Genomic DNA, 54,922 nt, shown 5'->3' on the forward strand with positions numbered 1-54,922 from the left:
GGCGCGCCGGCGGGCGCGGCGGGCGGGTAGCCGTACCCGCCCTGGGCGCCCTGCCCGGGACCGGGACGGCCGGCGCCCGGGACCGCGGGGGCCTGGGGCGTCTGCTGTCCCTGCTGGCTGCTGGAGGAGGCGAGGGTGCGCGAGCGCACCCGGTACAGACCGGTGTCGAGGTCGTCGGCCTTCTCCAGGTTGACCTTGATCGGGCCCATGAAGGTGTAGCGCTGCTGCTTGGCGTAGTCGCGCACCATGCCGGCCAGCTCGTCGCCGAGCTGCCCGGAGTAGGGGCTGAGGCGCTCGTAGTCCGGCGCGCTCAGCTCCACGATGAAGTCGTTCGGTACGACGGTCCGGTCGCGGTTCCAGATCGTGGCGTTGTTGTCGCACTCACGCTGGAGCGCGCCGGCGATCTCCACGGGCTGGACCTCGGACTTGAAGACCTTGGCGAAGGTGCCGTTCACCAGACCTTCGAGACGCTGCTCGAACTTCTTCAGGACTCCCATGGGGCACCTCCTCCGTTCCTGCCGCTGCCTTGCCTGTACTGCCGGTTCCGCTGGTACTGCTCACTGATCGTATCTACGCGCCCGGCAATCAGCCGGTTCCCCCAGCCGCTCCCCTTCGAACGCCCGGTGGGTGCTCCTGCTGCCATGGATCGTAGAGGGGGGCGAAGACCAGTGTCCCGCACCTGGCTGTGGACCCGGTCCGTCTCCTGGGCAGATGCGGGGGACCGGTACGAGGTTGATACGTGAAGGAGGTCTGGGGGTGGGAGTGTGGCGGGTCCGGGCGGTCCCGGGCCGGGGGGAAGGGATGTGAACCCACCCCGTACGACGTGCTAATGTTCTGGATGTCGGAAGGGGCCAGCCCGAAGGGGCCGGAGCCGGAAGACACACCCAATGCGCGGGTGGCGGAATAGGCAGACGCGCTGGATTCAGGTTCCAGTGCCCGCAAGGGCGTGGGGGTTCAACTCCCCCCTCGCGCACCGTTGAATGGGCGGCATCGTGATCACGATGCCGCCCATTTCTCTTTTTCCGGGCGTCCTTCCCGGATGTTCTTCGGGTGTGATGTCTGTCTCTGGGCATGGCGAGCGGACCGTCGAGGGCTGTGGCCCGTCGGCGGTCCGCGTTTGTGTTGCGGATCTCCGGTCGGGTCGTACCGAGTGTGCATGTTGTGTGAGGAAGGTCTCAGGACTGGGTGGCTGCCACGGGCCGGCGCCCGGACGCGGGCGGGACGGTGACGGTGCGTGCCCCGCAACATGCTGGTGAGCCGACCGCCTTGCGGCTGGGACACGGAGGGGCAGCAGACATGGGCAGCAGACATGGAGGGGTAGGAGACGGGGGCACCAGTTGCCCTCGGCAGGCTGGGCGCCGGCGAAGCCCGCTGGGACGCCGGGTCGGTCCGAGGCGTGGTCGTGGGCGGGCTCGTGGGCCATGGCCCATGGCCCAGGGCTCGGATGGGGAGCTGGAAGTTCTCCGACTCTCACCGGGTGCCCCGACGATGCGCCGGGCTTGCTTCGACCGAACGGCACGTGATGCTGGATCAACTACGGAAGTCGTCGCGTTCCCTGCGGTTCCGGTGGGTCCGGTGGGTCACGGCGGGGAGGACTCTCGATCCTCGGCGACCTGAGCTCCGAGACCGCCCTCATGAGGCTGGTGCCGCGAGGACCGGGTCGGCCGCGACACCGACGCGGCAGGGACGCGTGGCCGGTCGGGGGTCGGCGGTGCGGCGGGGACGCGTGGCCGGTCGGGGGCCGGGCCTCCGGTTCCCCCGGGTTCACGCCTCGCCCGGCTGGCACCGCGGGCACCACACCGTGCCGCGGCCTGCCATCCGGGAGCGGCGCAGATGGGTGTGGCAGCGGGGGCAGACCGGGTCGGGGTCGTCGCGGTGGCCGGTGAGCCACGCATCGCGCGGTGGGACGCACCCGGCGGTGACCGAGGAACGCAGCGTGCGCCGCATGTGGGTGTACAGGTGCCGGCGTTCGTTCTCCGTCAGATCGCCGGCCCGGGTGCCGGGGTGCAGCCCGGCACGCCACAGGATCTCGTCGGCGAGCAGATTGCCGAGACCGGCCAGGACGGACTGGTCGGTCAGCGCCGTTTTGATGTGACCGCGGCGAGCGCAGAGCGCGGCCTCGAAGTCCTCACGGTCCACCGCCAGCGCGTCGGGACCCTGACGGTCCAGCAGCCGGGAGACGGCGGAGTCGTCGTCGGCCAGCCAGAGGCCCTGGAGCTTGCGCTGGTCGCGGTAGCGGAGCTGGCGGTCGCCACTCAGACCGAACAGGACGCGGTCATGGGCCTCCACGGCGTCGTCGGGGTGGGCACAGAGCAGCCGGCCGGTCATGCCGAAGTGCAGCAGGAGGGTGGGCCCGCCGGTGTGGGCGAGCAGCCACTTGCCGCGCCGCTCCGGCTCGGTGAACCGCCGGCCCTCCAGCGCCTCGCGCAGCCGCCGTACGCTCACCCCGTGCAGGACGCCCGCGTCGCGCACGTCGACGCGGCGGATGACCCTGCCCTTCGCGCAGGAGACGAGCACCCTGCGGAAACCCTCGACGTCCGGCAGCTCAGGCACGGCGGACGCCCCCGTGCCGGCGGACGACGCCCGGCGCGCGACAGGCGGAAGCCGTTGAAGCCGGAGCCGGGGCGGGAGCCGCAGCCGCAGCGGACGGGATAGCAGACGCTCGCTTCTGTCTCAGATCCACGGCGGCCTCCTCGCTGCGCTGGGCCGATGCCGATGCCGATGCCGGCTCCCACGGCGATCCGATACGGATGCCGACGGCCGCCCTCCCGAGTGCCCTGCGCGTGACGACGTTATCCACAGGGTCTGACGCGTTCCGGGCGTCGGCTGTACGGTCTGCACGAGTTGATGTTCGTGTCGGTGTTCGTGCCGACAGGCGTTCGGGGGAGGCGGTCGCGGTGACCGGAACCGGTCGGGAAGTGCTGGCGGACGCGGCGGACCAGGAGACGGGCCGGCTGCCGTGGGTGCGCGGCTTCGCCCAGTGGCCGCGGCAGGGCTCACCCAAGGAGGAGGGCAAGGCGCTGCGGAGGAGCGTGCCGCGCAGCGCGCACCGCACGCTCGACCTGGACGCCTCCCGCCCCGACGCGGTGAGCGCGGTCATCGAGTCCAACGCCGGCCGGATAGCGGAGCTGACCCCCATCCGCGTCGGACGGATGGCCGCGACCCCCTTCGCCTTCCTGCGCGGCTCGGCCGGACTCATGGCGTACGACCTGGCCCGCACCCCCATGACCAGGATCGGCACCCAGATATGCGGAGACGCGCACGCGGCCAACTTCGGCCTGTACGGCGACCACCGCGGCGACCTGGTCATCGACCTCAACGACTTCGACGAGACCGTGCACGGCCCCTGGGAGTGGGACCTGAAGCGGCTCGCCGCCTCGCTGGTGCTCGCCGGGCGGGAGGCCGGCGCCGACGAGGACACCTGCCGTGCGGCCGCGCGGGACGCAGTCGGCGCCTACCGCCGCACCATGCGCCTGCTCGCCAAGCTGCCGGTGCTGGACGCGTGGAACGCCATCGCGGACGAGGAACTGGTCTCCCACACCGACGCCCACGATCTGCTCGGCACCCTGCAGCGGGTCTCGGAGAAGGCCCGCGCCAACACCAGCGGCCGGTTCGCGGCGAAGTCGACCGAGGCGGCGGCGGACGGCGGACGCCGCTTCGTGGACGCCTCACCGGTCCTGCGCCGCATCCCGGACGCCGAGGCCGCGGCGGTCGCCGCGTCCCTGGAGGCGTACGTCCACACACTCGGCGAGGACCGGCACCCCCTGCTCGCCCGGCACACCGTCCACGACGTGGCCTTCCGGGTCGTCGGCACCGGCAGCGTCGGCACCCGGTCCTACGTCGTCCTGCTCCTCGACCACCGTGAGCAGCCGCTGGTCCTCCAGGTGAAGGAGGCCCGCCCCTCCGCGCTCCTCCCGCATCTGGCCACGGCCGGCTTCGAGGCGCCGCCGGTGGAACACGAGGGCCGCCGGGTCGTCCTCGGCCAGAAGCGGATGCAGGTGGTCAGCGACATCCTCCTCGGCTGGACCACGGCCTGTGGCCGTCCCTTCCAGGTCCGCCAGTTCCGCAACCGCAAGGGCAGCGTCGACCCCGCCGCCCTCGCCGCCGACCAGATAGACGACTACGGCCGCATGACCGGCGCCCTGCTGGCCCGCGCCCACTCCCACAGCGCCGACCCCCGCCTGATCGCCGGCTACTGCGGCAAGAACGAGGAACTGGACGAGGCGATAGCCGCCTTCGCCCTCGCCTACGCCGACCGCACCGAGGCCGACCACGCCGAACTGGTCACAGGGATCCGCTCGGGACGCATCAAGGCGGAGCTGGGCGTGTGAGGCAGCGGCAGGGCCTTCCCAGGGGGAACCGCGGCGCCCGTCAGGGGCGCGGGGCTCTGCCGACATGCGGCTCCGCCGCGTGGACGCGAGCCACCACGGCGCACTCGCACCCGGCAGACGACCAGTACCCGTACGCTGCCCTCCGGCGCCCTGCCGCGTCCCCACCGCCTACCCTGTTCGCGTGACGACCCCGGATGCCGAACAGCCCCCGCGCCCCGAAGAACGGCTCGAGCAGGCCGTACGGGCCGCCGAGCAGGCGTTGATCGAGTACGAGATCGCCGTGGAGACGTTCCGCGTCGAGGTCGAGAACTTCTCCCGGCTGCACGAACAGCGCCTCGGCCCGCTCTACGTCCGCATCGAGGTGCTGGACGCCGAGATCGCCGAGGCCAGGGCCGCCCGCACCGGCGACCCGGAGGACATCCGCCGCGCCGAGGAGGCCCGCGCGCGGGTCCTGCCGATCCCCGGCGTGGAAGAGCTGCTGCACGGCTGGATGGACGGCCACGGCCTGTTCCCGGAGGCCGCCGCCATGCTGACCGACCAGGCCGTACGGCCCCCGGAGCGCGTGCGGCCCAGCGAGGAGGCCCGCAAGCTCTACCGCGAGCTGGCCCGCAAGGCACACCCCGACCTCGTACAGGAGGAAGCGGAGCGCCAGCGGCGTGAGGAGTTCCTCAGCCGCGTCAACGCCGCCTACGCCCGCGGCGACGAGGCACTGCTGAAGGAACTGGCCGAGGAATGGGCGGCCGGACCGGTGCCGCCCGAGCGGCGCCCCAGCCCGGCCGAGGAGCTGTACGACCGCCTCGAATGGCTCGCCCAGCGCAAGGAACTGCTCACCCTCGTCGCCCGTGAACTGGAGGAGGGTGCGATCGCCGGCATGCTCCGGCTCGCCCCGGACGACCCCGACGGGCTGCTCGAGGAGATCGCCGCCAGGCTGCGCTCCGACATCGCCCAGCGGGAGGCGGAGCTGGCGGCCCTGCTGGATCAGGACTGAGCCGCCGCTCATTTCGGCCTGCTTCGGAGAGCGGGTAGCGTCGGGGACATGAGTTTCGGAGCTGGTGTGCCCACGGTCGAGGTCACGGACCTCAAGGACGACGACTTCCTGCTGGACGTCCGCGAGGACGACGAGTGGCAGGCGGGCCACGCCGAGGGAGCGCTGCACATCCCCATCAGCGAGTTCGTGGCCCGCTACGGCGAGCTGACCGAGGCCGCCCCGCAGGACGGCCGCGTCCACGTCATCTGCCGCTCCGGCGGCCGCTCGGCGCAGGTCACCATGTACCTGGTCCAGCAGGGCATCGACGCGGTGAACGTCGACGGCGGCATGCAGGTCTGGCAGGCCGCGGGCCGCCCGGTGATCACCGACGACGGCCGGCCCGGCTTCGTCCTGTAGCTCGCTCCGCCGCTGCTCCGCCCCTGCCCGGGGGCCGCGCGGTCAGCCCAGCGGATGGGCGGCCAGCAGATCCCCGAGCCGCTCCTCGTGTGCCGCCGCCGGGCCGAGCGCCAGCTCCAGGTGCTTGGCCCAGGCGTGATAGCGGTGCAGCGGGTAGTCGGTGTCGGCGCCGAACCCGCCGTGCAGATGCTGTGCCGTCTGCACCACTCGGCGCACCCCCTCCGCCGCCCAGATCTTCGCCACCGCGACATCTCCGGCGGCGGGCAGCGCCCCCGGCGCCCCCGAGGCGATACGCCAGGCGGCCTGCCAGAGCGTGGCCCCCATGGCGCGCAGATCGATGTACCGGTCCGCGGCCTGCACGGCCACCGCCTGGAAGGTCGCGATCGGATACCCGAACTGCTCCCGCTTTCCGGTGTACTCGGCGGTCATCGTCAGCACCCTCTCGCCCAGCCCGAGCGCCAGCGCGCAACTGCCGGTGGTGAGCAGCGCGTGCAGCCACTCCCAGGCGCCCTCGGCCTCGATGACGTCGCCGGCGTCGACCCGCACGGACGTGAGCCGCAGCTCGGCCAGCCGCTCCCCGCTGGTCGACACCTGCTCGGCGAGCACCACCCCGTCCCGCTCACGCGGTACCAGCGCGAGCACGGTCCGCTCGGCTGCCGTGCCCTCGAGGTGCGCCGGTACGACCACGAGGTCCGCGTCGTACGCCCACGGCACCGCCGTCTGCACCCCGTCCAGCACCCAGACCGGACCGTCCCGCCGTGTGCCGACGGCCAGTTCGGCCGGGTCGTGGCCGCTACGGCCGTTCGCCGCGACGGTCAGCACCAGCTCCCCCCGTCCGGCCGGCCCCAGCACGCGGTCCGCCAACTCCGCGCCACCGTAGGCCTGTACGGTCGCTGCCGCCGCGCTGTGCTCCAGCAGCGGCACCCGGGCGAGCATCTTGGCGGACTCCCGCAGCACCAGGCACAGCGCGATCGCGTCCAGACCGGAACCGCCGTGCGCCTCGTCGAGCAGCAGGCTCAGCAGGTCCGCGCCGGCCAGGCGGTTCCACAGCTCCCGGTCGAAGCCCTCGGCCACGGCACCGGTGGTGAGCGCCGGGCTGGGCACCGCGTCCGGTACCACGCCGGCGAACACCCCGCGCGCCGCCTCGGCCGCCGCCCGCTGCTCCTCGGTGAAGGTGAAGTCCACGGCCTGTCCCTCCGACGGGGTCGGTGATCTGACGGTGCGTCAAGATAGAACAGGTTCTAGGAGAAGGGAATGGGCGGGGTCCCGGCGTTCCGGGGGCTTCCGGGGGGCCTCCCCCCTCCCCGCCCCCTCCCTCCCCTCCCCCCCGCCGAGTTGGCCTTCGCCGAGTCGGCCCACGCGGCCCTCAGCGGTCGAAGTCCAGTTCCACCTGCTCGGTCAGCGGATGCGACTGGCAGGCCAGTACATAGCCGGCTTCCGTCTCCTCCGTCTCCAGGGCGAAGTTGCGGTCCATACGGACCTCGCCGGAGACCAGGAAGGCACGGCACGTCCCGCACACGCCGCCCTTGCAGGCGTACGGCGCGTCGGCGCGGTTGCGCAGGACCGTCTCCAGCAGCGTCTCTCCGTCGCGCACCAGCCAGGTGCCGCCGCGTCCGTCGAGCCGGGCGGTGACCGTGCTGTGCGTGGGAGCCTGGGTGGCGGCGGCCGGGGGCGAGCCCGCGTCCACATGGAAGATCTCCTGGTGGATACGGGACCGGTCCACGCCCAGCTCGCGCAGCGCCTGCTCCGCGCCCCGCACCAGCCCGTACGGGCCGCACAGGAACCAGCCCGCGACCTCGCCGACCGGCAGCAGCGCGGGCAGCAGCCCGCTGAGCCGTTCGCGGTCGAGCCGACCGGACGGCAGACCCGCCTGCTGCTCCTCGCGGGAGAGCACGGTCACCAGCTGAAGCCGCTCGGGGTAGCGGTCCTTCAGGTCGGCGACCTCCTCCAGGAACATCGTCGAGGCGGCGGTGCGGTCGCTGCGTATCAGGCAGAACCGGGCGGCCGGCTCGCGGGCCAGCAGTGTGGCGACGATGGACAGCACCGGGGTGATGCCGCTGCCCCCGACGACCGCCGCGTACAGCCCCGGTGCCGGTTCCAAGGTGAAGCGGCCGGCCGGGGTCATCACCTCCAGCACGTCGCCGGTGTTGATCTCCTTCAGCGCATAGGCGGAGAAGGCTCCGCCCTCCACCAGCCGCACGCCCACCCGCAGGGTGTCGGGGCCCGCGCCGGCCGGGTCGGGCGCGGGGGAGCAGATCGAGTAGGTGCGCCGTATCTCGGTGCCGTCGACCTGCCGGCGCAGCGCGAGGTGCTGGCCGGGGGCGTGCCGGTACTCCTCGCGCAGCTCGGGCGGGACGGCGAAGGTGAGGGCGACGGAGTCGTCGGTGATCCGGTCGACCTCGGCCACCGGGAGCGGGTGGAAGCGCGCCATCACAACTCCTTGAAGTGGTCGAACGGTTCACGGCAGGCCAGGCAGCGGCGCAGTGCCTTGCACGCGGTGGAGGAGAACCTGCTGAGCAGCTCGGTGTCGGCGGAGCCGCAGTGCGGGCAGCGGACGGGCTCGGTGAGTGCGTCCTCGGTGGGGCTCGCGGCCTCGGAGGTGGTCCGGGTCGGGCCGAGGGACAGGGGGACCGGGCCGGAGGCGGTGCGCACACGCGGGGCAGCGATGCCGAACTCCCGGAGTTTGCGCCGCCCTTCGGGGCTTATGTCGTCGGTCGTCCAGGCGGGGCTGAGCACCGTGCGAACCGTGACCTCGTGCATGCCGTGGGCGCGCAGCACGCGTTCGATGTCCACGCTCATCGCCTCGATGGCGGGGCAGCCGGTGTAGGTGGGGGTCAGGTCGACCTCGACCGTGCCGGGGCCGTGGAGGCGCACCGCGCGCACCACGCCCAGCTCCTGGAGCGTGAGCACCGGCAGTTCGGGGTCGGGTACCGAGCCGGCCAGCTCCAGCAGCTCCGTCTCCAGGGCGGTGGCGGTCACCATGTCGCCCCCGGGTGGCTGCGGTGCAGATGCTGCATCTCGGCGAGCATCCGCCCGAAGGGTTCGGTGTGCAGGCCCTGCCGGCCGGCGCCGGCCGACCAGGCGCCGGTGCGCGGTCCCTCGGGGAGGGGGAGCGTGGCCCGGCCGAGGACGTCCTGGACGGAGTCCTGCCAGTGCTCGTCCAGGCGGGTCCAGTCGGCGTCGAGGCCGTCCACCGGCTGGAACATCTCCCCGGTGAACTTCCACAGGGCCGCGCAGGCGCGGTGCATCCGCTCGTGGCTGGTCTCCGTGCCGTCGCCGAGGCGGAGGGTCCACTGCTCGGCGTGGTCGCGGTGGTAGGCGACCTCCTTGACCGCCTTCGCGGCGAGGGGTGCGAACGGCCCGTCACCGGCGGCCAGTTCGGTGTAGAGCAGCTGCTGGTAGGTGGAGAAGTACAGCTGACGGGCGATCGTGTGGGCGAAGTCGCCGTTCGGCTGCTCCACCAGCTGGAGGTTGCGGAAGGCCCGTTCCTCGCGCAGGTAGGCCAGTTCGTCCTCGTCGCCGGCCATGGACAGCAGCACCCGGGCCTGGCCGAGCAGGTCGAGGGCGATGTTGGCGAGGGCGACCTCTTCCTCCAGGACGGGGGCGTGCCCGGCCCACTCCCCCAGCCGGTGGGAGAGCACCAGGGCGTCGTCGCCGAGGGCGAGGGCGGCGGTCACCTGGACGGTGGCGGGGACGGTAGCGGTCACAGGTGCTTCACCCCTTCCGGGATCTCGTAGAAGGTCGGGTGCCGGTAGGGCTTGTCGGCGGCCGGTTCGAAGAAGGGGTCCTTCTCGTCCGGTGACGATGCGGTGATCGCGGCGGCCGGGACGACCCAGATGGAGACGCCCTCGCCGCGGCGGGTGTACAGGTCGCGGGCGTTACGCAGGGCCAGTTCGGCGTCGGGGGCGTGCAGGCTGCCGGCGTGGGTGTGGGAGAGGCCGCGCCGGGAGCGCACGAAGACCTCCCACAGGGGCCAGTCGGTGGTGCTCATGCTCGCTCCGCTTCTGTCTCGTGGCCGGTCTCGTGTGCCCTGTGATCGGTGGCCGTGGTGCCAACGCTGCCGGTGGTGCCGGTGGTGCCAGCGGGACCGCCGGTGTGCTTGGCCGCGTAGGCGGCGGCGGCTTCCCGCACCCATGCGCCCTCGTCGTGGGCGCGCCTGCGCCGGGTGATCCGCTCTTCGTTGCACGGGCCGTTGCCCTTGAGGACCTCCCAGAACTCCGTCCAGTCGATCGGGCCGAAGTCGTAGTGCCCGCGATCCTCGTTCCACCGCAGGTCCGGGTCGGGGAGGGTCAGGCCCAGGGACTCGGCCTGGGGGACGCAGATGTCGACGAAGCGCTGGCGCAGCTCGTCGTTGGAGTGGCGTTTGATCTTCCACTCCATCGACTGCGCGGAGTGCTGGGACTCGTCGTCGGGCGGGCCGAACATCATCAGCGAGGGCCACCACCAGCGGTCGACCGCGTCCTGCGCCATGGCGTGCTGCTCGGGTGTGCCCTTGCTGAGGGCCAGCAGCAGTTCGTAGCCCTGGCGCTGGTGGAAGGACTCCTCCTTGCAGATCCGCACCATCGCACGGGCGTAGGGGCCGTAGGAGCAGCGGCACAGGGGGACCTGGTTGGTGATCGCGGCGCCGTCGACGAGCCAGCCGATCGCGCCGACGTCGGCCCAGGTCAGGGTCGGGTAGTTGAAGATCGAGGAGTACTTCTGGCGGCCGCTGTGCAGCTTGTCGAGCAGTTCGTCACGGCTGGTGCCGAGGGTCTCGGCCGCGCTGTACAGATACAGGCCGTGGCCGGCCTCGTCCTGGACCTTGGCCATGAGGATCGCCTTGCGGCGCAGGGAGGGCGCGCGGGTGATCCAGTTGGCTTCCGGCTGCATGCCGATGATCTCGGAGTGCGCGTGCTGGGCGATCTGCCGGACCAGGGTGGCGCGGTAGGCGTCGGGCATCCAGTCGCGCGGTTCGATGCGTTCGTCGGCGGCCACGGCCGCGTCGAAGGCGTGCTGGAAGGCCGCCGTGTCGGCGGTGTCCGGTGCGCCGTCCGTCTCCGTGCGGGCCGTGCGCTGCGCGGCTGCTGTGGCCATGCGGTCCCCCTGACCTCGGGCTCTGCGATGGGACTGTCCCGACCGATCGTTCGGTCCGTGCGACATCAATGGTGTGCCGGGCCGCCGTGGGGTGTCAACCGCTGTGGAAAACTCGGGCGGGCAGCCTGTGGACAACGTGCGGGAGGGCGGGTAGGGCCGGGGAGTGTGCCTTACTGCGTGGCAAGGACCACGGCCGTGGCTCGCACCCGGGGCTGCGCCCGGCAGCCGGGGCTGAGTACCGTTTCGTGCTGACGCCGAGGAGTGGCGTACGTGAAGGGTGGGGCGCTCGTGGCAGGCGCAGCATCACTGAGCTGGACCACTGAACCGAACGACTGAGCCGAAACGGGGGACGGGGCGGAATGGACGCGTACGACGAGGACCCGAGGGTCCCACCCGACCCCGGCGGGCCGGCCAGGGCGCGTCGCACGGAGGGTTCCCCGACCGACGCCGGCTCACGGCGGGCCGAAACAGAGTCCCGGGCCGGCATGGACTCCTCGGCCGATGCGGATTCCCGGGCCGGCATGGATTCCCCGGCTGACCTGCATGCTCGGGCCGACGTGGATTCCCGGACGGGTGCGGCTGCCGTCGGCGGTCCGGGTTTCCCGGCCTCCGGGGCCGACGCCGGCGAGCCGCCCGCCGCGCCCCGTACCGGTGTGGCCGCCCTCTCCCCCCGCTACCAGGTCGCCGCGGCGCTGGTGCTCGCAGTGGTCGGGCTCGCCGCCTGTGTGCATCTGCTGATGGTGTTCCTCAGCCTTGCCCCCGCGAACACGGTGACCAAGCAGCACGGCAAGGCCGTCGAGGAGTGGGTGTTCCCGGAGTTCGAGCAGAACTGGAAGCTGTTCGCGCCCAACCCGCTGCAGCAGAACATCGCCGTCCAGGTGCGTGCCGTGGTGCGGGCGAAGGAGGGCGGGCTGCGCACGACCGGGTGGACCGACCTCTCCGCCCAGGACGGTGCCGCCATCGACGGCAACCCGGTGCCGAGCCACACCCAGCAGAACGAGCTGCGCCGTGCCTGGGACTTCTTCACCGCCACGCACAGCGCCGACAACCGACCGGTGGGCATGCGTGGCTCCCTCTCCGAGCAGTACCTGCGCCGGATCGTGGTGATGCGCCTGTACCGCACCTATCCGGCCGACCGCGACGGCGTCATCCAGCGCGTGCAGATCCGTTCGAGCACCACCAATGTGCAGCCGCCCGAGTGGAGCCATGAGCGCGTGTCCGACCAGCCCGTCTACCGCGTGCTGCCCTGGTGGACCGTGACGGCCGACGAGGCAGCGGGAGGTGTGCGGTGAACAGGCTTTCCCTGACCCTCTCGCGCGGTATCGCCCGAGTCACCGAGTCGGCGCTCGGGCCGTACCAGAGCGCCGTGATCCGCATCGGGTTCGCGGGGACCTGGCTGCTGTTCCTACTGCGCGAGTTCCCGCACCGCCAGGAGCTGTACGGCCCGGCCGGGCCCTGGGGCTGGAACCTCGCCAAGGAGCTGACCGCCGACAACCACGCCTTCACGGCCCTGCTGTGGTCCGACGGGCAGCTGTGGTTCGAGTGCTTCTACCTGCTGGCGATACTCGCCGGCGCGGCGCTGCTGCTCGGCTGGCGCACCCGGACGGCGTCCGTGCTGTTCATGGTGGGCGTGCTGTCGCTGCAGAACCGCAGCGTCTTCGTGGGCGACGGCGGCGACAACGTCCTGCACCTGATGTCCTTCTACCTCGTGTTCACGCGCTGCGGACAGGTGTGGTCCCTGGACGCGCGGCGGGCGGCACGCACGCGTGGGGAGCGGGTCCCGGCCGACCGGGTGGGCCCGGCCCTGTGGTCGGTGTTCGGCCTGGTGCTGCTCATGGCGGCGTTCACCGGCCGGTTCGACAACGACTGGCTGATCCCCGCGCTGCTGTGGACGGCGTGGGCCATGCTCGGCCTGTGGTGGGCCGTCGGCCGCTGGGCGAAGTCGCAGCAGCCGCGGATCCTGCTGGACGTCGTCGCCAACGTCGTGCACAACGGCGCCCTGTTCGTGATCATGGCGGAGGCCTGCCTGATCTACGCGACGGCCGGCTGGTACAAGATCCAGGGCTCGCGCTGGCAGGACGGCACCGCCGTCTACTACCCGCTTCACCTGGACTACTTCTCGCCCTGGCCCGGACTCGCCGACCTGATGTCCTCCAGCGGCACGATCATGATGGCCGTCGCCTACGGCACGGTCATGGTGCAGGTCGCCTTCCCGTTCACCCTGTTCAACCGGCGGGTCAAGAACGTCCTGCTGGTGCTGATGATGACCGAGCACGCGGTGATCGCGGTCGTGCTCGGCCTGCCGTTCTTCTCACTGGCGATGATCACCGCCGACGCGGTCTTCCTGCCGACGTCGTTCCTGCGCCGGCTGGGCGCACTGGTCGCACGCGCGCGCGGGCCGCTCGGCGGGGGCCGGTGTGACGACCTTGGGGTGCCCGCGCCGCGTTCCCCCGAAGCGAGCCCCGAGGCGAGCCCGCAGGGCCGCGTAGGGTTCACCGCATGACCGACCCGCTGACCCGCTGGCGCGAGCACGCCGATGACGCCGTGCTGCTCGACGGCTTCCACGCCCTCAAGCACGCGCTGCGCTTCGGGGCCGAGGTCCCGGTGGCGGTCACCACCGACCGGCAGGCGGCGCTCGCCCTCGCGCAGGAGCTGGCCGGGGACGTACGCGACGCGCTCGACGGGTTGCTGTCGCAGGTGCCCGGGGAGACGTACGCCTCGCTCGTCCCGCGGCCGCACCCGACCGGCGTGGCCGCGCTCGCCGTACGGCCGTCCCGCGAGGCCAACCTGCGCAGGCTCGCCCACACCCCCCGCACCGCGCCCGTCGTGGTCCTGGACAACCCGCGAAACCTGGGCAACGCCGGTGCCGTGATCCGGCTGGCCGCCGGTTTCGGGGCGACCGGCGTCGTCACCACGGGCACCCTCGACCCCTGGCATCCGACAGTGGTGCGCGGCGGCGCCGGCCTGCACTTCGCGACGGCCGTGGAACGGCTGGGCGTCGACGAGCTCCCCCCGGGACCGGTGTTCGCGCTGGACCCCGAGGGCGACGACATCCGGGGCGTGAAGCTCCCGGACGACGCCGTCCTCGCCTTCGGCTCGGAGCGCAGCGGCCTTTCGGCCGACCTACGCGCGCGTGCCGATCATCTGCTGCGGCTGCCGATGCGCCCCCAGGTCTCCAGCTACAACCTCGCCACCAGCGTGGCGATGACGCTGTACCACTGGAGCGCGACCGGGGGCGCGCATGCGGTCTCCTAGGCCTCCCGGCGGACCTCGACCACCCGGAACCGGTTGGCCACGAACGCCCCGTCGCACAGTGCGGCGTTCGCCGCCGGGTTGCCGCCGGAGCCGTGGAAGTCGGAGAACGCGGCGGTCTGGTTCACGAACACCCCGCCGGTCAGGTTGAGCGACAGCTGTGCCGCCTCCTCCAGGCACACCTCCTCGACGGCGTGCTCCACCTCGCTGTCGGTGGTGTAGGCGCCGACCGTCATCGCGCCCTTGTCGCGGACCGTGCGGCGCAGCAGCTCCACCGCGTCGGTCACCGAGTCGACCGCGACGGCGAAGGAGACGGGGCCGAAGCACTCGCTCATGTAGGCGGCCTCGTCGTCCGGCTTGGCGCCGTCCAGCTTGACGATGACGGGGGTGCGCACGACCGCGCCCGGGAAGTCCGGGTTGTTGATCTCCCGGGAGGCGAGGGCCACTTCGCCGAGGCCGGCGGCGGCTTCCAGACGGGCCTTGACGTCCGGGTTGACGATCGCGCCCAGCAGGGCGTTCGCGCGGGCGTCGTCGCCGAGGAGGCCGTCGACCGCGCGGGCGAGGTCGGCGGTGACCTCGTCGAAGGTCTTGGGGCCCTCGTCCGTGCGGATGCCGTCCCGCGGGATCAGCAGGTTCTGCGGGGTGGTGCACATCTGGCCGCTGTACAGCGACAGCGAGAACGCCAGGTTGGACAGCATGCCCTTGTAGTCGCCGGTGGAGTGCACGATCACCGTGTTGACGCCGGCCTTCTCGGTGTAGACCTGCGCCTGGCGGGCGTTGGCCTCCAGCCAGTCACCGAAGGACGTCGACCCGGTGTAGTCGATGATCCGGACCTCGGGACGGGTGGCGAGGGTCTTGGCGATGCCCTCGCCGGGGCGCTCGGCGGCCAGCGCCACCAGGTTCGCGTCGAAGCCCGCCTCGGCGAGCACCTGGCGCGCGACCTGCACGGTGAGCGCGAGCGGCAGTACCGCGCGCGGGTGGGGCTTGACCAGGACCGCGTTGCCGGTGGCCAGGGAGGCGAACAGGCCCGGGTAGCCGTTCCACGTCGGGAAGGTGTTGCAGCCGATGAGCAGGGCCAGGCCGCGGGGGACCGGCGTGAACTGCTTGGTGAGGGCCAGCGGGTCACGCTTGCCCTGCGGCTTGGTCCACTCGGCCGTCTCCGGCGTGCGGACCTGCTCCGCGTACGCGTACGCCACCGCCTCCAGACCGCGGTCCTGGGCATGCGGGCCGCCCGCCTGGAACGCCATCATGAAGGCCTGGCCGCTGGTGTGCATGACGGCGTGCGCGAACTCGTGCGTCCGGTCGCTGATCCGCTTGAGGATCTCCAGGCACACCAGCGCCCGGGTCTCCGCGCCCGCGTCCCGCCAGGCCCGCTGCCCTGCCTTCATCGCCGGGATCAGCACGTCCACGTCCGCGTGCGGGTAGCCGACGCCCAGTTCGATGCCGTACGGCGAGACCTCGTCGCCCACCCAGTCGTCGGTGCCGGGCTGGCCGAGGTCGAGGCGAGTGTTCAGCAGGGCGTCGAAGGCGGCCTTGCCCGCCGCCGCGTCCAGGCTGCCGTTCTCGCCGTAGGCCTTCGGATGCTCGGGGTGCGGTGACCAGTACGCGCGCGTGCGGATCGCTTCCAGTGCCTGGTCGAGCGTGGGCCGGTGCTTGGCGATCAGTTCGTGCGCGGTCAGTTCAGCGGCCATACGGGACCAACTCCTCGTCTGGAGAACTCTTCGTCGAGTTCGTCGACCTGGCAGAAAGAGCAGCGGGATGGGACGGTCAGAGCTAGAGTAACCGAACGATCGGTCGGGACAAGGGGGCCTGCCGCATCTGTGGAAAACGCCGTGCGGGAGGATCGCGCACATGACAGCACTCGACCTCAGCAGCCCTGTGGCCGTCGTCGGCACCGGCACCATGGGCCAGGGCATCGCCCAGGTCGCACTGGTCGCCGGTCACCCCGTGCGGCTGTACGACGCCGTCGCCGGGCGTGCCCGGGACGCGGCAGCGGCGATCGGCGCCCGCCTCGACCGGCTCGTGGAGAAGGGCAGGCTCGCCGCCGCCGACCGGGACGCGGCCCGCGCCCGCCTCAAGCCCGCGGAGAACCTCACGGAGCTGGCGGACTGCACGCTGGTCGTCGAGGCCGTCCTGGAACGGCTGGACGTCAAGCAGCAGCTCTTCGGCGAGCTGGAGGACATCGTCGCCGAGGACTGCCTGCTCGCCACCAACACGTCCTCGCTGTCGGTGACGGCCATCGGCGGTGCCCTGCGCCGGCCCGGCCGCTTCGTGGGCCTGCACTTCTTCAACCCGGCACCGCTCATGCCGCTGGTCGAGGTCGTCTCCGGGTTCGCCACCGACGTCACGTCGGCCACGCGCGCGTACGAGACCGCCCGCGCATGGGGAAAGACCCCGGTGGCCTGTGCCGACACTCCGGGTTTCATCGTCAACCGGATCGCCCGGCCGTTCTACGCCGAGGCCTTCGCGGTCTACGAGGCCCAGGCCGCCGACCCGGCCACCATCGACGCCGTCCTGCGCGAGTCCGGCGGGTTCAGGATGGGCGCCTTCGAGCTGACCGACCTGATCGGACAGGACGTCAACGAGTCCGTCACCCATTCGGTGTGGCAGTCCTTCTTCCAGGACGTGCGCTTCACCCCGTCCCTGGCCCAGCGCCGGCTGGTGGAGTCCGGCCGCCTCGGCCACAAGACCGGGCACGGCTGGTACGACCACGCCGAGGGCGCCGAGAAGCCCGAGCCGCACACCGCCGACAAGGAGCAGCCGCCCGCCTACGTCGTCGCCGAGGGCGGCCTCGGCCCGGCGGCCGAGCTGCTCACGCTGATCCGCGAGGCGGGCATCCAGGTCCGCGAGGAGGCCGAGGACAACGGCACCCGCCTGGTGCTGCCCAGCGGCGGCCAGCTGGTGCTCGCCGACGGCCAGACGTCCGTGGAGTTCCGCGACGTCGTCTACTTCGACCTCGCCCTCGACTACCGCACCGCCACGCGCGTCGCCCTGTCCGCCGCCCAGGACACCTCGCCGCAGACCCTCGCCGAGGCCACCGGCCTCTTCCAGGCCCTCGGCAAGAACGTCAGCATCATCGGCGACGTCCCCGGCATGATCGTCGCGCGCACGGTCGCCAGGATCATCGACCTCGCGCACGAAGCCGTGGCCAAGGGCGTCGCCACCCAGGAGGACATCGACACGGCGATGCGCCGCGGGGTGAACTACCCGCTCGGCCCGTTCGAGTGGGACCGCAGGCTCGGCCGCGAGTTCGCCTTCGACATCCTGGACGAGATGCACCAGCGCGACCCCTCCGGACGCTACGCGCCCTCCCTCGCGCTCTACCGCCACGCGTACGCCATCGACGACAAGCGGGAGGGCACGTCATGACCACGGCCAAGCGCGACACGTACACGCCCGAGACGCTGCTCTCCGTGGCCGTCCAGGTGTTCAACGAGCGCGGATACGACGGCACCTCCATGGAGCACCTGTCCAAGGCGGCCGGCATCTCCAAGTCGTCGATCTACCACCACGTCAGCGGCAAGGAGGAACTGCTGCGCCGGGCCGTCAGCCGCGCCCTGGACGGCCTGTTCGCCATCCTCGACGAGGAGCACGCGCGCGTGGGGCGGCCCGTCGACCGGCTGGAACACGTCGTACGGCGCATGGTCGAGGTGCTCATAGGCGAGCTGCCGTACGTGACGCTGCTGCTGCGGGTGCGCGGCAACACCGCCACCGAACGGTGGGCACTGGAGAGGCGGCGGGACTTCGACCACCGGGTCGCGGAACTCCTGAAGGCCGCGGCGGCCGACGGGGACGTGCGCGGCGACGTCGAGGTCCGGCTGGCCACCCGGCTGGTCTTCGGAATGATCAACTCGATCGTGGAGTGGTACCGGCCGGACCCGCGGGGCGCCGACGAACGCGAGGTGGCCGACGCGGTGGTCCGGCTGGTCTTCGCGGGCCTCAAGCAGAGCTGAGGTCAGGCCTGCGGTTACGCCTCCGGCTCCAGGTCCTCCTCCTCGAACACCAGCAGCGTGCGGGTGCTGAGCACCTCGGGGATGGCCTGGAGCCGGGTGAGCACCAGCTCGCGCAGCGCCCGGTTGTCGGGCGTGTGCACCAGCAGCAGCACGTCGAAGTCGCCGCCCACCAGTGCGATGTGGGAGGCGCCGGGAAGCTGCCTGAGCCGCTCGCGGACCGTGCGCCAGGTGTTCTGCACGATCTTCAGCGTGATGTACGCCGAGGTGCCGTGCCCCGCCCGCTCATGGTCCACACGCGCGCTGAAGCCCCGGATCACCCCGTCCTCGACGAGCCGGTTGATGCGTGCGTAGGCGTTGGCGCGCGAGACGTGGACGCGTTCGGCGACGGACCGTATGGAGGCGCGCCCGTCCGCCTGGAGGATTTTCAGGATGTCCTGATCGATGGCGTCGAGCGGGCGCGGCGGCGGAAGTGCGGTGCCGTCCAGCGGGCGCGGGAGCGTGGTGTCGTCCTGCGGTCCGTCGGCCATTTGTTCAGCTGCCATTGCCTCCCGCTCCCTCGCCGTGGACGTCCTGCGTTCATTCCAGGTTGTGGAGAACCGTTTGTCCACAGCCTGGAGGGGCCTGTAGCCAAAATGTGCCAACGACCGAACAATCGGTTGGTGAGGCGCCTCACAGCCGACGCGCCTCCCGTAGCCGCTCCCACGAGGAGGTGCCGTCATGACGGTCATGGAGCAGCGGGGCGCGTACCGGCCATCGCCGCCGCCCGCCTGGCAGCCCCGTATGGACCCCGCGCCGCTGCTGCCCGACGCCGAGCCCTACCGCGTCCTCGGCACCGAGGGGGCCGCCAAGGCCGATGCGGACCTGCTGCGCCGGCTCTACGCCCAGCTGGTCCGCGGTCGCCGCTACAACACGCAGGCCACCGCGCTCACCAAGCAGGGCCGCCTCGCCGTCTATCCCTCCAGCACCGGTCAGGAGGCCTGCGAGGTCGCCGCCGCCCTGGCCCTGGAAGAGCGGGACTGGCTCTTTCCCAGCTACCGCGACACCCTCGCCGTCGTCGCCCGGGGCGTCGACCCCGTCGAGGCCCTCACGCTGCTGCAGGGCGACTGGCACAGCGGCTACGACCCCTACGCCCATCGGGTCGCCCCCCTCAGCACCCCGCTGGCCACCCAGCTGCCGCACGCCGTCGGCCTCGCGCACGCCGCCCGCCTCAAGGGCGACGACGTCGTCGCGCTCGCCCTGGTCGGCGACGGCGGCACCAGCGAGGGCGACTTCCACGAGGCGCTGAACTTCGCCGCCGTCTGGCAGGCGCCGGTCGTCTTCCTCGTGCAGAACAACGGCTTCGCCATCTCCGTCCCGCTCGCCAAGCAGACCGCCGCGCCCTCCCTGGCCCACAAGGCCGTCGGATACGGCATGCCGGGCCGACTGGTCGACGGCAACGACGCGGTGGCCGTGCACGAGGTCCTCAGCGACGCGGTACGGCACGCGCGCGCGGGCGGCGGACCCACCCTCGTGGAGGCGGTGACGTACCGCATCGACGCCCACACCAACGCCGACGACGCCACCCGCTACCGCGGCGACGCCGAGGTCGAGGCCTGGCGTGCACACGATCCGATCGAGCTGCTGGAGCACGAGCTGACCGAGCGCGGGCTGCTCGACGAGGCCGGAATCGAGGCCGCCCGGAAGGATGCCGAGGCGATGGCCGCCTCCCTGCGCGAACGCATGAACCGCGACCCCGAACGGGACCCCATGGCCCTCTTCGACCACGTCTACGCCGAGACCACCGCCCAACTGCGCGAACAGCGCGCCCTGCTGCGGGCTGAGCTGGAAGCCGAGCAGGAGCGGCACGGCGAGCAGGAAGGCGGCGCCCGATGACCACCGTCGCCGTCAAGCCCGCCACCATGGCGCAGGCCCTCACGCGCGCGATGCGCGACGCGATGGCCGCCGACCCGACCGTGCACGTCATGGGTGAGGACGTCGGCACCCTCGGCGGTGTCTTCCGGGTCACCGACGGCCTCGCCAAGGAGTTCGGCGAGGACCGCTGCACCGACACCCCGCTCGCCGAGGCCGGCATCCTCGGCACCGCTGTCGGCATGGCCATGTACGGCCTGCGCCCGGTGGTGGAGATGCAGTTCGACGCCTTCGCCTACCCCGCGTTCGAGCAGCTCATCAGCCATGTCTCCCGGATGCGCAACCGCACGCGCGGCCGGATGCCCCTGCCCATCACCGTCCGCGTCCCCTACGGCGGCGGTATCGGCGGCGTCGAGCACCACAGCGACTCCTCCGAGGCCTACTACATGGCCACGCCGGGACTGCACGTGCTCACGCCCGCGACCGTCGCCGACGCCTACGGCCTGCTGCGCCAGGCCATCGCCTCCGACGACCCGGTCGTCTTCCTGGAGCCCAAGCGGCTGTACTGGTCGAAGGACACCTGGAACCCCGAGCAGCCCACGGAGGTGGAGCCCATCGGCCGCGCGATGGTGCGCCGGCCGGGCCGCAGCGCCACACTGATCACCTACGGCCCCTCTCTGCCGGTCTGCCTGGAGGCCGCCGAGGCCGCGCAGGCCGAGGGCTGGGACCTGGAAGTGCTCGACCTGCGCTCGCTGGTGCCGTTCGACGACGAGACGGTCTGCGCGGCCGTACGGCGCACCGGACGCGCGGTCGTCGTCCACGAGTCCACCGGGTTCGGCGGGCCGGGCGGTGAGATCGCGGCCCGGATCACCGAGCGCTGCTTCCACCACCTGGAGGCGCCGGTGCTGCGCGTCGCCGGCTTCGACATCCCCTACCCGCCGCCCATGCTGGAGCGGCACCACCTGCCCGGCGTCGACCGCATCCTGGACGCCGTGGCCCGGCTGCAGTGGGAGGCCGAGGGCTGATGGCACAGGTGCTGGAGTTCAAGCTCCCCGACCTCGGCGAGGGACTCACCGAGGCGGAGATCGTCCGCTGGCTGGTCCAGGTCGGTGACGTCGTCGCCGTCGACCAGCCCGTCGTCGAGGTCGAGACGGCCAAGGCGATGGTCGAGGTGCCCTGCCCGTACGGCGGTGTGGTCACCGCCCGCTTCGGCGAGGAGGGCACCGAACTGCCGGTCGGCGCGCCGCTGCTGACGGTGGCGGTGGGACCGCAGGCCCCGGCGGGGGACACCGAGGGATCGGGCAACGTCCTGGTCGGATACGGCACCTCGCAGGCTCCGGCCCGGCGCCGGAGGGTGCGGCCGACACCGACACCGACACCGACGGGCGCCGTGAACGGCAGCACCGGTGCGGACAGCGGAACGCTCGCCTTCGACGGTACGGCGCCCACCGGGACGGCTCACGCGCGCGTGGACGCGCTCCACGCCGAGGGGCCGGTGCCCGTGATCTCCCCCCTGGTCCGCCGGCTGGCCCGCGAGGGCGGAGTGGACCTGCGGCAGCTGGCGGGCTCGGGCCCGGACGGGCTGATCCTGCGCGCCGACGTCGAGGGCGCCCTGCGGGCCAGGGCGGTCGTGGGCAGCCGTACGGCCGGGGCACCCGCCACGGCGGCACACGTCGCCGCCACCCCGGCGGCATCCGCCGCGTCGGCCACGCGCGCAGGGGGCACCCGCATCCCCCTCAAGGGCGTGCGCGGCGCGGTCGCCGACAAGCTCTCCCGCAGCCGCCGGGAGATCCCGGACGCCACCTGCTGGGTCGACGCCGACGCGACCGAACTCATGCGCGCGCGAGCCGCGATGAACGCGCCCGGCGGACCGAAGATCTCCCTGCTCGCGCTGCTCGCCCGTATCTGCACGGCCGCGCTCGCCCGCTTCCCCGAGCTGAACTCCTACGTCGACACCGAGGCCCGCGAGGTCGTCCGGCTCGACCAGGTCCACCTCGGGTTCGCCGCGCAGACCGAACGCGGGCTCGTCGTGCCGGTCGTCCGGGACGCCCACACGCGCGACGCCGAAGCGCTGACCGCCGAGTTCGCCCGGCTCACCGAGGCCGCCCGTACCGGCACGCTCACGCCCGGGGAACTCACCGGCGGGACCTTCACGTTGAACAACTACGGCGTCTTCGGTGTCGACGGCTCCACGCCGATCATCAACCACCCCGAGGCGGCCATGCTCGGCGTCGGCCGGATCGTCCCCAAACCGTGGGTGCACGAAGGCGAGCTGGCCGTGCGCCAGGTGGTCCAGCTCTCGCTCACCTTCGACCACCGGGTGTGCGACGGCGGCACGGCCGGCGGCTTCCTGCGGTACGTGGCGGACTGCGTGGAACAGCCGGCGGTGCTCCTGCGCACGCTGTGACACGGGCGGGGCGCCTCGAAGGAGGACCCCCGAGCAAGACACGAGAGAGGCCCCTCGGGACATACTCGGGGGGTGACCGACAACGCCCCCGCTCCCGGGACGCCCGTGCCGTACGACGCCATCGTGCTGGCCGGCGGCGCCGCCCGGCGGCTCGGCGGCGCCGACAAGCCCGGTCTGCGGGTCGGCGGCCGGGCGCTGCTCGACCGGGTGCTCGCGGCTTGTGCGGACGCCGGGACGACCGTCGTGGTGGCCGACCGGCGGCCCACCACGCGGCCGGTGCGCTGGGTGCGCGAGGAATCGCCCGGCGCCGGACCGGTTGCCGCGCTGGAAGCCGGCCTGCGGCACACCACCGCCGTGCACACGGTCGTCCTCTCCGCCGACCTGCCCTTCCTTCGGCCGGCCACGCTGCGGAGCCTGCTGACCGCCCTCGGCGACACCGGCGCCGAGGGCGCACTGCTCACCGACGCCGACGGCCGCGACCAGCCGCTCGTGGCCGCCTATCGCACCGCCGCGCTCCGCTGCGAGCTGGCCGCCCTCGCGGCCGGACCCGACGGTCTGACCGGCCTGCCCCTGCGCCGGCTGACCGGCGCCCTCAGCCTCACCCGCGTCCCGGACCCGCTCGCGTCGTTCGACTGCGACACCTGGGACGACCTCGTCAACGCCAGGGCACGCATCAGGGAGCATGGGCACGTGTTGGATGAATGGATCTCCGCAGTCAAGGACGAGCTGGGCATCGACCTGGACGTCGACACCGGCGTGCTGCTCGACCTGGCCCGTGACGCCGCGCACGGCGTGGCCCGGCCCGCCGCCCCGCTGACCACTTTCCTCGTCGGCTACGCCGCGGCCCAGGGCAAGGGCGGCCCCGACGCGGTCGCCGAGGCCGCCCGCAAGGCGGCCGCGCTCGCGCTGCGCTGGGAGGAAGAGAGCAGCGGGGGCCCGAGCGTCCCGGACGCCGGATGACTACCCCCGGAACCCGGGCCGGAGCACCCGCAGAGGACAGCGACGACCTCGACGTCGAGGAGGCCCTGGCCCTCGTGAGGCAAGCCAAGGACGACCCCGCGGGCCAGGTCCCCGCTCCGGCGCCGGAAACCCACGGCGAACGGCACCGGGCCACCCCGTGGGCCCAGGCCCGTGAGATCGCCGCCCGCGCCGCACGTGCCCGGGTCCGTCGCGCCCCCGTCTCCGTGCCGCTCGGCGACGCCCTCGGCCTGGTCCTGGCCGCCCCGCTCGACGCGCTCACCGACCTGCCCTCCTTCGACACCTCCGCGATGGACGGCTGGGCGGTCGCCGGGCCCGGGCCCTGGGAGGTGCGCGACGAGGGCGTGCTCGCCGGACACGCGCAGCCCGAGCCGCTCACCGACGGCATGGCGGTCCGTATCGCCACCGGCGCCCGCATCCCGGCCGACACCACCGCCGTGCTGCGCAGCGAGCACGGCCGTACCGACACGCAGGGGCGGCTCCACGCCACGCGGGAGATCGTGCACGGCCAGGACATCCGCCCGCGCGGCCAGGAGTGCCGCAGCGGCGATCAGCTGCTGCCCGTCGGCACCCGGGTCACCCCCGCCGTCCTGGGGCTCGCCGCGGCGGCCGGATACGACACCGTCACCGCCGTACCACGGCCCCGTGCCGAGGTCCTCGTGCTCGGTGACGAACTGCTGACCGAGGGGCGGCCGCGTGACGGGCTGATCCGGGACGCGCTCGGCCCCATGCTGCCGCCCTGGCTGCGCGCGCTCGGCGCCGAGGTCGTCGCGGTGCGCCGGATCGGGGACGACGCCAAGGCCCTGCGCCGGGCCGTCACCGGCTCCGAGGCGGACCTCGTCGTCACCACGGGCGGCACCGCGGGCGGACCCGTCGACCACGTCCACCCCATCCTGGAATGCATCGGCGCCGAACTCCTCGTCGACGGCGTCAAGGTGCGCCCCGGCCATCCCATGCTGCTGGCCCGCACCAAGGACGACCAGCACCTCGTCGGTCTGCCCGGCAACCCCCTCGCGGCAGTCTCCGGCCTGCTCACGCTCGCCGAGCCGCTGTTGCGCACTCTGGCCGCCCACCCGGCCCCGGAGCCGTACACGCTGCCGCTCGGCGAGGCGGTGCAGGGGCATCCGCACGACACCCGGCTGATCCCCGTGGTGCTGCGCGGCGACCGTGCCGTACCGCTGCACTACAACGGTCCGGCCATGCTCCGCGGCATCGCAGCCGCCGATGCGCTGGCCGTCGTACCGCCAGGCGGAGCCCGGCAGGGGGAGGAGGCGGAGCTGCTGGACCTGCCGTGGGCGACCGCCGGAGTCGAGGTGTGTTTCACGTGAAACGTCCGGGCCGTGACGCAGGGCAGCGGGCTGGACCTCGTCGCACGTCCGGTGCTGCATGGGGTGAGTTGGGCCGGCGGATCACCATCGTGTGGGCGTGTTCGAGCGAGCGGGTCTGACCCGGGGACGGCATCTTCGGGGAGTAGCGTCACGGACATGCATGCGATCACGATTCCCGAACCTGGCGGTCCCGAGGCGCTGGTGTGGGCGGAGGTCTCCGATCCGGTGCCCGGCGAGGGCGAGGTGCTGGTCGAGGTGGTGGCCAGCGCCGTCAACCGCGCTGACATCCTGCAGCGGCAGGGCTTCTACAACCCGCCGCCCGGCGCCTCCCCCTACCCCGGCCTGGAGTGCTCCGGCAGGATCGCCGCGCTCGGACCCGGAGTGTCCGGCTGGGCCGTCGGAGACGAGGTGTGCGCGCTGCTCTCGGGCGGCGGGTACGCCGAGAAGGTCGTCGTACCGGCCGGGCAGTTGCTGCCCGTGCCCGAAGGGGTCGACCTCAAGCGGGCGGCCGCGCTGCCCGAGGTCGTCTGCACGGTCTGGTCCAACGTGTTCATGATCGCCCATCTGCGGCCCGGTGAGACGCTGCTCGTGCACGGCGGGTCCAGCGGCATCGGCACCATGGCGATCCAGCTCGCCAAGGCCGTCGGGGCCAAGGTGGCGGTGACGGCCGGTACGAAGGAGAAGCTGGAGCGGTGTGCCGAGCTGGGCGCGGACATCCTGATCAACTACCGCGAGCAGGACTTCGTCGCCGAGATCAAGCAGGCCACCGGGGGTACGGGGGCCGACGTCATCCTCGACAACATGGGAGCGAAGTACCTGGACCGCAACGTCCAGTCGCTCGCCGTCAGCGGGCGGCTCGCGATCATCGGCATGCAGGGTGGGGTGAAGGGGGAGCTGAACATCGGCACGCTGCTGAACAAGCGGGCCGCGATCAGTGCGACCTCCCTGCGGGCACGGCCGCTGAGTGAGAAGGCGGCGATCGTGGCTGCTGTGCGGGAGCATGTGTGGCCGTTGCTGGCTGGGGGGCATGTGCGGCCGGTGGTGGACCGCGAGGTGCCGATGGCGGAGGCGGCCGAGGGACATCGGGTGGTGGAGGCCAGCGGGCACGTGGGGAAGGTGCTGCTGGTCACGTCGTAACGCCGCGGGACTGGAGCGGTGCGGTGCCCGGTGTCGGGGGTGGAGTCGCCTGCCTGCCTGCGTCGGCCGGGCGCCTCCCCCGCTCTCGGCTTCGCTCGGGCCGGGGGCCCACCGCTCACCCGTGCCGCCCCAGCGGTACGACTGCCCGCAGCTGCGCAGGGGGTGGGTCAGTCTCTGCGGAGTTTGAGGCCCAGGAGGGCGAGGGCCAGGCCCAGGCCCATGAGGATCAGGCCGCTGCCCAGGGGGAGGATCTGCAGGACCGGCTCGGAGGGATTCGAGCCCTGGGGGGCGGCGTTGTGGGCCGGGGGGTGGTTGAGGCCGGCCTCGTCGGGGACGGTCGAAGCCGTCGGCGTCGTGGTCGGGAGGTTCGTGGTCTCCGGTTCCTCCGGCCGACCGATGCCGGGAGCCCGGGTGGGTGCCGGGTCGTCTCCGCCCTCGACTTCGGCCGCGGGACCGTCCGGTCGGCCCGGCCGGATCCGCCCCTCGCCTGCCAGGCTGCCCGCACGGGTCGGCCTGACGGCCGTGGGGCGGTACGGGGCGGAGACGGAATCAGAGGGTATGGGGGATATCGGGGAGATCGGGGATATCGGGGAGATCGGGGAGATGGGTGAGGGCCAGGGGGCTGGGGAGTCGCTGTCACCCTGATCGTCAACGAGACCGTGACCGTCATGACCGTCACCGTGGCTGTGCCCGCCCCCATGACCGTAAGCGTGACCATGACCGCGACTCGGACCGCGACTCGGACCGCGACTCGGACCGTGATCGGGCCCTGTGCCGCCCGGGGTCTCCGGAGTGGCGCCGTCCGTCGGTTCGCGGCCGCCGTGTGCCGAGTGTTCCGGGCGGCCGGGGCGGGCCGGGCGGCCCGTGTCCCCGGGGGCGGGGTGGCCCGCTTCGTCGAGGGTCGGCCGGTCCGGGGGGTCGGGGTCGGTGGAGCTTCCAGGGGCGGGTTCGGCGGCGTACGCGGTCGTGGCGTCGTCGGTGACGGTGTCGTACGCGGGCAGGGCCACCGCGAGGACGAGCAGCAGCCGTATGCAGCGGAGCGTGTTGCACAGCCATGGAGTCACGTCGGTGACCTCTCGAAGCCGGATGTCGTGATCGATGGGTGACCGGCAGGAATAAGCCTCACATTCCAGGGCGAGATGGGCATTTCAGATTGGGCCGTCGGGTCTAAACGGTGGATCAGCCCCACGAGGGGGCACCACGGTGATGAGGTGTACGGGTGCGAGAGAATGGCGGCATGGAGATGCCGAGGAACGAACGGTTGCCGGAAAACCCCCAGATCCTCGTCGTGGGCCAGGACGGGATGGCGCTCGGCGGCGGCAACGGGGACGACGAGTCCCGTGAGACCCCGCTGACGGAGCAGGTCGAACAGCCGGCCAAGGTCATGCGGATCGGCAGCATGATCAAGCAGCTCCTGGAGGAGGTGCGCGCGGCCCCTCTGGACGAGGCGAGCCGGGTGCGGCTGAAGGAGATCCACGCCAGCTCGGTGAAGGAGCTGGAGGACGGCCTCGCGCCGGAGCTCGTCGAGGAACTCGAGCGGCTCTCCCTGCCGTTCACCGACGACGCCATCCCGAGCGACGCGGAACTGCGCATCGCACAGGCGCAGTTGGTGGGCTGGCTGGAAGGCCTCTTCCACGGGATCCAGACGACGCTGTTCGCCCAGCAGATGGCCGCGCGGGCCCAGCTGGAGCAGATGCGCCGCGCACTTCCGCCAGGCGTGACGGGCCACGAGGGCGGCGATGACCACCGCGCCGCGGGCCGCTCGGGCGGGCCCTACCTGTAACGAGCCCCTACCGAGCGCCGTATGGCGAGGCGGGCGTACCCGTGACGAACGGAGCCCGGCACGGACACCGTGCCGGGCCCCCTCTGTCTCCTGACCGTCCCTTGCGGACGGCCGGTGTCAGGCGGGGTTGCCCGTCGAGACCGTGAGGTCGATCGTGCCCGGGTCCTTCTTGTCGACGTCCGTGCCCTCGGGCGGGAACTGGTCCAGGACGGTGTCCTTGCCCCAGGTGTTGTCGTCCTGCGAAGTGATCTTGTACTGCCAGCCCGCGGCCTGGAAGCAGGCCTTCACCGAGTTGATGTCCTTGTACCGGAAGTCGGGCAGCATGACCTTCTTCGTGTCGTTCCAGGACTCCGTCGGGTCTGTGCACTTGGTCTTGTCGATCACCCGGGTCCGGTCCGGTCCGCGGTAGCCCGCCGGCTGGGAGGCGGACGCCGAGGCGCTCGCGCCGCCGCTGCCGCCCTTGTCGCCACCGCCGCCGTTGTTCATCGTCAGCGCGACGATCAGGGCGCCGACCGCGACGAGCGACACCGCGACCGAGCCGATGATCACCGGCTTGTTGCTCTTTCCGCCGCCGGAGCCCGGAGCGGACGGCTGCGCGGCCGTCTGCGGCGAGATCGTGTAAGGCGGCGGGGTGGACGCGGCCTGCGGTCCGTAGCCCATCGGAGGCGGCGTCTGGTAGCCGCCCGGCTGCGGATAGCCGTAGGCCGGGGCGGGCGTCTGCGGCGTCTGCGGGACGCCGTAGGGGCCCGGCTGGTACGGCGTCTGGACCGGCCCGGGGGCCGCCTGGGCGTTCCGGTCGACCGGCGGGAACACCGCGGAGCCGACGCCCGCGCCGCTCTGCGTCGGCCCGGCGCCGGGCACGATGCTCGGCGCGGCGGCCTGCAAGGACGCGGCGACGCGCAGGCACTCGTCGCGCATGGCCTCGGCGGTCGGGAAACGCTCGTTCGGATTCTTCTTCAGCGCGCGGGCGACCAGCGCGTCCACCGCGGGCGGCAGCGCACGGTTGATCGAGGAGGGCGCGACCGGCTCCTCCTGCACATGCGCGTACGCGATCGCCAGCGGGGAGTCCGCGTCGAACGGCAGCCGCCCGGTGACCAGCTGGAACAGCATGATGCCGACCGAGTACAGGTCGGAACGGGCGTCCACGCCACGCCCGAGGGCCTGCTCGGGCGAGAGGTACTGCGGGGTGCCGACGACCATGCCGGTCTGTGTCATCGATGTCACACCGGACTGCATGGCCCGGGCGATGCCGAAGTCCATGACCTTGACCACGCCACGCTTGGTCACCATCACGTTGCCCGGCTTGATGTCGCGGTGGACCAGCCCCATCTCGTGGCTGATCTCCAGCGCGGCCAGCACGTCCGCGGTGACCTTCAGCGCCTTGTCGGCGGGCATCGCGCCGTACTGCCGGATGTCCTCCTCTAGGGCCGAGCCCAGCGGGCGGCCCTCGACGTACTCCATGACGATGTACGGGGTCGTCAGACCACCGAGATCGTCCTCGCCGGTGTCGAAGACCGACACGATGTTGGTGTGCGTGAGCTTGGCCACGGCCTGGGCCTCGCGGCGAAAGCGCTCGCGGAACGCCTGTTCCCGGCCGAGTTCCGTGTGGAGTGTCTTGATCGCGACCTGGCGGTCGAGCACGGAGTCGTACGCAAGGTGCACCGAGGCCATGCCGCCCTCGCCGAGCAGGTCCCGCAGCTGGTAGCGACCGCCGGCCAGCGACTGCCCCGCGTACCGGCCGTGTGCGCCGTCCTGGCTCATCTCTCCCTGTCCCCCACTGGCCGTCCGGCGCCTTCGCTCTTCGCACGGGCCTTGATCGACTGTGTCATTCCCGGCCAAGTCTGCCCCAGGGCACTGACACGTCAAGCTCGGTGCCCGTTCCGTGACCGTACGCGCAAGAAGCGTCGCGCAAGCGTTACAGGGGGCGTACGACCGGCACACAGAATTTGCACGACAGCGCGTGCTACAGGTTTCATGGCCGGTCAGGCTTCGGCCGGTTCCGGTTCCGGATCCGAACCGGTGGCTCACGCCGAGGCTGTAGCGTGGCCGACGGAGACCGTAACAACACCGCGCGCACCGCGGGCAGAAACGACGGCGAGGACTGATGGACCAGACGCAGCGCGCCCAGGGCCCGTCCGACCCCGAGGCGAGTGGCGGCGGTATGTCGGACGCGCCGGAGAACTGGGGCAACGGCGGGCTCGTCGGCGACGGCCGGTACCGGCTGACGCACCGGCTGGGCCGGGGCGGCATGGCCGAGGTGTTCGCGGCCGAGGACGTCCGTCTGGGCCGCACCGTCGCGGTGAAGCTGCTGCGCGCGGACCTGGCCGAGGACCCGGTCTCCAAGGCCCGCTTCACGCGTGAGGCGCAGTCCGTCGCCGGGCTCAACCACCACGCGATCGTCGCCGTGTACGACTCCGGCGAGGACTTCGTCGGCGGCCAGTCCGTGCCGTACATCGTGATGGAGCTGGTCGAGGGCCGCACCATCCGCGATCTGCTGCTGAACGCCGAGGCGCCGGGTCCCGAGCAGGCCCTGATCATCGTCTCCGGGGTGCTGGACGCGCTCGCCTACTCGCATCAGCACGGCATCGTGCACCGCGACATCAAGCCCGCCAACGTGATCATCACCCACAGCGGCGCCGTCAAGGTGATGGACTTCGGCATCGCGCGTGCCCTGCACGGTGCGTCGACAACGATGACACAGACCGGCATGGTCATGGGCACGCCGCAGTACCTCTCCCCGGAGCAGGCCCTGGGCAAGGCCGTGGACCACCGCTCCGACCTGTACGCGACCGGCTGCCTGCTGTACGAACTGCTCGCGCTGCGGCCGCCGTTCACCGGCGAGACCCCGCTGTCGGTGGTCTACCAGCACGTCCAGGACATCCCGACCCCGCCCTCGGAGTTCTCCGACGGCTGCCCGCCGGAGCTGGACGGCCTGGTCATGCGCTCGCTCGCCAAGGAGCCGGACGACCGGTTCCAGACGGCCGAGGAGATGCGCGGCATGGTCCAGTACGGCCTGCAGATGCTGTACGAGCAGGGCGGACACACCGGCACCTGGCACACCGGCCCGGTGGAGGCGCACGACGGCCGGCACACCCCGGCGGGCGGTTTCACGGGGACGACCGCGATGCAGCACCCGGGCGACTTCGGCTCCGGGACCGCGCAGATCCCCCAGCCGATCCTGCCGCAGCGCTACGGAGGCGACGACGGCGGGTTCGAGGGACACGGAAACGGGGGCAGCGGCCGCGGCAAGCTGTGGATCCTCGCCGTCCTCGCGGTCATCGCGATCGCGGCGGGCGTCGCGTTCGCCCTCAAGACCACGAGCCACGGCACCGGCACCGGCACCAATACCGACACCAAGCCGCCGGCGACGACGCACTCGACGTCCACGACGGGCCACTCGGACACCCCGACCCCGTCGGACAACACCACCGACCAGCCCACGGACACCAACACCGGCAGCAGCTCGGACTCGGGCTCGGGCGGTTCCGGCTACACCCCGTCGGACCCGCAGACGTCGCAGTCGCAGAGCACGGGCCCGACCGACCAGCCCACGGATCCGCAGACCTCCCCGTCGCAGTCCTCGGGCACCTCCAACGGCGGCACCACCACCGGTACGACGAACGGCGGCACCACCACCGGTACGACGAACGGCGGCACCACCACCGGTACGACGAACGGCGGCACCACCACCGGTACGACCAACGGCGGCACCACCACCGGCAACACCACGGACGGCGGCACGAATCTTCCCACCGGTTGAGGGACACCCACCCCACCTCCGACGGCGTCCCCGTGAGCGGTTCCCGCCAGGGAGCCGTCACTCGGTGAACGCGGCGCACACCGCGTCGTACTCGCGTGTCCACCACACCACGAGCGCCGACGCGGCCGGGAACTGACAGTCCGCGCGCGTGTCACCGCGTTCGTAGTGCCAGCGCAGCATCCAGAAGTCGTTCAGCCGCTCCCACCACACCCGGTGCACGGCCGCCGCCAGCTCGGTGGGGCCGGCACCGGCCGCGCGCCGGTACGCGCGCGCGTACGCGCGTACCTTCGGCAGGTCCAGGGCGCCCGCCGGGCGTACGAAGAAGATCGCCGCGGCGCGCACGGCCTCCTCGGCGCGGGGCTGCACACCGAGCCGGTCCCAGTCGACGATGGCCGCCGGGGCGTCGTCCCTGTAGAGCACGTTGAACGGATGGAAGTCGCCGTGCACCCAGCCCACCGAGGCGCCGCGCGGCGGGCGCCGGTCCGTGTGCTGCTCCAGGAGCGCCCGGCGTTCCAGCAGCCGGTGCCGGGCCAGCTCGTCGAAGGCGTCGGCGGGGCGGTGCCGGCGCACATGGGCGAGCAGGTCGTCGATGAGGGCGAAGGTGTCGGAGGGGTCGGCGCTCTCCACGGGGTGGGGGCTCGTGGCCGGGCGCGTGCGCCCCTTGGGTGGCATCACGCGCTCGAGGCAGGCGTGCACGGCGCCCAGGAGCGCCCCGAGGCGTGCGCTCTCCCCGCGCGTGAGCTGTCCGCCGTGCCGGTGCCTGCCGTCGATCCAGGGGTGCAGGGCGTAGGCGTGGCCGCCGACGACGGCGACCGTACGGCCCTCGCGGTGCGCGAGCGGTACGGCGACGGGGACGCCGAGGTCGGCCAGGCGCTGGGTGGCGCGGTGCCGGCGTTCGATGGCGGCCGGGTCGGCGGTGTCGGGGTCGAAATGGTGCTTGAGGAAATAGCGGCCACGGGTGGTGCGCAGCCGGTAGCCGCGGTTCAGCAGCCCCTGGTCCACCGGCTCACAGGTGAGGGCGGTACCGGCCGCGTACAGGCGGAGCAGGGCGCCCAGAGGGGGCGCGTGGGACACAAGGGGTGGTACACATGAGCGCGGCACGCCGCAGATGGTAGGGCACGAAAAATCGCCGTGAGCTGGGGCTTGTCACAGGCGGTCACCGGCGATCCCTTTCGGTCACGTCGTGAGCATGCCGTGGACTTTCTCAAATGTTTCCGCCGTTTCCGATCTTCTCGCCCGGATACGGATCACATAAGCGGCGCAGCCAGTGTCACACGCAAACAATTCGACTCTTCCCGTGACCCGGGTGAGCGGGTTAACGTTCCGTTGCTTCGGCGTTGAAGCAGGGCTGTGACCAGCACGCTTCCACACCTCCCCGATTTACTTGGAAATCCAAGCAAAATCGCAGGTCAGGTGGGGTTTCACAGAAATGTGGAGCACTGGGTAACGTGATGGTTGCAGGGCGCTCGCCGGGGCACCTGTCACGCCTGTACCCGGCCGAGTGGCACCCACCCCGTGCCCGGTGGTCGAAACAGGTGAGCCGCACTGGCCTACCGGCAACCCCGGGGGCCGGAACGACGGAGGAGCACACGTGACCGTGGACAGCAGTGCCGCGCGCAAGCCGCGACGCAGCGCCGCAGGCAAGGCCGGCACCACCGGCAGCAAGACCACCCGCACCACCCGCGCCGCCGCGAAGAAGAGCACCGAACCGGAGCTCGTACAGCTGCTGACGCCCGAGGGCAAGCGGGTCAAGAACGCCGAGTACGACGCCTACGTCGCCGGCATCACCCCCGAAGACCTGCGCGGCCTGTACCGCGACATGGTGCTCACCCGCCGCTTCGACGCGGAGGCCACCGCCCTGCAGCGCCAGGGCGAGCTGGGCCTGTGGGCCTCCCTGCTGGGACAGGAGGCCGCCCAGATCGGCTCCGGCCGGGCCCTGCGCCACGACGACTACGTCTTCCCGACGTACCGCGAGCACGGCGTCGCCTGGTGCCGCGACGTCGACCCGACCAACCTGCTCGGCATGTTCCGGGGTGTGAACAACGGCGGCTGGGACCCCAACAGCAACAACTTCCACCTGTACACGATCGTCATCGGCTCCCAGACGCTGCACGCCACCGGCTACGCGATGGGCGTGGCCAAGGACGGCGCGGACTCGGCGGTCATCGCCTACTTCGGCGACGGTGCCTCCAGCCAGGGCGATGTCGCCGAATCGTTCACCTTCTCCGCGGTCTACAACGCCCCCGTGGTGTTCTTCTGCCAGAACAACCAGTGGGCGATCTCCGAGCCCACCGAGAAGCAGACCCGCGTACCGCTGTACCAGCGCGCCCAGGGCTTCGGCTTCCCCGGCGTCCGCGTCGACGGCAACGACGTGCTGGCCTGCCTCGCGGTCACCAAGTGGGCGCTGGAGCGCGCCCGCAACGGCGAGGGCCCCACCCTGGTCGAGGCGTACACCTACCGCATGGGCGCCCACACCACCTCCGACGACCCCACGCGCTACCGGGGCGACGAGGAGCGGCTGGCCTGGGAGGCGAAGGACCCGATCCTGCGCCTTCGCCGGTACCTGGAGGCTTCAAACCACACGGACGACGGATTCTTCGCGGAACTCGAGGCCGAGTCCGAGGCGTTGGGTAAACGAGTGCGCGAAGCGGTCCGTGCCATGCCCGACCCGGACCACTTCGCCATCTTCGAGAACGTGTACGCGGACGGGCACGCGCTCGTCGACGAGGAACGAGCGCAGTTCGCCGCCTACCAGGCGTCGTTCGCGGACGCAGCTGAAGGGGGTCGCTGACATGGCCGAGAAGATGGCGATGGCGAAGGCCATCAACGAGTCGCTCCGCCGTGCCCTGGAGGAGGACCCCAAGGTCCTCGTCATGGGTGAGGACGTCGGCAAGCTCGGCGGCGTGTTCCGCGTGACGGACGGCCTGCAGAAGGACTTCGGCGAGAGCCGGGTCATCGACACCCCGCTCGCGGAGTCCGGCATCGTCGGCACCGCGATCGGTCTCGCGCTGCGCGGCTACCGCCCGGTGGTGGAGATCCAGTTCGACGGCTTCGTCTTCCCGGCCTATGACCAGATCGTCACCCAGCTCGCGAAGATGCACGCCCGCTCGCTGGGCAAGGTCAAGATGCCGGTCGTCGTCCGCATCCCCTACGGCGGCGGCATCGGCGCGGTCGAGCACCACTCGGAGTCCCCCGAGGCCCTGTTCGCGCACGTGGCCGGCCTGAAGATCGTGTCGCCGTCGAACGCCTCCGACGCGTACTGGATGATGCAGCAGGCCATCCAGAGCGACGACCCGGTGATCTACTTCGAGCCGAAGCGGCGCTACTGGGACAAGGCCGAGGTGGACCTCGAGGCGATCCCCGCCCCGCTGCACAAGGCCCAGGTCGTCCGCGAGGGCACCGACCTCACCCTGGCGGCGTACGGCCCGATGGTGAAGCTGTGCCAGGAGGTCGCGGCGGCCGCGGCCGAGGAGGGCAAGTCCCTGGAGGTCCTGGACCTGCGCTCGGTGTCGCCACTGGACTTCGACGCCATCCAGGCCTCGGTGGAGAAGACCCGCCGCCTGGTCGTGGTCCACGAGGCACCGGTGTTCTTCGGCTCCGGCGCGGAGATCGCCGCCCGGATCACCGAGCGCTGCTTCTACCACCTGGAGGCACCGGTCCTGCGGGTGGGCGGATACCACGCCCCCTATCCGCCGGCCCGCCTGGAGGAGGAGTACCTGCCGGACCTGGACCGCGTGCTCGACGCCGTCGACCGCTCGCTGGCGTACTGAGGAGAGGGTCGTGACGACGATGACGGAAGCGTCCGTGCGCGAGTTCAAGATGCCGGACGTCGGCGAGGGACTCACCGAGGCCGAGATCCTCAAGTGGTACGTCCAGCCGGGTGACACGGTCACCGACGGCCAGGTGGTGTGCGAGGTCGAGACCGCCAAGGCGGCCGTCGAACTGCCCATCCCCTACGACGGTGTGGTCCGCGAACTCCACTTCCCCGAGGGCACCACGGTCGACGTGGGCACGTCCATCATCGCGGTGGAGGTGGCCGGCGCGGCACCCGCGGAGGCCCCGGTCGAGCAGCCGCAGGCAGCTGCCGAGGAGCCCGGCGCCGAGCCGGAGGCCAAGCCGCAGGGCCGCCAGCCGGTCCTGGTCGGCTACGGCGTGTCGACGTCCTCCACCAAGCGCCGTCCCCGCAAGGGCCCCGAGGTCACGGTTCCGGCGCCGGCCCAGGCGATCCAGAGCGAGCTGAACGGCCACGGCCACGGCGCCGTCGCCGAGAAGCCCCGCCCGCTGGCCAAGCCGCCGGTGCGCAAGCTGGCCAAGGACCTCGGCGTCGACCTCGCCACGATCACCCCGTCCGGCCCGGACGGCATCATCACCCGCGACGACGTTCACGCGGCGGCCACGCCGAAGCCGGCGGAGCCGACGCCGACCCCGGTCGCCGCGGCCCCGGTGACGCCGGCACCGGCCGCGTCCTACGACGGCATGCGCGAGACCCGCATCCCGGTCAAGGGCGTCCGCAAGGCCACGGCGGCGGCGATGGTCGGCTCGGCGTTCACGGCGCCGCATGTCACGGAGTTCGTGACGATCGACGTGACCCGCACGATGAAGCTGGTCGAGGAGCTGAAGCAGGACAAGGAGATGCAGGGCCTGCGGGTCAACCCGCTGCTCCTGATCGCCAAGGCCCTGCTGGTCGCCATCAAGCGCAACCCGGAGATCAACGCGTCCTGGGACGAGGCCAACCAGGAGATCGTGCAGAAGCACTACGTCAACCTGGGCATCGCGGCGGCCACCCCGCGCGGCCTGATCGTGCCGAACATCAAGGACGCGCACGACAAGACGCTCCCGCAGCTGGCCGCCGCGCTGGGCGACCTGGTCTCGACGGCCCGCGAGGGCAAGACGTCCCCGGCCGCCATGCAGGGCGGCACGGTGACCATCACCAACGTCGGCGTCTTCGGCGTCGACACCGGCACGCCGATCCTGAACCCCGGCGAGTCGGCGATCCTGGCCGTCGGCGCGATCAAGCTCCAGCCCTGGGTCCACAAGGGCAAGGTCAAGCCGCGTCAGGTGACGACCCTGGCGTTGAGCTTCGACCACCGCCTGGTGGACGGCGAGCTGGGCTCGAAGGTGCTGGCGGACGTGGCGGCGATTCTGGAGGAGCCGAAGAGGCTGATCACCTGGGCGTGACGGTACCGGGCGGGTAGCCTCGAAGCGTTGAGGGGACGGCCGCAACTTCGATTTGCGGCCGCCCCCTCTTCTGCGAGGCCGGGCTGTCTTCTTCGAGGTGGTCTGTCAGCCCTGGTTCAGCACGTACACCGGCGCCCCGTCCTCGGCTCCGCCCCGGGAGTGGATGCAGGCGTGTTTCCGCAGCAGCCGCAGACATTCGTTGACGCGGTGCACCGAGAGTCCCGTACGGGCCGCGATCGATTCGAGCGGCTCGCGCAGCTCGCCCTTCTCCACGAGAACCGGGGCGATGACGACGGCCACGGTCCATACGTCGGCCGTGACGGAGAGGCGCTGCCGCCAGTCGGCCAGTACGGAGGCCGTGGTGGGCAGCGTTTTGACCTGCTCACCAGGTGTCCGAGGGGCCGGTACCAGGGCGTCGAGCCGGTCCGCGATCCGCTCCATCGCCCGGACCATGGCCTGCTGCACGGCGAGGGTGGCCCTCTGCGTGGCCGGCGTCTCGCGCTGTAAAGTCAGGTTTTCCTTCTGCAGAGCGAGGTTCTCCCTCTGCAGAACCAGCGTTTCCTCCTGCAGCTCGATGGATTTGCGCTGTCCGTTCGCCAGTTCCTCGTCCAGCTGAAGGTTGTGCGCCTCGAGCCGGACGATGGCCTCGGCGACCTGCTCGGGCATGGCGTACGCGATCGGAGCGCCCGGCTCGAGGGGCTGCACCTCGGCCTCTTCCAGGGTGTAGGAGCCCTCCCGCTGGACGGTCTCGATCACTTCGGCGGCCCACTGTTTGAAGGGGGCGCAGGCAGGTTTGGTGCAGGCGTTGACGAGGAGGATGAGACCTTGGAGAGAGATGACATTCAGGTCTCGGCGCCACTCCCTGCCTGCGGGAATGCTGAGACCGTAAGCTCCAGTTACGGTCTCGAGAATCTCTCGATGCCCTTCAGGCACATGGTCGGCGAGCGCTTGCCTCGAATTTGTGTGCCCCAGTTCCTTGCACACATCCACCGCCGGAAACCAGTGACTCCCGTCCGGCATGGTCAGCCTCCGCACACGGGCTCCGGTCGCCGCGTACACGAAGTCGCTGACGTCGATCGCCTCGTGCCGTTCGGACGAGTCGGGTCGCTTGCTGGGTTCGCTCATGTGAACCACCTCCGCTGCGGAACGTAGAGCGGAGGAATTCGAATATGCCAGCTGCAAGGATGATGTTCACGATTGAGGGTGAAGTTGGCGGAAAACTCCGGACACTGGAACTGGACGTCAGTCCTCGCCGACCTGGATGAGCACGGCGAACCGCCGGCCGTCGGTGCCGGCGACGAGGCCGTCGAAGGTGCAGGCGGAGACTCCCGTCCAGCAGCCGTCCAGCTCTGGATCGTGGTTGGACCACCAGCGGGCGTCGGGCCCGAGGAGCGTCACCACGCGACGGGGTGATGGCGTCCGCTTCGGACCGTCCCATGAAGCCGGCCCTCGACCACACAAGGCATTCGGCGGCCAGTCGGCCCATGAGCGGCTCCGCTCTTTCCGCGGTGAAGGGCTCCAGAGCCTCCTCGACCTGCTGAGCGGAGGCCGCTGGGACAACTCAGCGCAAGGACCGGGCACTTCAGCTCTTCAGCTGCTTCGGCAGACGGACCATGGCCCTCGGCGAACTCCCGTAGGAGGTCGCTGATCTTCTTCGCGGTGTCGAACAGAACGGTCACGACGGGGTGGGTGGCCGTCGGGCTGGAGGCACTGTCGTGCCCCCACTCGTAATTGCCCGTGTGCTTGCCCCAGGCCGTCGTGCCCCACAAGGAGCTGCAGAACTCGCGCATGGCGTCGTACCACTCGCTGTTTGTCTGCTGGGTGATGCCGCTGACCAGGGAGGTGAGGTTGCCCTCGGTCGTACCGAGGGACATCGTCATGTCCGCCCAGTCCTGAGAGAGCGAGTTGAGGTAGTGCTGTTGGGGAAAGGGATAGACCTCGGCGACCTTGCCCCAGCGGAAGGCGTCCTCCAGCAGAGGCCGCAGGACGTGCCATACGACATCCGGTATGTGCTCCAGCAGGGAGCGGATGAAGTCGTCGCCGCCGTCGTCGTCCCCCACTTCAGGTTCGGTACCGAGCCGTAGTGTGGGGGGTTGGTGATGACCGCCGGCGGTTGCTGTACCCGGGGCCGGGTTCTGCCGGAGGGGTCGTTGGCCGCCTCGGCCTTGGAGTAGTTGTTGGCGGTCGTGGCGAACCCGACGGCGGCGCCGCCGATACTGGCCACGCTGCTGGCCCACACCTCCAGGTAGCGGTTGCCGATCGCGACATAAGCCGTGGCAAAGCCCTGGGCCGCGGTGCCGTAGCCACCCGCGTCCGGGTACTTGTGCAGCTGCGTCAGAAGATTTCGAGCTGCCTTGTCGAACTGGGTCTGCTCCCCGGCGAAGCCGCCTGCGACCCGGTGCAGGTCGGACGGCTTGACGTCGATGGTCCCGCTCTGCGATGGGGTCGGCGTCGCCATCAGGCTGCGCCCCAGCCACGCAGTACCACACGGTGTGCCGCCGCGTAGTTGGCGTGGCCCGTCGTGACGCACGCATGCAGCCACTTCTGGGCCGCCTGCAGGTCCTGCGCACAGCGGTCCCACTCGTCCAGCTTCTCCACGAAGGTCTCGCGGGCTTCGCCCTTCCAGGACAGCACGACCGGTTCCACGCGGTCGTACAGATCGCCCAGCTGCCGTTGAGTTGCTTGAGGATGTCCTCCAGTTCGACGGCGAGTTTCGGGCTCTTTCGCGGGGAGGGGCCCGGACAGCCCCTGAGGGCGTGGTCAGACGGCTGTGCTGCCGACCTGTCCGGAGCCCGGAGCCGCGTCCGTCACGGAGCAGGCGAGGGCGTCAACTCCGCCCACACCGTCTTCCCCACGGCCAGTCTCTCAACGGCCCAACGCTCGGCGAGCGCCCTGATGATGAGGAGACCCCGGCCGAACTGCTCGTCCTCCGCGGCTACACGACACTCCGGCAGGCGTTCGCCCCTCGGGTCCGTGACGGCGATGCGGAGCGTGGTGCCGCGCAGGGAGGTCTCCATGCGGAAGTGCCGGTCCCTGAGGCAGCCGTGCAGTAAGGCGTTCGTGCACAACTCGCCGGTGAGCGGGGCGGCGTCCGCCGCGAGGGCGGGGAGTCCCCAGAAGACGGCGAGCCGGGCGACGTGGTGGCGGGCTCGGGGGACGTTTCTCGGGTACGGCGTGTAGGTGACGGCGTCGAAGCGGTCGTACTGCTTGGGGGCGGGGAACGGGCAGGCGTCGGACATGCGGGGACCTCCGGGTGCGGGGACGGGCCAGTGGGGTGGCTTCGCCGTACGGGCAGCACGGTGCGCTTCCGCCGACTGGTGGCGCTCAGTTGCGGCTTCGACACTGAAAGTAGCCATGTCGCGGTTTGCTGTGCAACCCGTCCCGGGGAAATCCGTCTCCGATTCTTGCGATGAGTGATCGGTTGCTTGCAGACTGGCACCGTGGTCGCAGACGAGTTCAAGCGTGGGAACCGCATGTCCACTGTGCTGGCACGGAAGTTGGGCGGGGAGTTGCTGCGACTGCGTGACGAGGCAGGCCTGACTCAACCGCAGGCAGCGGAAGCCCTGTCGGCGACCGGAACGAAGGTCGCCAAGATGGAGCGGGGATGGGTGCCGTTCCGGGATCCGGACATCCACGTCCTGTGTGACCTGTACGGCGTGACCGACCCGAAGGTCGTGGAACGGCTCCTGAGTCTCGCCCGCACGGACCGGGAGCGCCGTAAGGCAAAGGGCTGGTGGAACCAGTACCCCGAACTCCGGTCACTCGTCGAGTACGTGGCGCTCGAGGACATCGCCACCGGCATCAGGACGTGGCAAGGCGCCTTCGTGCCAGGGCTCTTGCAGACGCCGGACTACGCCAGGGCACTAGCTGTGGGGAACGCCGACTGGGACGACCCCGACGAGATCGAGAGGTTTGTCGAGGCCAAGGTCGCCCGGCAGGACCGGCTCGCGGACGGTGAGCCGCTCACTCTGTGGGCGGTGGTGGGGGAAGGCGCGCTACGGCAACTCGTGGGCGGACGTGAGGTCATGCGCGCGCAGCTGGCGCACCTGGTGGACGCAACCCGGCTGCCCAACGTGAAGCTGCAGGTGGTGCCGTTCATCGCGGGCTCTCACCCAGGGATGACCAGCGCCTTCAGCATCGTGTCCTTCGCCGAATCCGGCGCGATGGACGTGGTCTATATGGACACGGCCTCGTCTACGCTGTGGCTGGAGAGCGAGGAGGACGCCGACCGCCACAACGCCAGGTTCGAGCGGATCGCTCGGTGTGGGCTCGCTCTTCGCGATTCCACTGCCCTGATCGAACGTATCCGCAAGGAGCTGTGAGCCGTGCCGCCCTTCGAGTTCACCAAGTCCAGTCACAGCAGCGGTAATGGTGAGTGCGTCGAAGTCGCCCGCAACATCCCCCACACCGTCGCCGTCCGCGACTCCAAGAACCCCCTTGGCCCGATACTCACCCTGAGCCCCGCCGCATGGGCCCGCTTCGCAGGTCACCTTGCTCGCAGCCGGTGATCTCAACTGCCGTAGATCTACAGAATGGTAACGGGGGAGAAGACCGCCGCCCGGCATGCGAAACCCAAAGCGGAGGCGGTGGCGGGCTGGGCCTCGGCGCGGGGCTGTGCCGGGGTGGTGGGGCACAGCACGGCGGGGACGGCCCTGACGACCGTCGCCGCATCGCTGGCACTTGGTCTCGTCTGTCTGGTGGTGGGCAAAGCGCTGAAGATCGGCGAGCTTCGGCGGGTTCCCGGATTCCGCCGGCATCGGGCGCCTGCCTCTCCCTGACCGCCCGCCCTGACGTCGTATCAGGGGCGGGTCGGGGTGGTGTCGGGGACGTCACCGATGGTGGTGGAGTGGCTGCGGCGGCACGCTGGTCACATGACGAAATCCGTGGCTGCTCGCCCCAGTTCCTCTTCCGTCCGCCGTGTCGCCGCCGTCGCCGGCGTCGCCGCTCTCGCCGGTACGGCGGCGGTGTGCGCGCCGGGTGTCGCCTACTCCGCGCCACGCGCCGCCGCGGCGACCGCGACCGATTTCGGTGACTGTCCACCCCTGCCCGACGGCGTCGACCCGGCCCGATGGAGATGCGAAGTGCACACCGCGGCCCCGCGGTTGATCATCGGCAAGGTCACGGTGAGCCTGGCCCCGATCACCATGACGCACGCCGAAGGCCCGATGCCGGACGGCGGCAACGGCCAGGTGTGGGGTGCGATGCACAGCACTCCCACCGCCATACCGGGTGGACTGACCGGCACACCCGCGGGCGACCGCGCGGCCGTCCTGGGGCTGGCGATACAGCCGGAGTACGGCGGCCGGTCCGACTTCTACACCGGGCAGTTCAGCCTCCGCTTCCGGCTCCTCGGCCCGCTGGTGCCGCACGGCTGCACGATCGGCGCGGGCGAACCCGTCGACTTCCGGCTGAAGCGCTCCGGCCCTTCCAAGTGGGTCTCCCAGGACCCTCCGGTGATCGAGTTCTCGGCGTACGACGACACCTTCACCGCCCCGGCCGCCGAACACTGCGGACCCCTCACCGGAGCCCTCAACCGACGTCTCGGCCTGCCGGCGGCCGAAGGCAACCTGCTGTCGTACGACGCCTCGTACACCTTCAAGACCTACGACCAGCTCCCTGTCAGAGACGACGACAGGGAGCAGAACGGAGGGAACCTTTCGCACTGACGCCGACTCCTGACCCGGCGACGCGGGCCCGACGGGGGACCGCACCGGCCCGAGAGGGGTCAGGCATGGCACCGCACACCGACCGTCCAGAACGTCCGCTGCCGAAGGACGGGCGTGCCGAGCACCGCATGCTGGACGTGCGCTCCACCCGGCTGCATCTGGCCGAGTACGGCGGCTCCGGCACCCCGCTGCTGATGCTGCACGGCTTCCCGCAGCACTGGTACGCCTGGCACAAGGTCGCCGGGCAGCTGTCCGACGGGTACCGGCTGCTCTGCCCGGACCTGCGCGGCTTCGGCTGGTCGCAGATCACGCGCCGCGGCTACGACATGGACAGCCTGGCCGAGGACGCCCTCGCACTGCTCGATGCGCTCGGGCTGGCGCGGGTCGGACTGGTCGGGCACGACTGGGGAGCGCATCTCGGGTTCCGGCTGTGCCTGAGGGCGCCGGAGCGGTTCACCGGCTATCTCGCGCTCAACATGACCCACCCCTGGCCCCGGCACCGTGCGGTCCTCCCCAACCTGTGGCGACTGTGGTTCACCGCGTTCGTCGAGTACCCGGTGCTCGGGCGGGCCGTGTTGCGGCACTGGCCCGGCTTCACCCGCTTCCTGCTGCGCCACCAGGTCGCCGATCCGGCGGCCGTGTGGACGCCGGCGGAGATCGCCGAGTACGCCGCCGCCACCTCGCGGAGCGCCCCCGCCGTGCAGTCCCTGTTCTGGCAGTACGTCCTGCACGACATCCCCGCGCTGGTACGGGGCACCGCGCGGCGGCAGCGGCTGACCGTGCCGACGCTGCTGCTCGGCGGGGAGCGGGACAACGTGGTCGTGCCGTCGATGCTGGCGGGCGCCGAGCCGTACGCCGACGAGCTGCGCGTGCGGCTGGTGCCGGGGGCCGGGCACTGTCTGCCGCAGGAGCGGCCGGAGGAGGTGGCGGAGGCGATCCGCGAACTGTTCACCCCCTTGGCAGAGGAGGTCTAGCGCAGCTCCGCCCGCCCGGCGACCCGGTCGACGAACGCCCGTCCGCGCCGTTCGCCGAGCAGGCGGCCGTAGAGCCGCTGGGCGGGGCGCAGGGCGGTGGGGCGGGTCGCGCCGAGGACGGCGAAGCGGGTGCCGCCGGCCTCGGGGGCGGCCGCCATGCCGCCGACGATCAGCCGGGACTGCATCAGGCACCAGCCGGGAGAGAGCCGTACCTCGAAGGACTCCCTCAGGCCTGAACGGCCCACCGCCAGCGCGCGTTTGCGCTCCGCGTCGCCGGGCGGCACGCGGAACTCGCGCAGGAACGGGACCAGATGGGGCAGTTCCGCCTCCAGGTCGGCGGCCACCGCCCACACCCGGTCGTACGGCAGCGCCAGATGCTCCTCGGCGTACAGACCGGCGTGCAGCCCCGCGGCCAGCACGCGCAGCCGCAGCACCGGATCGGAGGAACTCATCGTGACCACGCCTTCCGAAAGGAGGAACGGGCCCGGCTCAGCCGGGACTTGACGGTGCCCTGCGGTACGCCGAGCAGGGCGGCGACGGTGGCCTCGTCCAGGCCCTCCAGCTCGCGCAGGACCAGCACCGCCCGGTGCCGGACCGGGAGCCGGGCCAGTACGTCGCGCACGTCGGCCGGCACCTCGCCGTCGGCGTCCGCGCGCAGTCCGCCGAGGCGGGCCAGGTCGGCGGGGTCGGCCGGGTCCTCGGCGGAGGTGCGGCGGGCGACCCGGACCGCCTCGCGCACCGTGGCCGTACGCACCCAGCCGTAGAAGGCCTGCGGGTCGCGGAGTGTGCGCAGGCCCTTGAAGACGGCCAGCAGCGACTCCTGTACGGCGTCGGCCACGTCGTGCGGGGCGATCGGACGGCAGAGCCGGGTCACGTACGGGGTGACCAGCGTGAGCAGTTCGTCCATGGCCAGGGCGTGCCCGCCCTGTGCGGCCCGGACCAGTGCGGCGGCCGTGTCCCAGGGTGCCGCCCGGCCGTCGTCCTCCCCCTGGACGCACTGGGGGTTCTGGATGTCCATGGCCGGCTCAGGCCCGCCGCCGCAGCGCGTTCAGCAGGGCCGCGCCGCGCTCGGCGTCGTCCACGCTCACGGCGAAGTCCGTACGGCGGCCCTGGGGCCGTATGACCAGACAGTCGCCGGCGCGGAGCATCACCGTCGTGCCGAGCCCGCTGAGGCGGTAGCCCCAGCCGCCGACCTGGGAGGGCTGCCGGCGCTCGGCGCGGGCGGACTCGATGGCGGTCGGCGACCAGCGGCGGGCGGGCCAGCCGAGCGGTCCGAACGACACCTCCAGGCCCGCTTCCGACACCTTCGCCTGGACCGAGGAGAAGAGGGCTCCGGCGAGCGATGCGGTGGCGCAGCCGGCGCACAGCACGAGCAGGACGGTGGGGTCCGCCAGGCCGGCGACCAGTGCCGCCAGTGCGCCGACGGCGATCAGACCGGTCAGCGCGGCCACCAGCTGCAGCCAGGGGTTGGCCGCGCGGGAGAACCACACGAGCTGCTCGCCCTCGGAAAGTTCCAGTGCCGGGGTCGGGGCGGATGGCGTGGTGGAGGTGGTGCGGATGGTCAGCCACCAGGCCACCACGCCGGCGACCGCAGCCAGGGCCACGGGAAGCACGACCCCGGGGACCGAGTCGCGGGCCTCGTGCCAGTCGGTGCGGTCGAGGTTGGCGCGGACGACGGAGGCCTGCGCGCCGATCAGCACCGCCGCCGTGGGCGCCAGCGCGATCGCCCGCCAGGGGCGTGCGGCCGGCCAGGACGGGCGCCATCGCACGCTCAGCGCGAGGGCGATCAGCAGCCAGACGCCGGCCGGGAACAGGGAGGTCTCCCACAGCGGCATCGAGCCGTCGGGGGCGGCACCCCCGCTCCAGTGGGTCGCCAGCCGGTCGGGCAGCCGGCCGCGCGCGGCCCAGGGCAGAGCCGCGAGCAGCGCCGCGACGGCCACCGTGGACCCCGCGAGCCCCCAGCGCGCGGTGCGGCTCCGTGCGCCTGCCAGGTCGCGGTCGGTCCCGTTCCGGGCGCGGTCGTTCCCGGTCTGGTGCCGGTCGTCGCCGTCCCGGTCGTCCCCGTCGGTCATGTCGTCATCCCCCGGATCATCTCGATGAGGTCGGTGCGGCTGTAGCCGAGCCGGGATGCCTCCGCGACCAGCTCACGCACCCTGATGTCCAGTCCGGACCGCCGGGCCGCCCCCTCGGCGACGGTGATCCCGCGGCCGCGGCGGAACTCCAGCAGACCCTCGTCCCGCAGTTCGCGCAGGCCGCGCAGGACGGTGTTGACGTTGATGTCCAGGGCCGTGGAGAGATCGCGGGCGGAGGGCAGCCGGTCGCCGGCGCGGCACTCGCCCTCGGCGATGGCCCGCCGGATCGCCGCCGCGACCTGCTCGTGCAGGGGGCGGGTGTCGGTCTTGTCCAGACGGATCAGCATGGTGCCAATGAAACTAGCACCATCAGCTTCATTGCGCACCCGGGCAGCAGAACGGGCCCGCCGCGCGATGCGGCGGGCCCGTCGGGTGTCCGAGCGTCTGCGAGAGCGTCAGCCGAGCCTGGCGAAGGCGTAGTTGAGAAGCTTCGTGGCGTCCGTTGCGCGCTGTGCGTACGTGGTGGAGGCCAGAACGGTGCCGATGACGGTCTTGCCGTTGCGAGTGGCGGCGAAGACGAGGCAGGCGCCGGCCTCGGGGCCGGAACCGGTCTTCACGCCGATCGCGCCGCTGTAGCTGGAGAGCAGCGTGTTCGTGTTGGTCCACGTCTGCATGGTGCGGGTGCTGCCCGTCTTGGTGATCGTCTTCGCGGTGTACGCCTTCGTCTTGACGATCGCGCGGAACGTGTTGTTCGTCATCGCGCTGCTGGCAAGCTTCGTCAGGTCGCGCGGCGTCGAGTAGTTGTTTCCGTTGCCGATGCCGTCGAAGGAATCGAAGTGCGTGTTCGTGAGCTTGAGGCTCTTGGCGGTGGCGTTCATCTTGCTGATGAAGCTGCTCACGCGTGCGGCGCGGGTGGAGCCGGAGCCGTACGTATCGGCGAGCGCGTAGGCGGCGTCGCAGCCGGACGGCAGCATCAGCCCGTACAGCAGCTGGCGGACGGTGACCTTGTCGCCGACGATCAGGTGCGCCTGGGACGCGTTGTTCGCGACGACGTAGTCGCTGTACGCCTTCTGGATCACCACCTGCTTGTCGAGGTTGAGGTTCGACTGCGCGAGCACGACCTTGGCGGTCATGATCTTGGTGGTGGAGCCGGTGGAGCGCTTGTAGTCCGCCGTCTTGTTGTACAGCGATGCACCGTTCGCGTTGTTCATCACGAATCCGCCCTTGGCCACGATCGAGGGCGTCGTGACGGCCTGAGCGGGCGCAGCGGTGAGGGCACCGGTCGCGAGCAGCGCGCCGGAGGTGACGGCAACGGCGGCGGCTCTGCGGAGACGTGAGGTACGGGTGCCCTTAATGCCGGTAATCAAAGTGATATACCCCGATTGTGTTGAATGCCCCTGAAGTGCGGCCGAGTTGAGGTGGCAGAGCAGAGGGCCGCACGTGTGAGACACGTAAGTAGCACAGAAGGTTGTGCGGTCGCTGCGGGGTTCCCTGGTTACAGATCCGTCACGTCCGGATGCTGGACGACGCCGCCTCATGCGTACGTGTTGTATCTATCCTGTGGGCATGAAGACGGCCGTACAGCAGCCCGCCCGCCGGGACCCCAAGCCGGCGCCCGCCACCGACCGTGTGTACGCCCATGTCAAGCAGGGCGTCCTCGACCGCCGCTACGAGGGCGGCACCCTGCTCACCGAGGGCGAGCTGGCCGAGGCCGTCGGGGTCTCCCGCACGCCGGTGCGGGAGGCGCTGCTGCGGCTGGAGGCCGAGGGCCTGATCCGGCTCTACCCGAAGAAGGGCGCGATGGTCCTGCCGGTCTCCGCGCAGGAGATCGCGGACGTGGTGGAGACCCGCCAGCTCGTCGAGGAGCACGCCGCACGCAAGGCCGTACCCGCCCCGCCGGGCCTGCTGCAGCGGCTGACGGAGCTGCTGGAGCTGCAGAAGACGCAGGCCGCCGCCGGTGACCTGGCCGCGGCCGCGGTGACCGACCGCAGCTTCCATGCCGAGATCGTGCGCAGCGGCGGCAACGAGATCCTGTCCCGGCTCTACGACCAGCTGCGCGACCGGCAGCTGCGGATGGGCGTCGCCGTCATGCACTCCCACCCCGACCGGATCGCCAAGACGCTCGCCGAGCACGAGGAGATCCTGAACGCGCTGCGCGCCGGGGACGCGGAGGCGGCCGTCGCCGCCGTCCACCGGCATGTCAGCTGGTTCGAGCACCTCGCCCGAGGTGAGGCCCGATGAGCGCTCCGGCGCGCAACGTCACCCTCCCGGGTGATCCTCCGGGCGGCCGACGCGCCGTCGCCGTGTGGTCCATAGGCGTCGCCGTCTACTTCGTCGCCGTCATCTTCCGTACCTCACTGGGCGTGGCGGGACTGGACGCGGCGGACCGCTTTCATGTGAACGCTTCCGCCCTGTCGACGTTCTCCATCCTCCAGCTGCTGGTCTACGCCGGCATGCAGATACCCGTCGGCCTGCTGGTCGACCGGCTCGGCACCAAGAAGGTGCTGAGCATCGGCGCCGTGCTGTTCACGGCCGGGCAGCTGGGCTTCGCCTTCTCCCCGTCCTACGGCACCGCCCTCGCCTCCCGCGCCCTGCTGGGCTGCGGTGACGCGATGACCTTCATCAGCGTGCTGCGGCTCGGTACCCGCTGGTTCCCGGCCCGGCGCGGACCGCTGGTCGCGCAGCTCGCGGGGCTGGTCGGCATGGCGGGCAACCTGGTCTCCACCCTGCTGCTCGCCCGGCTGCTGCACGGTGTCGGCTGGACCCCGGCGTTCGCCGGGAGCGCGCTCGCGGGTGTCGTCGTCCTGGTGCTGACGCTGCTGTTCCTGAAGGACCACCCCGAGGGGCACGAGCCCGAGCCGGCGCCGCACCAGGGCGCGGCCTACGTCCGCCGGCAGATCGCGGCGGCCTGGCGGGAGCCCGGCACGCGCCTCGGGCTGTGGGTGCACTTCACCACCCAGTTCCCGGCGATGGTGTTCCTGCTGCTGTGGGGCCTGCCGTTCCTGGTGCAGGCGCAGGGGCTCAGCCGGGCCACGGCCGGTGAACTGCTCACCCTGGTCGTGCTGTCCAACATGGTGATCGGGCTCGTCTACGGCCAGATCGTCGCCCGGCACCACGCGGCGCGGCTGCCACTGGCGCTGGGCACGGTCGGCGCGACGGCACTGCTGTGGGCCGCGACGCTGGCCTGCCCCGGTGCGCATGCGCCGATGTGGCTGCTGGTGGTGCTGTGCACGGTGCTGGGGGCGTGCGGGCCGGCCTCGATGCTCGGGTTCGACTTCGCGCGGCCGGCCAACCCGCCCGAGCGCCAGGGGACCGCGTCGGGCATCACCAACATGGGTGGGTTCGTCGCCTCGATGACGACGTTGTTCGCGGTGGGCGTGCTGCTGGACGCGACCGGGGACGACTACGACGTGGCCTTCAGTGCCGTGTTCGTCCTGCAGGCGCTCGGGGTGTCCCAGATCCTGCGGCTCCGGGGACGGGCGGCCCGGCGTGAGCGGGAGCGGTTGGTCGCCAGCCGGGTGGAGACGGTGCACGTGCCGGCGGCCTAGCTGTTCTCGCCCGCCCGCGCACCGCCCGTTCCCGGTCGGCCGGCGGACCGGACAACCTGCCCGGTGCTCGCCGTCGGCGGATTCCCGGCGTCGTGTCAGCTACGGCGTCACCGCGAAGTTGCGCAGGATCGCCGCCGTCAGATCCGGGTCACCCTCGGCCTTCACCCTGTCCGCCGCCGCCTCCGGTGTCATGCGGCCGCAGGCGAGGCGGACGTAGGTCTCCCAGTCCAGGGTGAGGGCCGCGGCGGGGCCGAGGGCCGGGGCGGTTTCCAGGGTGCCGCGGCCCTGGATGTCGATGCGGATGGTGCGCAGGAACTCCACCGGGCCGTGCACGTCGAAGACGATGGCCGAACTGCGCGGTGCGTCCGCGTCCTTCGCGACCACCTTGGGGAGTGCCTCCAGGAGGACGTCCCGGACCACGTACGCACCCGGCGAGTCCAGGTTGCCGGGGCGGCCGAGGGCCGTGCGCAGGTCCTGCTCGTGCACCCACACGTCGAAGGCGCGGGAGCGGTAGGCCTGTTGCAGCGTGATGTCCTTGCCCAGCGGGCCGCGGACCGTGGTGCCGGGGTCACGCGACTCGTTGCGCAGCTGGCGGTTGCGGCGGATGACCGTGTACTCCAGCTCGGCCGTCATCTCCGGCGCCGTGTGGTGGCGGCGGACGTCGACCTGCATCTCCATGTACCGCTGGTGCTCGGTGGTGACGTGGAAGAGGTCACGCGGGAGGGAGTGGATCGGGCGCGGGTCGCCGAGCAGCTCGCAGTCCATGCCGATGACGTGGGACACGATGTCCCGGACCGACCAGCCCGGGCAGGGGGTCCGCCGGTTCCACTCGCCCTCCGCGAGCGACTGGACCATCTCGGATATCGCTTCGATGGAGTGCGTCCAGGCGTCGGCGTAGGGCTGGAGGGTGGGATGCAGACTCACGGAACGGGACCCCTCGGCGGTCGGTACACGGGCAGGTTGTGGCGGCGTTGCCAGCGGGCGGCGGCGGCACTTCGGCGGGTGTCTGGGAGGCTAAGTTACGCTGCCTGCAGGCACCCCGGCAGTGCTTTCGTGTGACGATCGTAGGCCTGTGTGGGCTACTCGAATGCCAGGACGGTGGTAGTGTGCGCGCCTCGCTGATCCAGATCGCCGTGAACGAGGACGAATCGGTCGACACCCGGCGGCGGCGGGTGGCCGCCCTGGTCCGGGAACAGGCCGGTGCCGACCTGGTGGTCCTGCCGGAGCTGTGGACCACCGGCGCCTTCGCCTACGAGGAGTTCGGCCGCGAGGCCGAGCCGCTCGAAGGGCCGACGTACGAGACGATGGCCAAGGCCGCGAGCGACGCGGGCGTCTGGCTGCACGCGGGGTCGGTTCCGGAGCGGGCCGCGTCCGACAGCGGCTCCGCCGCGGGCGAGGGGACGCTCTACAACACCTCTCTCGTCTTCTCCCCCTCCGGTGAGCTGGCCGCCGCCTACCGCAAGATCCATCGCTTCGGCTTCGACAAGGGCGAGGCCGTACTGATGGGCGCCGGGCGGGACCTGGTGACGGTCCGGCTGCCCGGGACCACGCTCGGCGTGGCCACCTGCTACGACCTCCGTTTCCCCGAACTCTTCCGGTCACTGGTCGACGCCGGTGCCGAGACCCTGGTGATCCCGGCGGGCTGGCCCGAGCGGCGACGCGCGCACTGGACGCTGCTGGCTCAGGCGCGGGCGGTGGAGAACCAGGCGTTCGTGCTCGCGTGTGGAACGGCCGGGACCCATGCGGGAGTTCCCCAGGCGGGTCACTCGATCGTGGTCGATCCGTGGGGCGAGGTGCTTGCCGAGGCGGGTCCGGACGAGGAGGTCCTCACCGTCGACTTCGACCCGGCGAGGGTGACGGCCACCCGCGAGCAGTTCCCGGCGCTGAAGGACCGCGTCCTGGGCCTGGAGCCGCCCCGGCGCTAGCGGGCCTCGAGCGGCCTTTCACACCCCGTCAGTCCTCCTCGTCAGTCTTCCTCAGTCTTCCTCCCGCTCCTTCTGCGCCAGGTGGATCACGCACACCGCCACCGCGATCAGCAGCGCCGGGTCCGCGTCCTCGCGCACGATGTCGACACCGTAGGTGTCCCTCAGGGACAGGAAGCGGCGGGAGATCACGGCCAGGAGTTCGCCGTCGTACTCGATGGCGAACTCGTGGTCGAGGATCCTGCCGCTGACGTCCAGCACGGTGCCGTCGACCAGGGACACCCGGTAGTGGTGGCGCAGCAGGGACAGCCGTTTGCGCCTGATGGTGGCCAGGCCCTCGCCGTCCCGCTCGATCACCATGGTGTCGCGCAGCGCGAACATCTTCTGGTGGATGTCGATCAGCACGCGCCCGTGGGCGTCCTTCAGCTGGAAGGTGTCCCGCAGCCGCATGGCCTTGCCGTCGACGAGGAAGACCTTCCGGCCGTGCTCGTCCTCGATCCAGTAGTCGTCGCCGATGCCGAGCAGCCGGTCGTGTACGAGGAGTCTCATGCGGGTACCGTTCCCCGTCGCGCGCTGGTCATCACGGTGCGGCCCGTCCGAAGGCGCCTGCGCCTGCTGGTTGTGTTCATCAGGACCTTCCGGACCGGGCCGCCTGCCGGTGGCGCCCGTCAGGACCCGCCGGCCCGAACCGCCTCCGGTACGCCGACGGGCTGAGCCCCGTCTCCCGGCGCAGCCGGGCCCGCAGGTTGGCCGCCGTACCCAGGCCGCTGCGGGCCGCGACGACGTCCAGGCGCTCCTCACCCCGTTCGATCAGCCGGCACGCCAGCGCCACCCGCTCCCCGGTGAGCCAGGCCAGCGGGGTCGTACCCAGCTGGGCGCGGAAGCGGCGGTGCAGGGTGGCGGGGCTGACGGCGGCGCGGGAGGCGAGGTCCGCCACGGTCAGCGGCTCGCCCAGCCGCTCCTGCGCCCAGGCCAGCAGCGGGCCGAGCGATTCGTCGGGCACGTCGGGCACGGGCCGCTCCACGAACTGCCGCTGGCCGCCGTCGCGGTGGGCGGCGAAGACCAGGCGCCGGGAGACGGCGTTGGCGAGTTCCGCGCCGTGGTCGCGGCGCCACAGGTGCAGCCCGAGGTCGAGTGCGGCCGCACTGCCGGCGGCGGTGAGGATGCCGCCCTCGTCCACGAAGAGGACGTCGGGCTCCAGCAGCACCTGGGGATGCAGCTCCCGGAAGGTGTCCGCCCACATCCAGTGCGTGGTGGCCCGGCGGCCGTCGAGCAGCCCGGCCTCGGCGAGAGCGAAGCTGCCGGTGCAGAAGCTGACGATGCGCGCCCCTCGCGCGTGCGTGCGCCGGATGGCGTCCAGGACGTCGGCGCCGCGCGGTACGACGTTGTCGGGGCGCCCGGGCACGACGAGGGTGTCGGCCTCCTCCACCGCCTCCAGGCCGGGTACGCCGGTCAGGGTGAAGAACCCGTGGTTCATCCGGATCCCCGGGGTGGGCGTGCACAGCGTCACCGTGTACAGCGGCCCCTGACCGCCCAGTTCGGGCCTGGGCAGTCCGAACAGTTCGGTCGCGACGCCGACCTCGAAGGGGTTGGTGCCCGCGTCCACGATCACGACGACCCGGTGCGGAGGCACGGCCTGGTCCGGCGGCTGAGAGGATCCTTGCGGCATATGCAATTCCTAGCACTCGTGCGCCGAGCGGGCCGGCCCGAGGATGACGGCATGAGCAGCGAACCGATCTCCCTGGACAAGGCTCTGGCCTCCTTCACCGAGTGCTGGAGCCCGCGCATCGTCGCCACCGTCAACGACTACGACGTCCGGATCGCCAAGTTCGAGGGCCGGCACGTCTGGCATGTGCACGAGGACACCGACGAGTTCTTCCTGGTGCTCGACGGCGAGGTCCACCTGGGCCTGCGCGAGCCGGCGGGCGAGCGCACCGTCGTCCTGACCAAGGGCTCGGTGTTCACCGTGCCGCGCGGCACCTTTCACAAGCCGTCCGCGCCCCGCCGGGCCGAAGTCCTCCTCTTCGAGCCCACCGGCACCCTCTCGGTCGGCGACCGGCACGAGGAGGTTCCCGGCCACGTGGACGTGACCACGGGCCACGCCCTGCCCTGACCGGGGGTCTCGACCCGGCGGGCGCGTGTGTCAGACGCCGTAGCCGTCGGTGTAGCCGTCGTCGCGGTAGTGGTGGTGATGGTGCGGTTCCTCCTCCACCACCGGCGTCGGCGGCATCACGACGCGCCGGCGTCGTGCGATTCCGCTGAACGTCGCGACGCCGATCAGGCCCACGGCCATCAGGATCACGCCGACGACGTCGAGGTTGACGCCGCGCATGTGCCAGTCGGTCGCGAATGTGAGGATGGCCCCCACGGCGATGAGGATGATGCATCCTCCGAGCCCCATGAGAAGTCGCCTCCCCTTTCGGTTCCGGAATCTCCGGTGCCGTCCGGGTACCCGGCGAGGTTCCGGCTAGCCCCCGACTAGCCCTCCAGAAAAGCCGTCAGGGCGTTCGCCAGCAGGAACGGGTCGTCGGCGCCGCACAGTTCACGCACGCTGTGCATGGAGAGGATCGCCACGCCGATGTCCACGGTCCGGATGCCGTGCCGGGCCGCGGTGATCGGGCCGATGGTGGTGCCGCACGGCATGGAGTTGTTGGAGACGAACGACTGGAAGGGGACGTCCGCCCTCTCGCAGGCGGCGGCGAACACCGCGCGGCCCGAACCGTCCGTGGCGTAGCGGTTGTTGACGTTGACCTTGAGGATCGGGCCGCCGTTGACCCGGGGGTGGTGTGTCGGGTCGTGCCGCTCGGCGTAGTTGGGGTGGACGGCGTGGCCCGTGTCGGAGGACAGGCAGACCGTGCCGGCGAAGGCCCGGGCCCGGTCCTCGTACGAGCCGCCGCGCGCGAAGACCGAGCGCTCCAGCACGCTGCCGAGCAGCGGGCCGTCCGCGCCGGTGTCCGACTGGGAGCCGTTCTCCTCGTGGTCGAAGGCGGCCAGCACGGGGATGCGGGTGAGCGGGGCGCCGGAGGTCGCGACGGCGGCCAGGGCGGCGGCGCCCGCGTGCACCGACAGCAGGTTGTCCATGCGCGGACCGGCGACCAGGTCCCGGTCGCGGCCGAGGTAGGCCGGGGCCTCCACCGGGTGTGTCATCAGGTCCCAGCCGGTGACCGAGCCGGCCGCGAGTCCCGCCTCCTGCTCCAGGAAGGCGATCAGATCGCCGTCGCCCACATCGTCGCCGAGGCCCCAGACCGGCTGCAGATGACGCTGCTTGTCGAGCTTGAGTCCCTCGGTGCTGACCGAACGGTCCAGGTGGATGGCGAGTTGGGGCACGCGCAGCAGCGGCCGGTCCACGTTGACCAGGACCGAGGAGCCGTCGCGCAGGCTCAGCCGGCCGGCCAGGCCCAGGTCGCGGTCCAGCCAGGAGTTCATCAGCGGGCCGCCGTAGATCTCGACGGCGACCTGGCGCCAGCCGTGCGCGCCGCTGTCCGGCCGCGGCTTGATCCGCAGGTTCGGGGAGTCGGTGTGCGCGCCGACGATGTGGAACGGCGTGTGCGCCTCGGCGCCCCCGGGGACGTACCAGGCGATGATCGCGCCGCCGCGCAGCACGTACTTGCCACCGCTCGAGGAGTCCCAGGCGTCCGTCTCGGCGACCTGCCTGAAGCCGGCCTTCTCCAGCCGCTCGGCGGTGTTCGCCACGGCGTGGTACGGCGACGGGCTCGCCGCCAGGAAGGACATCAGGTCGTCGGTGTGGCCGCGGTCGAAGCGGGCTGGTGCGCTCATGGGTTCACCTTAACGACGTGCACGGGCCCGCTCCCGGAAAGGGAGCGGGCCCGCACAGGGAATCCGCAGGAATCCGCGAGTACCTTCTAGAACGCGGCCTCGTCCAGCTCCATCAGGTCCAGCTCGACGCCGGAGGCGACCTTGCGGGCGAGGGTGACGCCCGGCAGGACGTTCGCCGCGAAGAACTTCGCCGCGGCGATCTTGCCGGTGTAGAACGCCTGGTCCTTCGCGGAGGCCGTGGCCAGCTTCTCGGCGGCGATCGCGGCGCCCTTCAGCAGCAGGTAGCCGACGACGACGTCACCGGAGGCCATGAGCAGGCGGGTGGTGTTCAGGCCCACCTTGTAGATGTTCTTGGTGTCCTGCTCGGTGGCGGCGAGGTCGGTCAGCATCAGGCCGACGATCGCCTCCAGCTCCACGGCCGCCTTGGCCAGGTGCTCGCGGGCGCCGGCCAGCTCCTCGCCGCCGGTGCCCAGCGCCAGGAACTTCTTGATGTCCTCGGCGAGGGAGTTCAGCGCGGCGCCCTGGTTGCGGACGATCTTCCGGAAGAAGAA

At 71.6% G+C, this 54,922-nt stretch carries 55 protein-coding genes, 1 tRNA gene and 1 pseudogene (1 of these 57 cut by a window edge); 28 read left to right on the forward strand and 29 right to left on the reverse strand.

Annotation, left to right across the window (positions count from 1 at the left end):
- Positions 1–497, reverse strand: a 497-nt coding sequence (locus ABT288_RS14335; RefSeq protein WP_351606675.1) for a DUF3662 domain-containing protein, incomplete at its 3' end; no start/stop codon positions are given.
- Between the two features lie 392 nt (positions 498–889).
- Between ABT288_RS14335 and ABT288_RS14340 the strand changes: the two genes are divergently transcribed.
- Positions 890–973, forward strand: a tRNA-Leu gene (locus ABT288_RS14340).
- Between the two features lie 791 nt (positions 974–1,764).
- Here the strand turns inward: ABT288_RS14340 and ABT288_RS14345 are convergent.
- The gene (locus ABT288_RS14345) at positions 1,765–2,553 is read right to left on the reverse strand and encodes an Fpg/Nei family DNA glycosylase (protein ID WP_351606678.1); all 789 of its coding nucleotides are present in this window, start codon (positions 2,551–2,553) and stop codon (positions 1,765–1,767) included.
- A 344-nt stretch (positions 2,554–2,897) separates the two neighbouring features.
- Between ABT288_RS14345 and ABT288_RS14350 the strand changes: the two genes are divergently transcribed.
- From ABT288_RS14350 to ABT288_RS14360, 3 genes are all read left to right on the forward strand, one after another.
- Positions 2,898–4,331: a DUF2252 domain-containing protein gene (locus ABT288_RS14350; protein ID WP_351606681.1), complete on the forward strand. Its 1,434-nt coding sequence runs from the start codon at positions 2,898–2,900 to the stop codon at positions 4,329–4,331.
- 181 nt (positions 4,332–4,512) lie between these two features.
- Positions 4,513–5,319 (forward strand): hypothetical protein, encoded by an 807-nt coding sequence (locus tag ABT288_RS14355; protein ID WP_351606684.1) that lies wholly within the window; start codon positions 4,513–4,515, stop codon positions 5,317–5,319.
- Positions 5,320–5,385: 66 nt separating this feature from the next.
- Entirely contained in the window at positions 5,386–5,715 is a 330-nt protein-coding gene (locus ABT288_RS14360; protein ID WP_228621703.1) for a rhodanese-like domain-containing protein, read from the forward strand.
- A 42-nt stretch (positions 5,716–5,757) separates the two neighbouring features.
- Here ABT288_RS14360 and ABT288_RS14365 read toward each other — a convergent pair whose 3' ends face one another.
- The 6 genes from ABT288_RS14365 to paaA form a co-directional block, all read right to left on the reverse strand.
- A complete protein-coding gene (locus ABT288_RS14365; protein WP_351606686.1) occupies positions 5,758–6,900 on the reverse strand; it encodes an acyl-CoA dehydrogenase family protein in 1,143 nt (380 codons plus the stop codon).
- A 181-nt stretch (positions 6,901–7,081) separates the two neighbouring features.
- Positions 7,082–8,146 (reverse strand): 2Fe-2S iron-sulfur cluster-binding protein, encoded by a 1,065-nt coding sequence (locus ABT288_RS14370; protein ID WP_351606689.1) that lies wholly within the window; start codon positions 8,144–8,146, stop codon positions 7,082–7,084.
- On the reverse strand, positions 8,146–8,697 hold the full coding sequence (gene paaD / locus ABT288_RS14375; protein WP_351606691.1) for a 1,2-phenylacetyl-CoA epoxidase subunit PaaD: 552 nt from the start codon (positions 8,695–8,697) through the stop codon (positions 8,146–8,148). Before paaD ends, ABT288_RS14370 begins: the two co-directional genes overlap by 1 nt.
- Positions 8,691–9,422, reverse strand: a complete 732-nt coding sequence (paaC, locus tag ABT288_RS14380) for a 1,2-phenylacetyl-CoA epoxidase subunit PaaC (RefSeq protein WP_351606694.1) — start codon at positions 9,420–9,422, stop codon at positions 8,691–8,693. Before paaC ends, paaD begins: the two co-directional genes overlap by 7 nt.
- Positions 9,419–9,706 (reverse strand): 1,2-phenylacetyl-CoA epoxidase subunit PaaB, encoded by a 288-nt coding sequence (gene paaB / locus ABT288_RS14385; RefSeq protein WP_014673816.1) that lies wholly within the window; start codon positions 9,704–9,706, stop codon positions 9,419–9,421. The genes paaC and paaB overlap by 4 nt, the downstream gene beginning before the upstream one ends.
- Positions 9,703–10,788 (reverse strand): 1,2-phenylacetyl-CoA epoxidase subunit PaaA, encoded by a 1,086-nt coding sequence (paaA, locus tag ABT288_RS14390; RefSeq protein ID WP_351606696.1) that lies wholly within the window; start codon positions 10,786–10,788, stop codon positions 9,703–9,705. Before paaA ends, paaB begins: the two co-directional genes overlap by 4 nt.
- A gap of 359 nt (positions 10,789–11,147) precedes the next feature.
- Here paaA and ABT288_RS14395 point away from each other — a divergent pair, with 359 nt between their 5' ends.
- Genes ABT288_RS14395 through ABT288_RS14405 form a run of 3 tightly spaced genes read left to right on the forward strand, consistent with a single transcriptional unit; the run spans position 11,148 to position 14,043 of the window.
- Positions 11,148–12,080, forward strand: a complete 933-nt coding sequence (locus ABT288_RS14395; RefSeq protein ID WP_450858631.1) for a DUF5819 family protein — start codon at positions 11,148–11,150, stop codon at positions 12,078–12,080.
- Positions 12,077–13,291, forward strand: coding sequence for an HTTM domain-containing protein (locus tag ABT288_RS14400; protein ID WP_351606698.1), 1,215 nt, complete (start codon positions 12,077–12,079; stop codon positions 13,289–13,291). The genes ABT288_RS14395 and ABT288_RS14400 overlap by 4 nt, the downstream gene beginning before the upstream one ends.
- Positions 13,288–14,043, forward strand: a complete 756-nt coding sequence (locus ABT288_RS14405) for a TrmH family RNA methyltransferase (protein WP_351606701.1) — start codon at positions 13,288–13,290, stop codon at positions 14,041–14,043. The genes ABT288_RS14400 and ABT288_RS14405 overlap by 4 nt, the downstream gene beginning before the upstream one ends.
- Here the strand turns inward: ABT288_RS14405 and paaN are convergent.
- Positions 14,040–15,731: a phenylacetic acid degradation protein PaaN gene (gene paaN / locus ABT288_RS14410; RefSeq protein WP_351606704.1), complete on the reverse strand. Its 1,692-nt coding sequence runs from the start codon at positions 15,729–15,731 to the stop codon at positions 14,040–14,042. The genes ABT288_RS14405 and paaN overlap by 4 nt on opposite strands.
- Positions 15,732–15,891: 160 nt before the next feature.
- Between paaN and ABT288_RS14415 the strand changes: the two genes are divergently transcribed.
- Together ABT288_RS14415 and ABT288_RS14420 are read left to right on the forward strand one after the other, a co-directional pair.
- Positions 15,892–17,409, forward strand: a complete 1,518-nt coding sequence (locus ABT288_RS14415) for a 3-hydroxyacyl-CoA dehydrogenase (RefSeq protein ID WP_351606707.1) — start codon at positions 15,892–15,894, stop codon at positions 17,407–17,409.
- Positions 17,406–17,993: a TetR/AcrR family transcriptional regulator gene (locus ABT288_RS14420; RefSeq protein WP_351606710.1), complete on the forward strand. Its 588-nt coding sequence runs from the start codon at positions 17,406–17,408 to the stop codon at positions 17,991–17,993. The genes ABT288_RS14415 and ABT288_RS14420 overlap by 4 nt, the downstream gene beginning before the upstream one ends.
- Before the next feature lie 14 nt (positions 17,994–18,007).
- Here the strand turns inward: ABT288_RS14420 and ABT288_RS14425 are convergent, their stop codons facing one another.
- The gene (locus tag ABT288_RS14425; protein WP_450858628.1) at positions 18,008–18,535 is read right to left on the reverse strand and encodes an Lrp/AsnC family transcriptional regulator; all 528 of its coding nucleotides are present in this window, start codon (positions 18,533–18,535) and stop codon (positions 18,008–18,010) included.
- 175 nt (positions 18,536–18,710) lie between these two features.
- Between ABT288_RS14425 and pdhA (ABT288_RS14430) the strand changes: the two genes are divergently transcribed.
- The 6 genes from pdhA (ABT288_RS14430) (at position 18,711) to ABT288_RS14455 (ending at position 25,691) form a co-directional block, all read left to right on the forward strand.
- On the forward strand, positions 18,711–19,865 hold the full coding sequence (pdhA, locus tag ABT288_RS14430; protein ID WP_351606712.1) for a pyruvate dehydrogenase (acetyl-transferring) E1 component subunit alpha: 1,155 nt from the start codon (positions 18,711–18,713) through the stop codon (positions 19,863–19,865).
- Positions 19,862–20,866, forward strand: coding sequence for an alpha-ketoacid dehydrogenase subunit beta (locus ABT288_RS14435; RefSeq protein ID WP_351606715.1), 1,005 nt, complete (start codon positions 19,862–19,864; stop codon positions 20,864–20,866). Before pdhA (ABT288_RS14430) ends, ABT288_RS14435 begins: the two co-directional genes overlap by 4 nt.
- Positions 20,866–22,248, forward strand: coding sequence for a dihydrolipoamide acetyltransferase family protein (locus ABT288_RS14440; protein WP_351606718.1), 1,383 nt, complete (start codon positions 20,866–20,868; stop codon positions 22,246–22,248). Before ABT288_RS14435 ends, ABT288_RS14440 begins: the two co-directional genes overlap by 1 nt.
- Positions 22,249–22,320: 72 nt before the next feature.
- Positions 22,321–23,208 (forward strand): NTP transferase domain-containing protein, encoded by an 888-nt coding sequence (locus ABT288_RS14445; protein ID WP_351606720.1) that lies wholly within the window; start codon positions 22,321–22,323, stop codon positions 23,206–23,208.
- Positions 23,205–24,554 (forward strand): molybdopterin molybdotransferase MoeA, encoded by a 1,350-nt coding sequence (locus ABT288_RS14450; RefSeq protein ID WP_351606723.1) that lies wholly within the window; start codon positions 23,205–23,207, stop codon positions 24,552–24,554. Before ABT288_RS14445 ends, ABT288_RS14450 begins: the two co-directional genes overlap by 4 nt.
- Before the next feature lie 156 nt (positions 24,555–24,710).
- Positions 24,711–25,691: an NAD(P)H-quinone oxidoreductase gene (locus tag ABT288_RS14455; protein ID WP_351606726.1), complete on the forward strand. Its 981-nt coding sequence runs from the start codon at positions 24,711–24,713 to the stop codon at positions 25,689–25,691.
- Positions 25,692–25,858: 167 nt separating this feature from the next.
- On the opposite strand, the gene ABT288_RS14460 is transcribed toward ABT288_RS14455, so the two are convergent.
- The gene (locus ABT288_RS14460; RefSeq protein WP_351606729.1) at positions 25,859–26,755 is read right to left on the reverse strand and encodes a hypothetical protein; all 897 of its coding nucleotides are present in this window, start codon (positions 26,753–26,755) and stop codon (positions 25,859–25,861) included.
- Between the two features lie 173 nt (positions 26,756–26,928).
- Between ABT288_RS14460 and ABT288_RS14465 the strand changes: the two genes are divergently transcribed.
- Complete coding sequence (locus tag ABT288_RS14465) at positions 26,929–27,474, forward strand: bacterial proteasome activator family protein (RefSeq protein ID WP_351606731.1); 546 nt, start codon at positions 26,929–26,931, stop codon at positions 27,472–27,474.
- A gap of 117 nt (positions 27,475–27,591) precedes the next feature.
- Here the strand turns inward: ABT288_RS14465 and ABT288_RS14470 are convergent, their stop codons facing one another.
- Positions 27,592–29,235, reverse strand: coding sequence for a protein kinase domain-containing protein (locus ABT288_RS14470; protein WP_351606733.1), 1,644 nt, complete (start codon positions 29,233–29,235; stop codon positions 27,592–27,594).
- Between the two features lie 343 nt (positions 29,236–29,578).
- Between ABT288_RS14470 and ABT288_RS14475 the strand changes: the two genes are divergently transcribed.
- Positions 29,579–31,234 carry a protein kinase domain-containing protein gene (locus tag ABT288_RS14475; protein WP_351606736.1) on the forward strand — a complete coding sequence of 552 codons (1,656 nt, stop codon included), beginning with the start codon at positions 29,579–29,581 and terminating at the stop codon, positions 31,232–31,234.
- Between the two features lie 57 nt (positions 31,235–31,291).
- Here ABT288_RS14475 and ABT288_RS14480 read toward each other — a convergent pair whose 3' ends face one another.
- Complete coding sequence (locus tag ABT288_RS14480; RefSeq protein ID WP_351606739.1) at positions 31,292–32,308, reverse strand: phosphotransferase; 1,017 nt, start codon at positions 32,306–32,308, stop codon at positions 31,292–31,294.
- Positions 32,309–32,825: 517 nt separating this feature from the next.
- Between ABT288_RS14480 and pdhA (ABT288_RS14485) the strand changes: the two genes are divergently transcribed.
- From pdhA (ABT288_RS14485) to ABT288_RS14495, 3 genes are read left to right on the forward strand one after another with little or no spacing between them, the layout of a single operon-like run.
- Positions 32,826–34,025 (forward strand): pyruvate dehydrogenase (acetyl-transferring) E1 component subunit alpha, encoded by a 1,200-nt coding sequence (pdhA, locus tag ABT288_RS14485; protein ID WP_351606742.1) that lies wholly within the window; start codon positions 32,826–32,828, stop codon positions 34,023–34,025.
- Between the two features lies 1 nt (position 34,026).
- Positions 34,027–35,004, forward strand: a complete 978-nt coding sequence (locus ABT288_RS14490; RefSeq protein ID WP_351606744.1) for an alpha-ketoacid dehydrogenase subunit beta — start codon at positions 34,027–34,029, stop codon at positions 35,002–35,004.
- A 10-nt stretch (positions 35,005–35,014) separates the two neighbouring features.
- The gene (locus ABT288_RS14495) at positions 35,015–36,412 is read left to right on the forward strand and encodes a dihydrolipoamide acetyltransferase family protein (RefSeq protein ID WP_351606747.1); all 1,398 of its coding nucleotides are present in this window, start codon (positions 35,015–35,017) and stop codon (positions 36,410–36,412) included.
- Between the two features lie 105 nt (positions 36,413–36,517).
- Here the strand turns inward: ABT288_RS14495 and ABT288_RS14500 are convergent, their stop codons facing one another.
- From ABT288_RS14500 to ABT288_RS14520, 5 genes and pseudogenes are all read right to left on the reverse strand, one after another.
- On the reverse strand, positions 36,518–37,537 hold the full coding sequence (locus ABT288_RS14500) for a BRO-N domain-containing protein (protein WP_351606749.1): 1,020 nt from the start codon (positions 37,535–37,537) through the stop codon (positions 36,518–36,520).
- Between the two features lie 117 nt (positions 37,538–37,654).
- Entirely contained in the window at positions 37,655–37,813 is a 159-nt protein-coding gene (locus tag ABT288_RS14505; RefSeq protein ID WP_351606752.1) for a hypothetical protein, read from the reverse strand.
- Entirely contained in the window at positions 37,807–38,472 is a 666-nt protein-coding gene (locus ABT288_RS14510) for a hypothetical protein (RefSeq protein WP_351606754.1), read from the reverse strand. Before ABT288_RS14510 ends, ABT288_RS14505 begins: the two co-directional genes overlap by 7 nt.
- Positions 38,473–38,869: 397 nt before the next feature.
- A pseudogene (locus ABT288_RS14515) lies at positions 38,870–39,111 on the reverse strand (WXG100 family type VII secretion target).
- Between the two features lie 108 nt (positions 39,112–39,219).
- Positions 39,220–39,651 carry an ATP-binding protein gene (locus tag ABT288_RS14520; protein WP_351606757.1) on the reverse strand — a complete coding sequence of 144 codons (432 nt, stop codon included), beginning with the start codon at positions 39,649–39,651 and terminating at the stop codon, positions 39,220–39,222.
- Between the two features lie 234 nt (positions 39,652–39,885).
- Here ABT288_RS14520 and ABT288_RS14525 point away from each other — a divergent pair, with 234 nt between their 5' ends.
- The 4 genes from ABT288_RS14525 to ABT288_RS14540 all read left to right on the forward strand — a co-directional run bounded on the left by ABT288_RS14525 (position 39,886) and on the right by ABT288_RS14540 (position 43,052).
- Positions 39,886–40,734, forward strand: a complete 849-nt coding sequence (locus ABT288_RS14525) for a helix-turn-helix domain-containing protein (RefSeq protein WP_351606885.1) — start codon at positions 39,886–39,888, stop codon at positions 40,732–40,734.
- A 3-nt stretch (positions 40,735–40,737) separates the two neighbouring features.
- The gene (locus ABT288_RS14530; RefSeq protein WP_351606760.1) at positions 40,738–40,920 is read left to right on the forward strand and encodes a DUF397 domain-containing protein; all 183 of its coding nucleotides are present in this window, start codon (positions 40,738–40,740) and stop codon (positions 40,918–40,920) included.
- A 363-nt stretch (positions 40,921–41,283) separates the two neighbouring features.
- Positions 41,284–42,078: a hypothetical protein gene (locus ABT288_RS14535; protein WP_351606763.1), complete on the forward strand. Its 795-nt coding sequence runs from the start codon at positions 41,284–41,286 to the stop codon at positions 42,076–42,078.
- A gap of 65 nt (positions 42,079–42,143) precedes the next feature.
- Entirely contained in the window at positions 42,144–43,052 is a 909-nt protein-coding gene (locus ABT288_RS14540; RefSeq protein WP_351606765.1) for an alpha/beta fold hydrolase, read from the forward strand.
- Here the strand turns inward: ABT288_RS14540 and ABT288_RS14545 are convergent.
- From ABT288_RS14545 to ABT288_RS14565, 5 genes are all read right to left on the reverse strand, one after another.
- A complete protein-coding gene (locus ABT288_RS14545; RefSeq protein ID WP_351606767.1) occupies positions 43,049–43,504 on the reverse strand; it encodes a hypothetical protein in 456 nt (151 codons plus the stop codon). The genes ABT288_RS14540 and ABT288_RS14545 overlap by 4 nt on opposite strands.
- Positions 43,501–44,070, reverse strand: a complete 570-nt coding sequence (locus ABT288_RS14550) for an RNA polymerase sigma factor (RefSeq protein ID WP_351606769.1) — start codon at positions 44,068–44,070, stop codon at positions 43,501–43,503. The genes ABT288_RS14545 and ABT288_RS14550 overlap by 4 nt, the downstream gene beginning before the upstream one ends.
- A 7-nt stretch (positions 44,071–44,077) precedes the next feature.
- Complete coding sequence (locus tag ABT288_RS14555) at positions 44,078–45,124, reverse strand: DUF1648 domain-containing protein (RefSeq protein ID WP_351606771.1); 1,047 nt, start codon at positions 45,122–45,124, stop codon at positions 44,078–44,080.
- Positions 45,121–45,471, reverse strand: a complete 351-nt coding sequence (locus tag ABT288_RS14560) for a GntR family transcriptional regulator (RefSeq protein WP_351606774.1) — start codon at positions 45,469–45,471, stop codon at positions 45,121–45,123. Before ABT288_RS14560 ends, ABT288_RS14555 begins: the two co-directional genes overlap by 4 nt.
- A 108-nt stretch (positions 45,472–45,579) precedes the next feature.
- Positions 45,580–46,491 carry a D-alanyl-D-alanine carboxypeptidase family protein gene (locus ABT288_RS14565; protein WP_351606776.1) on the reverse strand — a complete coding sequence of 304 codons (912 nt, stop codon included), beginning with the start codon at positions 46,489–46,491 and terminating at the stop codon, positions 45,580–45,582.
- Between the two features lie 199 nt (positions 46,492–46,690).
- Here ABT288_RS14565 and ABT288_RS14570 point away from each other — a divergent pair, with 199 nt between their 5' ends.
- Both ABT288_RS14570 and ABT288_RS14575 read left to right on the forward strand, forming a co-directional pair.
- Entirely contained in the window at positions 46,691–47,365 is a 675-nt protein-coding gene (locus ABT288_RS14570) for a GntR family transcriptional regulator (RefSeq protein WP_351606778.1), read from the forward strand.
- Positions 47,362–48,672: an MFS transporter gene (locus ABT288_RS14575; RefSeq protein WP_351606780.1), complete on the forward strand. Its 1,311-nt coding sequence runs from the start codon at positions 47,362–47,364 to the stop codon at positions 48,670–48,672. The genes ABT288_RS14570 and ABT288_RS14575 overlap by 4 nt, the downstream gene beginning before the upstream one ends.
- 99 nt (positions 48,673–48,771) lie before the next feature.
- Here the strand turns inward: ABT288_RS14575 and ABT288_RS14580 are convergent, their stop codons facing one another.
- Positions 48,772–49,596: a maleylpyruvate isomerase family mycothiol-dependent enzyme gene (locus tag ABT288_RS14580; protein WP_351606782.1), complete on the reverse strand. Its 825-nt coding sequence runs from the start codon at positions 49,594–49,596 to the stop codon at positions 48,772–48,774.
- A 182-nt stretch (positions 49,597–49,778) separates the two neighbouring features.
- Here ABT288_RS14580 and ABT288_RS14585 point away from each other — a divergent pair, with 182 nt between their 5' ends.
- Positions 49,779–50,597, forward strand: a complete 819-nt coding sequence (locus ABT288_RS14585; protein ID WP_351606784.1) for a carbon-nitrogen family hydrolase — start codon at positions 49,779–49,781, stop codon at positions 50,595–50,597.
- A gap of 51 nt (positions 50,598–50,648) precedes the next feature.
- Here ABT288_RS14585 and ABT288_RS14590 read toward each other — a convergent pair whose 3' ends face one another.
- Both ABT288_RS14590 and ABT288_RS14595 read right to left on the reverse strand, forming a co-directional pair.
- Entirely contained in the window at positions 50,649–51,143 is a 495-nt protein-coding gene (locus tag ABT288_RS14590; protein WP_228621510.1) for an LURP-one-related/scramblase family protein, read from the reverse strand.
- A gap of 79 nt (positions 51,144–51,222) precedes the next feature.
- Positions 51,223–52,263, reverse strand: coding sequence for a GlxA family transcriptional regulator (locus ABT288_RS14595; RefSeq protein ID WP_351606787.1), 1,041 nt, complete (start codon positions 52,261–52,263; stop codon positions 51,223–51,225).
- Positions 52,264–52,314: 51 nt separating this feature from the next.
- Between ABT288_RS14595 and ABT288_RS14600 the strand changes: the two genes are divergently transcribed.
- Positions 52,315–52,707, forward strand: a complete 393-nt coding sequence (locus ABT288_RS14600) for a cupin domain-containing protein (RefSeq protein ID WP_351606790.1) — start codon at positions 52,315–52,317, stop codon at positions 52,705–52,707.
- Between the two features lie 30 nt (positions 52,708–52,737).
- On the opposite strand, the gene ABT288_RS14605 is transcribed toward ABT288_RS14600, so the two are convergent.
- The 3 genes from ABT288_RS14605 to ABT288_RS14615 all read right to left on the reverse strand — a co-directional run.
- Positions 52,738–52,995 carry a hypothetical protein gene (locus ABT288_RS14605; protein ID WP_351606793.1) on the reverse strand — a complete coding sequence of 86 codons (258 nt, stop codon included), beginning with the start codon at positions 52,993–52,995 and terminating at the stop codon, positions 52,738–52,740.
- Between the two features lie 77 nt (positions 52,996–53,072).
- On the reverse strand, positions 53,073–54,371 hold the full coding sequence (locus ABT288_RS14610; protein WP_351606796.1) for a M18 family aminopeptidase: 1,299 nt from the start codon (positions 54,369–54,371) through the stop codon (positions 53,073–53,075).
- A gap of 86 nt (positions 54,372–54,457) precedes the next feature.
- Positions 54,458–54,922: the end of an acyl-CoA dehydrogenase gene (locus ABT288_RS14615; RefSeq protein WP_351606886.1), read on the reverse strand. 1,362 nt of this gene lie beyond the right edge of the window; the window shows 465 of its 1,827 coding nt (coding positions 1,363–1,827); the start codon falls outside the window, past its right edge; the stop codon is at positions 54,458–54,460.

Origin of the sequence: Streptomyces sp. NPDC001093, assembly GCF_040298985.1 — a bacterium.
Classification (GTDB): domain Bacteria; phylum Actinomycetota; class Actinomycetes; order Streptomycetales; family Streptomycetaceae; genus Streptomyces.

Bases quoted from the DNA above. Each gene is read 5' to 3' on its own strand.
- ABT288_RS14535 (WP_351606763.1), top strand. From the start codon at position 41,284: ATGACGAAATCCGTGGCTGCTCGCCCCAGTTCCTCTTCCGTCCGCCGT.
- ABT288_RS14470 (WP_351606733.1), bottom strand. From the start codon at position 29,235: ATGAGCCAGGACGGCGCACACGGCCGGTACGCGGGGCAGTCGCTGGCC.
- ABT288_RS14610 (WP_351606796.1), bottom strand. From the start codon at position 54,371: ATGAGCGCACCAGCCCGCTTCGACCGCGGCCACACCGACGACCTGATG.
- ABT288_RS14555 (WP_351606771.1), bottom strand. From the start codon at position 45,124: ATGACCGACGGGGACGACCGGGACGGCGACGACCGGCACCAGACCGGG.
- ABT288_RS14605 (WP_351606793.1), bottom strand. From the start codon at position 52,995: ATGGGGCTCGGAGGATGCATCATCCTCATCGCCGTGGGGGCCATCCTC.
- ABT288_RS14370 (WP_351606689.1), bottom strand. From the start codon at position 8,146: ATGGCGCGCTTCCACCCGCTCCCGGTGGCCGAGGTCGACCGGATCACC.
- ABT288_RS14575 (WP_351606780.1), top strand. From the start codon at position 47,362: ATGAGCGCTCCGGCGCGCAACGTCACCCTCCCGGGTGATCCTCCGGGC.
- ABT288_RS14425 (WP_450858628.1), bottom strand. From the start codon at position 18,535: ATGGCAGCTGAACAAATGGCCGACGGACCGCAGGACGACACCACGCTC.
- ABT288_RS14395 (WP_450858631.1), top strand. From the start codon at position 11,148: ATGGACGCGTACGACGAGGACCCGAGGGTCCCACCCGACCCCGGCGGG.
- ABT288_RS14545 (WP_351606767.1), bottom strand. From the start codon at position 43,504: ATGAGTTCCTCCGATCCGGTGCTGCGGCTGCGCGTGCTGGCCGCGGGG.
- ABT288_RS14440 (WP_351606718.1), top strand. From the start codon at position 20,866: ATGGCACAGGTGCTGGAGTTCAAGCTCCCCGACCTCGGCGAGGGACTC.
- ABT288_RS14540 (WP_351606765.1), top strand. From the start codon at position 42,144: ATGGCACCGCACACCGACCGTCCAGAACGTCCGCTGCCGAAGGACGGG.
- ABT288_RS14520 (WP_351606757.1), bottom strand. From the start codon at position 39,651: ATGTCCGACGCCTGCCCGTTCCCCGCCCCCAAGCAGTACGACCGCTTC.
- ABT288_RS14550 (WP_351606769.1), bottom strand. From the start codon at position 44,070: ATGGACATCCAGAACCCCCAGTGCGTCCAGGGGGAGGACGACGGCCGG.
- ABT288_RS14600 (WP_351606790.1), top strand. From the start codon at position 52,315: ATGAGCAGCGAACCGATCTCCCTGGACAAGGCTCTGGCCTCCTTCACC.
- ABT288_RS14570 (WP_351606778.1), top strand. From the start codon at position 46,691: ATGAAGACGGCCGTACAGCAGCCCGCCCGCCGGGACCCCAAGCCGGCG.
- ABT288_RS14475 (WP_351606736.1), top strand. From the start codon at position 29,579: ATGGACCAGACGCAGCGCGCCCAGGGCCCGTCCGACCCCGAGGCGAGT.
- ABT288_RS14525 (WP_351606885.1), top strand. From the start codon at position 39,886: ATGTCCACTGTGCTGGCACGGAAGTTGGGCGGGGAGTTGCTGCGACTG.
- ABT288_RS14590 (WP_228621510.1), bottom strand. From the start codon at position 51,143: ATGAGACTCCTCGTACACGACCGGCTGCTCGGCATCGGCGACGACTAC.
- ABT288_RS14435 (WP_351606715.1), top strand. From the start codon at position 19,862: ATGACCACCGTCGCCGTCAAGCCCGCCACCATGGCGCAGGCCCTCACG.
- ABT288_RS14500 (WP_351606749.1), bottom strand. From the start codon at position 37,537: ATGAGCGAACCCAGCAAGCGACCCGACTCGTCCGAACGGCACGAGGCG.
- ABT288_RS14560 (WP_351606774.1), bottom strand. From the start codon at position 45,471: ATGCTGATCCGTCTGGACAAGACCGACACCCGCCCCCTGCACGAGCAG.
- ABT288_RS14405 (WP_351606701.1), top strand. From the start codon at position 13,288: ATGACCGACCCGCTGACCCGCTGGCGCGAGCACGCCGATGACGCCGTG.
- pdhA (WP_351606712.1), top strand. From the start codon at position 18,711: ATGACGGTCATGGAGCAGCGGGGCGCGTACCGGCCATCGCCGCCGCCC.
- paaB (WP_014673816.1), bottom strand. From the start codon at position 9,706: ATGAGCACCACCGACTGGCCCCTGTGGGAGGTCTTCGTGCGCTCCCGG.
- ABT288_RS14455 (WP_351606726.1), top strand. From the start codon at position 24,711: ATGCATGCGATCACGATTCCCGAACCTGGCGGTCCCGAGGCGCTGGTG.
- ABT288_RS14490 (WP_351606744.1), top strand. From the start codon at position 34,027: ATGGCCGAGAAGATGGCGATGGCGAAGGCCATCAACGAGTCGCTCCGC.
- paaA (WP_351606696.1), bottom strand. From the start codon at position 10,788: ATGGCCACAGCAGCCGCGCAGCGCACGGCCCGCACGGAGACGGACGGC.
- ABT288_RS14465 (WP_351606731.1), top strand. From the start codon at position 26,929: ATGGAGATGCCGAGGAACGAACGGTTGCCGGAAAACCCCCAGATCCTC.
- ABT288_RS14450 (WP_351606723.1), top strand. From the start codon at position 23,205: ATGACTACCCCCGGAACCCGGGCCGGAGCACCCGCAGAGGACAGCGAC.
- ABT288_RS14595 (WP_351606787.1), bottom strand. From the start codon at position 52,263: ATGCCGCAAGGATCCTCTCAGCCGCCGGACCAGGCCGTGCCTCCGCAC.
- paaN (WP_351606704.1), bottom strand. From the start codon at position 15,731: ATGGCCGCTGAACTGACCGCGCACGAACTGATCGCCAAGCACCGGCCC.
- paaD (WP_351606691.1), bottom strand. From the start codon at position 8,697: ATGGTGACCGCCACCGCCCTGGAGACGGAGCTGCTGGAGCTGGCCGGC.
- ABT288_RS14420 (WP_351606710.1), top strand. From the start codon at position 17,406: ATGACCACGGCCAAGCGCGACACGTACACGCCCGAGACGCTGCTCTCC.
- ABT288_RS14415 (WP_351606707.1), top strand. From the start codon at position 15,892: ATGACAGCACTCGACCTCAGCAGCCCTGTGGCCGTCGTCGGCACCGGC.